Source organism: Staphylococcus sp. HMSC061G12 (assembly GCF_001838465.1).
Lineage (GTDB): Bacteria > Bacillota > Bacilli > Staphylococcales > Staphylococcaceae > Staphylococcus > Staphylococcus simulans.
This window is the reverse complement of sequence record NZ_KV837015.1, coordinates 149,328-204,188: the sequence shown is the minus strand read 5'-3', so window position 1 is coordinate 204,188 and position 54,861 is coordinate 149,328. Positions and strand designations below refer to the sequence as shown.

Genomic DNA, 54,861 nt, shown 5'->3' with positions numbered 1-54,861 from the left:
ATCTTGTAGCTAAAATGGCTTGGCATGGTAACCATCATCTAGAACATATTAAATTGGCACTAAAGGAAATTGAGGAAAGTTAATGAATTTTCAAGGACTCACAACACTATGTTGTGGGTCTTTTTTTGTTCAAATTTGAATTTAAATGTACTAATAATGGCAACTTTCCTACATCTTTTAAAAAGTATTGACGCTTCAAGTAAGCGGTTTTATACTTTAAGTGAACAAAAGGAAACATAAAGAAACACAAACCAACAAAGAAGGTGCATCTAAATGACTAAACTATTTTTTGAGGACACTGTTTTCGTAAGTGATGCAGACTCAAAAGAAGAAATTTTCAAAGAGGTATCAGAAGCTCTTGTTAAACAAGGAGATGTAAAAGATAGTTTCTTTGAACATGTAATCGAAAGAGAACATAACTACCCTACAGGCATGGATTTATCATTGTTAAATGGTAAGTATGCCAATATTGCAATTCCACATACTGAATCAGAATACGTAAATACTACAAAAATCGTACCTGTAAAATTGAACCATCCTGTTCATTTCAAAAACATGATTTCACCACACAATGATCTGGAAGTATCTTTTTTATTCATTATCTTAAATAGCGATAAAGCTAAACAAACACAGTTACTTGCTAGAATTATGGATTTTATCAATTCTCAAAAAGAAGAAGATATGCTTAAATTCTTCAACTTTAATAACTCAACAGACATCTATAACTACTTAGATAAAAACTTTAAATAATTAGGAGTGAAGACATCATGATTAAAATTTTAGCAGCATGTGGCGCAGGTGTTAACTAAAGCCACCAAATTAAAGCAGCATTAGAAGAAGAATTAACAAAAAGAGGTTATCAAGTTAGCTGTGATGCAGTAATGATTAAAGATGTTAACGAAGACTTATTAAGTGGATATGACATCTTTGCTCAAATTGCTAACACTGATTTCAGCTTCCCTATTACAATTCCGGTTGTTGACGCAGGCGCTATTCTTTATCGTGTGCCAGCTATGGCAGAACCTGTTTATCAAGCAATGGAAGATGCGATTAAATCTATTCAAAAATAAGAATTCATAATTTTAACCACTTAGAACAATCACCAAGGAGAGGATAAAATGAACTCGCTTATTGATTTAGCCAACACCATATTCAAACCTTTAATTGATTTAGGAGCTGCTCCATTAATGACTGTGATTCTTGCAATTATCACCTTCATTTTCACTAAAAAACTTTCTAAATCTCTTGAAGGCGGTTTGAAATTAGGTATCGCTTTAACAGGTATCGGTGCAATCATCGGGATCTTAACAACAGCATTTTCACAAGCCATGACAGATTTCGTTGAACGTACTGGATTATCTCTTAGTATTACTGACGTAGGTTGGGCACCATTAGCAACTATTACTTGGGGCTCCCCTTACACATTATATTTCTTAGCAGTAATGGTTATTGTGAATATCGTTTTATTATTCATTAACCGTACTAACACTTTAGATGTTGATATTTTTAACATCTGGCACTTATCTATTGTAGGATTATTTGCGATTTACTGCGGAGCAAATTTATTTGTCGCAACACTATTAGTTATCTTTATCGGCGTTATGAAAATCATTAACTCTGATTTAATGAAACCGACATTTAATGACTTATTAAATGTACCATCATCAAACCCTATGACATCTACTCATATGAACTATATGATGAACCCATTCTTGTTAATCATGGATAAAATCTTTGATAAAGTTTTCCCTTGGTTAGATAAATATGATTTTGATGCTGCAAAATTAAACAACAAAATTGGTTTCTGGGGTTCTAAATTTGCCATTGGTTTATATTTAGGTGTATTTGTTGGTTTACTTGCAGGACAATCACCTACTCAAATCTTTGCCTTAGCATTTACTGCTGCTGTTGCATTAGAGTTATTCTCTTTAATCGGATCTTGGTTCATCGCATCTGTAGAACCTTTATCTCAAGGTATTTCAAACTTTGCTAACAGTAAATTAAAAGGACGCCAATTAAACATCGGTTTAGACTGGCCATTCATTGCTGGTCGTGCAGAAATCTGGGCAGCAGCTAACGTATTAGCTCCTATCATGTTATTAGAAGCTATGATTTTACCAGGTAATAAACTTTTACCACTTGGTGGTATTATCGCAATGGGCGTTACCCCTGCTTTACTTGTTATTACTCGAGGTAAATTATTACGTATGATTATTATTGGTGCAATCGAATTACCATTATTCTTATGGGCAGGTACATTAATAGCTGAATTCGTAACTGAAACTGCTAAAAAAGCAGGAGCTTTCCCTAAAGGGTTAAGCAGTGATACATTGATTTCACATACTACTATGGAAGGTCCACTAGAAAAATTCTTAAGTTATTTAGTAGGTCATGCAGTACAAGGTGGCGGTATGTTTATTGTTTACGCTATCGTTGCACTTGCAATCTACTTACTTGCTTTCATCTGGTATGCATTTGAAATGAAAAAACGAAATAAAATTTACGAAGAACAAGGTAAATAAAATAATAATCAAAATAAACGTCGGTGTCTTACATCGACGTTTATTTATGACAAATATTTTAAAATTGTGAGATGTATTGTGGTATAAAACACATAATACATTGACATCTATCTATTCATTTACCTATACTTTAATTGACCAGATAAATATTAAAATACTTACTAACGAAGAAGGAGCAACTTATGACTCAATTATTTTCAAAAGATAGCGTTTTTGTCTCAAATGCGGATAGTAAAGAAGCGGTACTAACAGAAGTATCAGAAGCATTAGTAAAAGCAGGTTATGTAAAAGACAATTTCTTAGAACATGTTTTAGATCGTGAAAAAAATTACCCAACAGCCCTAAGCTTATCAAATATCAGTGAAACATATCCTAATGTGGCAGTACCTCATACTGAACCTGAATTTGTAAACACAACTAAAATTGTACCTGTTAAATTAACTAACCCTATCGTATTCCAAAATATGAGTTCACCTCATAAAGATTTACCAGTAGAATTCTTATTTGTGATTTTAAACGGTACAAAAGCAACTCAAGTACATTTATTATCAGACCTTATCGTGTTCTTTGAAAAACAAGATAAAGCTGAATTAGAAAAATTCTTTAAATTGACTGATACAGATGCGATTTATGAGTATCTTCAAGCAAACTTTAAAAAATAATTTTTTCTACTAACGACATTCGTATATTGCTTTAATCCTCAAATCAAATTGGTTTGAGGATTTTTTTACGTTTAAAGGACCAAAATTAAATAAAATTGGGTATTATTATTTAAATGCTTTTACAATTTAATATTAAGGAGAACGCCATGCAAAGAAATAAATTACGCTTATTGATTCCTATTGTCACTTTACTATTAATTTTGGTTTCAGCCTTATATGTACAAACTACACAAAACGGTTTGATTCAAACGAGCGCAGATACCAAGGATAAAACTCATTTTATGAATATTTGGTTGATCTATTTAATTCCACTTGTTTTGCTATTTGTTTTACCTTTACACTTTAAGTTTCAACCCCTTATTCAGAAACCTTTGAAGTCAGAACGTATTTTACTCATATTAGGTGTTTTATATATCGTACTTGTGTTTCTTACACCTAAACCCTACTTTGAGTTTTTTTATATTTATAAATTTGTATTATTGTTTTTGTTTCCTTTATGGATTATTAAGCGAGAAAAACTGTCCATACTCTCTAAAGCTAATCCAATGATCGATTGGTCTCTTGCGCCTATTGTCTATGTGATTTGGTTAGTGCTCTATTTTAGTCCTTTGAACAACTTATCTCATATCTCTTATAATGAACCTTACCTTTTCGTACTGATATTTGCGATCATTTCAATATTAATGAATGCTGTGTTAGAAGAAGTGTTTTACCGTGTGTGGCTACAAACACGTTTAGAACACTTGGGTATAGTGTCTTCTGTATGTATCAGCACAGTACTTTGGTCTTTATGGCATGCGGGCATACAAGGACAAGGAAATCTTTTGGATTTGTCAGCAAAAGCATTGGTCACACATGCGCTTGCGGGGATATTCCTTGGCTTTTTCTGGGCCAAATATCGAAATATCTACTTACTGATATTAATTCATATCTGTATGAATTTCCCGTTATACTTGATTACTTATTGGTCAAAATTCTTACCGTTTCTTTAGAACGACCGTGACAAATGAACAACCCACGAATCAATATTGGACTCGTGGGTTGTTCATTTTATTATTAATTAACGTTTATTGTTTAGTCGCATCTCGTTTGAACTTTTGTGGTAACTCAAAGAATGGTTGAATATCTTGTACATATTCTAAAATACCAATATATTCATCTTTTTCATCAAATAAAGCTTTGTATGTGACGTGAATGAATTGGTTACCTTTTTTAAACCACATGGATTCAGACTCTTTTTGTTTTGTTTTCAAATCACGAATAATCTGCATCACTTTGCTTAAACTTTTTGGTGGATGACAATTAGCCACATTTCTCCCAATAGAGATAGGTGTACGGATAAACATCATGTCAGATGCTTCAACTAAATCATTGAAATACTTAAAAGTGCCATTTTTATCTACAAACGTAATTTCTACTGGCAAGTTATTTAAAATAAGGTCCGCTTCTTTTGTCGTTAAGAAACCTCCACCAAAGCGCAAATTCTGTTGCCCTTGTTTTGCATCATATTTTGCGTCAATAGAAGTTAATTCTATTTCAGAATCGTGCCATATCTCAGGAACTTCTATCGCATAGCCAAAAGCACTGCTTTCTTGCGCAATTTGTTGCCACTCAACTGCACTGATGTCTTCCTGCATTAGTGGGATGAATAGTAACTCTTCTTGGCGTAATATGTCCGTTAAACTGCTTTCTAATTCAGTATAAGCATTTTGAATATGTCGCCAATCTACTTCTTCAAGTTTAGCTACACGTTTTTGTAGTTTATTCAACGCAAAACGAATCACATCATCATCTGCCCACATTTTTCTCGGTAAGATATACTCTCCTCTTCGTTCTATGACAGGAAAAATAATCTTTTCTTTACGGTTAAAATGTGGAATTAAACCTGAAAGTGTTTGAACTTTCCCTTTAAATAATTCAACCGCTTCTGTTTCATTCATCTTTACTTGATCTAACAAAGCGCTCGTTTCTTGAAGCAATGACTTAAATATATTAATTTCTTGTTTGAAGATATTCAGTGGATGCGTTTTATCATTTGAAAGTGTGATTTCTGTCAGTGATTGTTTTGTCACCTTTTCATATGTTGAGACAAAACGTTCTATTTCATACATAGACGTAAATTTTTCAATAAAGTAAAGCTGTCTAAGTGCTTCTGTTATTTTACTGCTTGATTCGTTTTGAGAGAGTTCTATTAACATGTCAGTAATATCTTCTTGATGTATATGTTGATCAATGAGTCCTTTAACTTCTTCTTTAACCTCATTTGAAACTGAACTAATATTAAACATCACAAACACCTGCAATTCTTATATTTCATCTCTTCTAGTATAACTGTTTAATATCAGTGACGATATTAGCATATTCACTGAATTTAATGTTTTAAATCACTGAATGTGCGTTAACGCTTGTGTGTTCGTCTCATACGAATAGATAGAAGGCATTTTCATTTGTAGGAAGTCTGCATAATCAAATTCCCCATTTGTTAAGTGGTTAAATAAAAGTGACATTGCGGTACCGTGGCCGCATATTAATAACGTTTGTACCTCATTATTTTCTATAATGCGGTGATAGGCTTGAACGATACGATCTTGAACTTCATTTAATGACTCACCATTCTCTAACTTATAGTCAAAATCTCGCCACTGCTTTTCCGCAAATTCATAAAAGTCTTCTACCCAGCGTCCTATTTTTCTTTCACGCAAACCTTCGTTTTTATTAATCAGCAGCTTCAATCTTTTTGCTGTGGGTAATACAGTTTCTATGACACGACGATAAGGACTGGCGTATATCTGTTCAATGTTTTTATCGTCAAAAAAAGATGCCAATGCTTCTGCTTTATTCAGCCCTTCTTTAGTTAAAGGTGCAATGACATCTTCTTTCACACTATTATCTCTTAATGAATGTCTGACAAAGTATATTTTCATTCTTTTTTATTCTCGTCCTCCTCATCCTCTTCTTCATAAATTGTTAAACTCAAATCAATATAATCTTCCATTTTACTACCTTTACCTTCTTGAGGATTCCACAGTACTCTTTGGTAATCTGTTCCTCCATCCAAAAAGATACAACCACATTTACAATTGACCATTTCATGTCTATGTGTAGATTCAATAATATCTCCGCACATTTTACATTTCGCAATACTTCTGATGATTTTTTTCATGATGTCCCCTTCTTTCAAGTATCGAGTTTTATTTAATCATTTAAGTTTTCAAGTTGTTCTAATCTTTTTTGATACTGAAGATATAACATGGTAAATCTACTGTTACTTTTGTTATCCCAAGGTTTTGGGCGACCACAAAAATGTAAGAACACAGTATGATAGGCAACCCAATGTGTATCGTACTCACCTACACTTTTTGTATAATACACATTTGCTTGTCTTGTGTCATAATTCCAAATTTCTTCCGGTATTTCTTTAATCTTATCACCATACAAACTATTCATAACATCTTGATCAGGTAATAATAAGTATTGATTATTTTTCTCTATAAAATTAAAAATATCATCCATGCTTATTTCTTGTCTTGCTTTTTCTACATCAATCAACATAACTCCTGAATTGAAATATACTTGACCTTGTTTCGTACCTAAACGTAGATTATTCATGCCTTGTGAAAATTTTGTAAATCCTTCATGTGTTGCTGCCGCAAATATATTCCTTTCTAAATTCAGATTCCATAAATCGTCTATTGTATTAATCACTAAAATATCTGGATCTAAATAAAGTACTTTTGTCACTGATTCAGGCAGTAATTCACCACACGCTAATCTAAAGTACATTTCTTGAGGATAACGTTCAACTGTTTTCGCATTGCCAAAATAATTGGGCGGTACTTTAACTTCTTCTAATTCCATATTAAATGATGACAATAATTCTTCTAACTGCATTAGTTTACTTTGTGGTATCTTCTCATGAACCAACCAAACTTTAAATGATAAATGAGGGTTCGTATCATGTAATGATAACAACATAACCTTTAATGGTTTCAAATAGTTTTCATTTAACGTTACTAAAATATCTACTTTTTCATGCAATGTTACCGCCTCCTTCTTTTAAAATAATCATATCACACACAACTAATTAATTAGAATTGAAAACACCAACGAATTAATGATATGAAAGGATACCAGAAATGAAAAAATTTCTAAAAGGTCGATATGTAAATAACTTTTACAGGCATAAAAAACACTCCCCAAGCTTGGGAAGTGTTTGTATAATAGTAATCGTTTGTCCAACAATTAACGTTTTGAGAATTGTGGTGAACGACGTGCTTTTTTAAGACCTGGTTTTTTACGTTCTTTCATACGTGGGTCACGAGTAAGTAATCCAGCGCGTTTTAAAGAACTTCTGTATTCAGGATCTGCTTCTAATAATGCACGAGCGATACCGTGACGGACAGCTTGTGCTTGACCTGTGAAACCGCCACCGTTAACGTTAACTAAAACGTCGTAGTTACCTTGAGTTTCTGTAACTTCGAATGGTTGGTTTAAGTCTAAAATTAATGATTCGAATGGTAAATATTCACGTACGTCAACACCGTTTACAGTGATGTTACCTTCGCCTGGTACTAAACGTACACGTGCTACTGAGTGTTTACGACGGCCTGTGCCTCTATATTCAACTTGTGCCAATGTAATTTCCTCCTTCTAATTAACCACGTAACTCGTAGTTTTCTGGTTGTTGTGCAGCGTGTGGATGTTCAGCGCCACCATATACAAATAATTTTTTACCTTGTTTTTCACCTAAACGGTTGCTTGGTAACATACCTTTAATTGAAATTTCAAGTAAACGTGCTGGGTTTTTCTCTTTTAATTCACCAGCTGTGATTGATTTAATACCACCTGGGTAGTTTGAGTGACGGTAGTAAACTTTGTCAGATTCTTTTTTACCAGTCATTTCGATTTGTCCAGCGTTGATGATGATTACATAGTCACCGTTATCAACGTGTGGTGTGTAAGTTACTTTATGTTTTCCGCGTAAAATAGTTGCTACTTCTGATGATAAACGACCTAGTGTTTGGCCAGCCGCATCAATAACATACCATTTGCGCTCAATGTTTGATTCATTAGCCATAAATGTTTGACGCATAATAATTGTCCTCCTAATAATAACTGCGTGTTGAGTTGCTTTTTAAAAAATCAATGTTACGATTCAAAGCTCAGATAATTTCAGATTGTTGATTTCGTTTCGACTTTGCTTCTATATCTAGTAACACAATAAGTTTCCGGGGCTTATCGTGGGGTGATATAAAACAATACCGCATATAATCGTATAATTTATTAGTGTATTTGTCAATACGAATCAGTCATTTTGCAATGATTTTTTGCGATGAATTTTTATATCTGAACCAAAATCTTGTATCAGTGATTCTGGTGATAAATATATCTTTTCTAAATACAATCCTTCTGCGGGTGCAGTGAACGGTACTTGATTACGATCTTTCGCTTCTAATAAGCCTGGAACTTCGTCTGGTGATCGCTTACCTTTACCGACTTCGATTAAAAACGCGACTAACACACGTACCATATTATATAGAAAACCAGAGCCAGTCACAACATAGTCAAAGCCATTTTTTGTTTTAATAATTTCACTTTGATAAAGTGTACGCTCTTTACTTTCTACTTCGGTCTTTTGTGAACAAAATCCTGTAAAATCATGCGTACCGATAAATTGTTGTGCTGCTTGATTCATTTTATCTAAATCTAAGTCATAATCATTATAAGTTTTTAAACCGCTCATAAAAACATCGCGATGCGCACCTTGATACACCATATAACGATATCGCTTTCCTACGCAGTCATAGCGGCAATGAAAGTCGTCATCGACGATTGATACCTCTTTAACATAAATGTCGTCAGGCAGTGCGCTATTCATCGCATATTGCCATTGCTTAGGTGCGATATCTAGTTCTGTATCAAAATGGAAATATTGTTCCATCGCATGCACCCCTCTATCTGTTCTGCTTGAAGGATGGATACGTACATGACGCTTATGCATACGCTTTAAAATCTTCTCAAATTGTTGTTGCACGGTTCTACCGTGCTGTTGAATCTGAAAGCCTAAGAAGTTGCTTCCTTGATACGCTATATTAACTAAAATACGCACACGTCTACACTCCTAAATATTTTAATACAAATAATATAACCGCAATTGGAATCAATGAACCGATAAGCAAAGTATCTTTCCAATGCCATTCTAATTTACGGAAACTTGTACGTTTTGATTTTACATCATATCCACGTACTTCCATCGCAATTGCTAAATCTTCTGCACGTTGAAAGGCAGAAATAAATAGTGGAATCAGTAGTGGAATAAATGCTTTGATTCTTTGTCCCATTGAACCTGAACTGATTTCAGATCCTCGTGATTTTTGCGCTAAAATAATTTTATCTAACTCTTCCATTAACGTTGGGATGAAACGTAGCGCAATGGACATCATCATGCTTAATTGTTGTACAGGGACTTTTACGACCTTAAGCGGTGATAAAATTTTATCAAAGGCATCTGTTAATGCGATTGGATTCGTTGTTAAAGTCATAATCGTTGAAGCCATCATAATGAACATCAACCGCATAGATATAAAGATCCCTTCTTTGATACCACCTGAATCAATCGAAATAAATTTCCAACTGAACAACGTCGTTCCGCCTTTAGTTAAAAACAAATGCATTAAAAACGTAAAAATTAAAAAGAACAGTATTGGGGTTAAGCCTTTTAATAAATAAAACAGCTTGATTTTACCACAATACATAAATATCAATAACACTAACAACATCCACCCATACATCGGGAAGCTATGACAGAAAAAGACTAAGACAATATAGAAAAAGACAAATGCTAATTTAGCCCTAGGATCCATACGATGTATTATCGAATCCAGAGGTAAATAGCGACCAATGATAAATTTATTTTTCATTTCGCTGCCACTCCCTATAGAGTTCAATAAACTCTTCGTCAGTTAATGCTGTATCAGATAGTTTGGTTTGATGTTTGTGTTCAAAGTCTCTTTGTAGTTGCACAATGTCTGGTAAATCCAATGAATAATCTTTAATACGCTCGGAATCACTGAGTAATGCTCTTGGTGTCCCTTCATATACAAGCGTTCCTTGTTGTAAGACTTTAATACGGTCTGCATATTGTGCAACGTCATTCATGTCATGAGTTACCAATACAATAGTCTTTCCTTCATGCTGCAACTGTTTTAATAAATCCATCACTTGCTTTCGACTATGTGGATCTAAGCCTGCTGTCGGTTCATCTAACACAATAATGTCTGGATCCATCGCAAGAATTGAAACAATCGCAATTTTACGCATTTGTCCTCCAGACATTTGAAAGGGTGACTTATTCATCACATCGCGATCAAAACCTAATTTCATCAGTAAGCGATATGCATAGTCCTTTACCTTGTCTAAGTTCATATTGAAATTTTTGGGACCGAACAGAATCTCACGCTCTACACTATCTTCAAAGAGTTGTGATTCTGGAAATTGAAAGACAAGCCCTACACGCTGTCTCATAGGTCGAATCGCTTTATCCTTAGTCTTTGCCTTCAGAACTAAATCATCAAGCGCTACGGTGCCGTAAGAAGGCTTTAACAAGCCATTAAAATGTTGGATTAATGTAGATTTGCCTGAACCTGTCTGACCAATAATCGCGTAATAATGTCCTGGTTCAAACTCTGTATTGATTTGATGTAATGCTTCATATTCAAAAGGTGTGCCTTTTTGGTACACATATGTGACGTCGTTAAATTTTATACTCATAAACGTGCCACCAGTGCATCATATGTCAGAAACTCAGACGGGTTACCAAGCAATGAATTAATGCGCATTGGAAATGGTAAATCTAAACCTATTTCTGTTAATGATGCTCCTTTCTCAAAAATTGCTTCTGGTGTACCTTTTTCATACACCTCTCCACGATTCATCACAATCATATAATCTGAATCTAATGTTTCAGTTAAATCATGTGTAATCGAAATAATCGTTACATTTTTTTCAGTGTTCAAATGTCTGACCAGCTGCATCAGCGATTGTTTGCCTTCAGGATCTAACATAGATGTGGCTTCATCTAAGATAATCACATCTGGACTTAAAACTAATACACCTGCAATCGCAACACGTTGTTTTTGTCCGCCAGATAAGGCTTGTGGTTCATGATTGCGTTGCGCATACATTTCAACTTCTTTTAATACTTGCGGGACAGCTTGATGCATTTCTTCGTAAGGGACTTCGAAATTTTCTAAACCGAATGCGACATCATATTGAACTGTAGAGCCCACAAATTGGTTCTCAGGATTTTGAAAGACTATGCCTAGGTGTTGACGAATCTCTGCTAAATTATCAGCTGTCATTGGTTGACCGTTTACAAGAATTTCCCCTTTTTGAAACGGCATCATACCCATCATCAGTTTTGCGATGGTAGATTTACCTGAACCATTATGACCGACAATAGAGGTCCATTTACCTTTAGGGATATTAAATGATAGATTTTTTAATGTGAACCATTCGTCGCCTTGGTATTGAAATGACACGTCATTAAATTCAATAATGTTCTCTGTGTTCAATATGACTCTGTCCCTTCTGTTTATTTTCACTCTACTTATTGTACATGAATATACGATATGTGTATATTCAAGACTATGTATCAAAAGCCCCTGTACCTAAAGAGAGTAAAGGGGCTTCGAAATAAAAAAGCGCGCACCCCATTCAATAATTGAGTTCACGCTTTAAAAAATATTAAGTTCTGTGAATGGGGTACTCTGAGCTAGACAATATTTGTATGTGGCAAACATTATCGTTGCACTCATTTGCTTTATATATTCATAAGTTCAGTGTGTTTACTTGTACAATGATAAGCGCACAATGTCATCACCATCGTGTGCTTCTACTTATCATCGTTGCTTTGTTACAAGTTAAAGTTGGAATTAAACGAATTCGATAATTGCTGCTTCAGCACCGTCTCCGCGACGAGGACCTACTTTAAGTACACGAGTGTATCCGCCTTGGCGTTCTGTGTAACGAGGAGCAATTTCACCGAATAATTTTTGTAAAGCTGTTTGTGTAGTTTCATCTTCGTTTAAGATTTCAACATCACGAACGATTCTAGCTGCTTGACGACGTGAAGCTAAATCTCCTTTTTTACCTAAAGTGATTAATTTATCAACCACACCGCGTAATTCTTTAGCGCGAGCTTCAGTTGTTTCAATACGCTCATTAACGATTAATGAAGTAGCTAAGTCACGTAACATTGCTTTACGTTGATCAGATGTACGACCTAATTTTCTGTAACCCATGAGTTAACCTCCTTTACCTTTATCAATCTTCTTTTCTTAGACCTAAACCTAAGTCTTCAAGTTTGTATTTTACTTCTTCTAAAGATTTACGACCTAAATTACGTACTTTCATCATATCTGCTTCAGATTTGTCAGCCAATTCTTGAACGCTGTTGATGCCTGCACGTTTTAGACAGTTATAAGAACGTACTGATAAGTCTAATTCTTCGATAGACATTTCAAGTACTTTTTCTTTTTGATCTTCTTCTTTCTCAATCATGATTTCAGCGTTTTTCGCTTCATCAGTGAGTCCAACAAAGATGTTCAAGTGTTCAGTCATAATTTTTGCTGCTAATGAAACTGATTCTTGTGGAGTGATTGATCCATCAGTCCATACATCTAATGTTAATTTATCAAAGTCACTGCTTTGACCTACACGAGTATTTTCTACTGTATAGTTAACTCTTTCTACTGGTGAGTATAAAGAGTCTACTGGTATAACACCAATTGGTAAATCACTAGTATTATTTTGTTCAGCTAATGCGTAACCTCTACCCTTATTCGCAACAAGACGGATTTTTAAATGTCCACCTTTAGCAACTGTAGCAATTTTAAGCTCTGGGTTTAAAATTTCAACATCACTATCATGAGTAATGTCAGCTGCAGTTACTTCGCCTTCATCTTTAACATCGATTTCTAATGTTTTATCTTCTTCAGAATAAATTTTAAGAGCTAGTTTCTTAATATTCATAATGATTGTAGATACGTCTTCAACCACATTTTCAATTGCTGAGAATTCGTGTAGAACTCCCTCAATTTCGATGTACTTAACGGCTGCACCTGGTAATGAAGATAGTAGGATACGACGTAAGGAGTTTCCTAGCGTAGTGCCATAGCCACGTTCTAGTGGTTCAACAACAAACTTACCGAATTTAGCATCTTCACTAATTTCAATTGTCTCAATTCTAGGTTTTTCAATTTCTATCATTATTTACATATCCTCCTTGGTTACGTCGACTTATAAGATACAGTTTATCTTAGTGATCTGCGGAAAATAACTATTTCTTGACAATAATATTATACGCGACGACGTTTTGGCGGACGGCAACCGTTATGAGGTACTGGAGTAACGTCTCTAATAGCTGTTACTTCTAAACCTGCTGATTGCAATGCACGGATAGCTGATTCACGGCCTGGACCAGGTCCTTTTACTGTTACTTCTACAGATTTTAAGCCATGTTCCATAGCTGCTTTTGAAGCAGTTTCTGAAGCCATTTGTGCTGCGAATGGTGTAGATTTTTTAGAACCTTTGAAACCAAGCGCACCTGCTGATGACCATGATAATGCGTTACCAAATTCATCAGTGATTGTTACGATTGTATTGTTGAAAGTTGAACGAATGTGAGCCACACCGTTTTCAACATTCTTTTTCACTCTGCGTTTACGAGATACTTGTTTACGTGCCATTAATATTTTCCTCCTTTACCTATTATTTTTTCTTGTTAGCTACAGTTTTAACTGGGCCTTTACGTGTACGAGCATTGTTTTTAGTTTTTTGACCGCGAACTGGTAAGCCACGACGGTGACGGATACCACGGTAAGATGAGATTTCCATTAAACGTTTGATGTTTAAGTTTTGCTCACGACGTAAGTCACCTTCTACTTTGTAGCTGTCTACAACTTCACGAAGACGACCTAATTCATCGTCAGTTAATTCGTTAGTACGAGTTTGTGGAGAAACTCCAGCTTCTGCTACGATTTTTTCAGCAGTTGATTTACCAATACCGTAAATATAAGTTAATGAAATTACAACGCGTTTTTCGCGTGGAATATCGACTCCTGCAATACGTGCCATATTATTTTACACCTCTCTTTTATTAACCTTGTCTTTGTTTGTGTTTCGGATTTTCACAAATGATCATTACTTTACCTTTACGTTTAATGACTTTACATTTTTCGCAAATAGGTTTTACTGATGGTCTTACTTTCATTTTAATACCTCCCTGTAATAATGGAGTGACGAATTATTTATAACGATAAGTGATTCTTCCGCGAGTTAAATCATACGGAGACATTTCTACTGTTACTTTGTCGCCAGGTAGAATACGAATATAATTCATTCTAATTTTACCACTCACATGTGCTAAAATTTCATGACCATTTTCTAATTCTACTTTAAACATTGCATTTGGTAAAGTATCTGTTACTGTACCTTCTAATTCAATTACATCTTGTTTTGCCATTAGAACAATTCCCCCTTTTGCATTATTAGTTAATGTCTATTGGAAAATGTTAGACATACTGCCCTTGTATCATTACGTTGAACAAAAAATCGGGAATCATTATCGTTATGCTGTCACTCATAATTCGTTAGGCTGAGAGACAAACAATATCAGACTGCCTTCATTCAACATACAAGCAGCAATGTTGAATTACTTAAGATCTTCCAAGATATCGATAACTGAGCCAGTTACTTCTTGGATGTCTTTAGAACCGTCAACGTTTTTCAAAACGCCTTCTTTATCATAGTATTCTAAGATAGGTTTAGACTGTTTTACGTTAACTTCTAAACGTTTTGCAACTGTTTCTGGATTGTCATCTTCACGTTGGTATAATTTACCGCCATCAAGATCACAAACACCATCCACTTTTGGAGGATTGAACACAAGATGATAAGTTGTTCCGCAAACTTCACAAACGCGACGTCCAGTCAAACGATTCATGAGTTCTTCTTCCGGAACTTCAATATTAATAACTGCATCAATCTTTCTGCCAAGTTCTGTCATGATTTTACTTAATGCTTCTGCTTGTTCAAGTGTACGTGGGAAACCATCTAATAAAAATCCTTTTTTCGCATCGTCTTCAGAAAGTCTTTCTTTAACGATACCCACAGTTACTTCATCAGGTACAAGTTCGCCGCGGTCCATATAAGACTTAGCTTCTTTACCTAATTCAGTTTCATCTTTGATAGCTTTTCTAAACATATCACCTGTAGATATATGCGGAATAGGGAATTTCTTAACAATTTCACTCGCTTGAGTTCCTTTACCTGCGCCAGGTAAACCCATTAAGATGATATTCATATTGCCCTCCTACAAATTATCTACCACCAAAGCCTTTATATTCTTTTTGGTTAACTTGAGCTTCCAAGCTCTTCATAGTTTCGATTGCAACACCGATAACGATCAATAAGCTTGTACCGCCGACTTGAATCGATTGCGGTAAGTTCATAAATTTAGTAGCAAGAATCGGTAAAATAGCGATAACTGCTAAGAAGATAGAACCTACAAAAGTTAAACGATATAAAACTTTGGTAATATACTTTTTAGTTTTTTCACCAGGTCTGATACCCGGTACATAACTGCCTTGTTTCTTAAGGTTGTCAGCCATTTTTTCTGGATTAACTTGAACAAATGCATAGAAATAAGTGAATGCAATGATCAAGATAATATAAATTACCATTCCGATGTCACTTGATGGATTGGCTGTATTGGCAATTTGCTGCGCCCAGTCAGCTTTAGGGAAGAACATTGTTAATGTTCTCGGTAACAAGAAGAATGCCATAGCAAAGATAACCGGGATAACCCCTGCTGAGTTAACTTTCAACGGCAAATACGTTGCATTTCGTCCTAAACGCTGAGCGGATTGTTTTTTCGCATATTGAATAGGTATCTTACGAACAGCTTGTAATACGTACACAGCACCCATTGTTAGTAAAATCAAACCAATAACTAGCCCTGCTACTTGCAACCATGCGATTGTTGTATCACTTTGCCCTACAAAGGCTTGTTGATAGAACTGAATCAGTGATGATGGCAAAGTAGACAAGATACCGGCGAAGATAATAATGGAAATACCATTACCTACACCATATTGTGTTATCTGTTCACCTAACCATAATAAGAAAGCTGTTCCTGCTGTTAATACAATTGCAATCAACAAATAACTCATAGGTGAAGGATCAACAATCAATGCACCTTTAAGATAGTTATTGAATTGGAATGCCATCCCTATTGATTGGATGAATGCCAAAAGTATCGCAAAATAGCGTGTAACGTTGTTTAGTTTCTTACGACCAACGTCACCTTGTTTGGCCCATTCTGTAAACTTAGGAACTATATCCATTTGCAATAACTGCATAACGATTGAAGCAGTGATGTAGGGCATAATACCCATTGCAAAAATGGAAAAGTTCTTCAAGGCTCCCCCACCGAATGTATTCAATAGATCAGTGACACCTTGAGAACCTTGTTGACTTTCAAACGCTGCTGGATTGACTCCAGGCGCTGGTATATAAGTACCTATTTTAAAAATAACTAGCATTGCGAGCGTAAAAAAGATCTTGTTTCGCACTTCTTTTGTTTTAAAGAAGTTTACGAATGTGTCAAACATTAGATCACCTCGTGTGCTCCACCTTTAGCATCAATTGCTTCAGCTGCAGATGCAGAGAATTTATGTGCTTTTACTGTTAATTTTTTCTCTAGAGAACCATTACCTAATACTTTGATACCCGCTTTTGCGTTTTTAACTACGCCTGTTTCGATTAAAAGTTCAAGAGTAACTTCTGTACCTTCTTCAAAACGGTTTAGTTGGTCTAAATTCACAACTGCGTATTCTTTACGGTTGATGTTTGTGAAACCGCGTTTAGGGATACGACGGAATAATGGTAATTGACCACCTTCGAAACCTGGTCTTACTTTACCACCTGAACGTGCTTTTTGACCTTTTTGACCACGTCCACTTGTTTTACCATTACCTGTAGCAGCACCACGACCTACGCGGTTGCGTTCTTTACGTGATCCTTCTGCTGGATGTAAATCATGTAATTTCATTACGGCACCTCCTTATATATTATCTAATTATGCGTCTAATTCTTCAACTTTTAGCAAGTGACTTACTTTGTTCACTTGTCCACGGATAGCTGGGTTGTCTTCTACAACTACTGTAGAGTTAGTTTTTTTCAAACCTAATGCTTCAACAGTTTTACGTTGTGTTTCTGGACGACCAATAACACTACGTGTGAGGGTAATTTGTAATTTAGCCATTATTCATTTTCCCTCCTTAATTGTATAATTCTTCTACTGATTTGCCGCGTAATTTCGCAACTTCTTCAGCACTTTTTAGATTTTCTAAACCATTGATTGTAGCACGAACCATGTTAATTGGTGTGTTAGAACCTAATGACTTACTTAAGATATCAGTGATACCTGCTAACTCTAATACGGCACGAACTGGTCCACCGGCGATAACCCCAGTACCAGGTGCTGCTGGTTTCAATAATACACTTCCTGAACCGAAACGGCCAGTGATTGTGTGTGGTGTTGTACCTTCAACACGGTTTACAGATACTAATTCTTTTTTAGCAGCTTCTACCGCTTTTTTGATCGCTTCTGGTACCTCTTGTGCTTTACCTGTACCGAATCCAACACGACCATTTTTGTCTCCAACTACTACTAATGCAGTGAAACGGAAACGACGTCCACCTTTTACAACTTTCGCAACACGGTTAATCGTAACAACGCGTTCTTCAAATTCTTTGTTTTCTTCATCTCTGCGAGCCATTATTTGTCCCTCCTTTTATGATTAAAATTCTAAGCCATTTTCACGTGCTGCATCTGCTAATGCTTTAACACGTCCATGGTATAAGTAACCTCCACGGTCGAAGACGATTGCAGTGATACCTTTATCAACTGCTTTCTTAGCGATTACTTCGCCCACTTTGGCTGATAATTCAACTTTTGAACCAGTTTCATTTTCGAAATCTTTATCTTGAGTTGATGCTTGAGCTAAAGTTACGCCTTTAGTATCATCAATGATTTGTGCATAGATGTGTTTGTTAGAACGATATACGTTTAAACGTGGTTTTTCAGAAGTACCAGTTAAGTTAGTACGTACACGTGCATGTCTTTTTAAGCGTACTTTATTTTTATCAATTTTGCTGATCATGCTTTATTCTCCTTTCTTTAGAGAGTTATTTATTATTTACCAGTTTTACCTTCTTTACGACGAACATATTCGCCTTGGTAACGGATACCTTTACCTTTATAAGGTTCTGGTGGTCTTACGGCACGGATTTTAGATGCTGTAGCACCAACTAATTCTTTAGAAATACCTTCAACTTTAACTGTTGTGTTTTTCTCAACTGTGAATGTGATACCATCTTCTGGTTTGAATTCAACTGGGTGAGAGTAACCAACGTTAAGTACTAAGTTGCTACCTTGCAATTGTGCACGGTAACCAACACCGATAAGTTCTAAAGTTTTTTCGAAACCTTTAGCTACACCTTGTACCATATTGTTAATTAACGCACGAGTTGTTCCATGAACTGTTCTGTCTTTTTGAGAATCAGATGGACGTACAACTTCTAATGTGTTGTCTTCTAATTTGTAAGTCATGCTAGGATCCATAGTACGTGATAATTCACCTTTAGGACCTTTTACTGTAACTGTATTACCTTTGATGTCTACTGTAACATCGCTAGGAATTTCAATAATTTTCTTACCTACACGGCTCATTTACGGGCACCTCCTTAATTATTTATTACCAAACGTATGCTAATACTTCTCCGCCTACGTTACGTTTTCTTGCTTCTCTGTCAGTTACGATACCTTCAGAAGTTGAAACTAATGCGATACCTAAACCGTTTAATACTTTAGGTACTTCGTCAGCTTTAGCATAGACACGTAAACCTGGTTTAGAAATACGTTTTAAGCCTGTGATAACGCGTTCGTTGTTTTGACCATATTTAAGGAATAAACGTAAAACACCTTGTTTATCATCTTCTACGAACTCAACGTTTTTAATGAAACCTTCGTTTTTAAGGATTTCAGCAATTTGTTTTTTAATATTTGACGCAGGCAACTCGATTTTTTCATGACGCACCATGTTTGCGTTTCTTACACGAGTTAGCATATCTGCGATTGGATCTGACATTGTCATAGATTGTTGCCTCCTTTCAAGACTCTCTTTAATTACCAGCTAGCTTTACGAACGCCAGGGATTTGGCCTTTATAAGCTAATTCACGGAAACAGATACGGCATAATTTAAATTTGCGGTATACAGAATGTGGGCGTCCACAGCGTTCACAACGAGTGTATTCGCGCACTGGGAATTTTTGCTTTTTAGCTTGTTTTACAACCATTGATTTTTTAGCCACTTAATTAGCCTCCTTTATATTAGAGCTTACTTTTGAAATGGCATACCGAATTGAGTTAACAATGCACGGGCTTCTTCGTCAGTGTTAGCAGTTGTAACAATAACGATATCCATTCCTCTTACTTTACTTACTTTATCATAATCGATTTCTGGGAAAATTAATTGTTCTTTGATACCTAATGTGTAGTTACCGCGACCGTCGAATGCTTTTTTAGAAACACCGTGGAAGTCACGTACACGTGGTAATGATACTGAGATTAATTTATCAAGGAATTCATACATTCTTTCTCCGCGAAGAGTAACTTTTGCTCCGATTGGCATACCTTCACGTAAACGGAATGTTGCTACTGATTTTTTAGCTTTTGTGATTAATGGTTTTTGACCTGTAATTAATGTTAACTCTTCAACAGCATTGTCTAATACTTTAGAGTTTTGAACAGCGTCACCTACACCCATGTTCACAACGATTTTATCGATTTTAGGTACTTCCATTACTGAACTATAGTTGAATTCTTTCATTAAGTTCTCAGTAACTTCTGTATTGAATTTTTCTTTTAAACGGCTCAAAGTGGATCCTCCTTTCAACTAGTTATTAATTATTAGATTTGATTTCTTCGCCTGATTTTTTAGCGATACGAACTTTTTTACCATCAACAAATTTGTAACCTACACGAGTTGGTTCATTTGTTTTTGGGTCCAATAATTGTACGTTAGAAACATGAATAGCTGCTTCAGTTTCTAAGATTCCACCTTCTGGATTAAATTGAGTCGGTTTTTGGTGCTTTTTAATGATGTTCACACCTTCCACAACGACACGGTCTTTTTTAGGTTCTGTTGCTTGTACAACACCTGTTTTACCTTTATCTTTACCTGAGATAACGATTACGTTGTCACCTTTTTTGATATGCATGTGGGCACCTCCTTAGATTTTATTTATTAAAATTATAGTACTTCTGGTGCTAATGAAATAATTTTCATGTAGTTGCTGTCACGTAATTCACGAGCTACTGGTCCGAAGATACGAGTACCGCGTGGACTCTTGTCGTCACGAATAACTACACATGCATTTTCATCAAATTTGATGTAAGAACCGTCTTTACGACGTACTCCTGATTTAGTACGTACTACAACAGCTTTAACAACTTCACCTTTTTTAACAACGCCTCCTGGTGTAGCATTTTTAACAGTACACACAATTACGTCGCCGATGTTCGCTGTTTTACGACCAGATCCGCCTAATACTTTGATTGTTAGAACTTCACGAGCACCTGAGTTGTCAGCTACTTTCAAGCGTGTTTCTTGTTGGATCATGAATTAAACCTCCCTTATCTTTAAATGATTAAATAATAACTGATTCTTCAACAATTTCTACTAAACGAAAACGTTTTGTTGCTGATAAAGGACGAGTTTCTTGAATCTTAACGATGTCTCCTAATTTAGCTGAATTGTTTTCATCATGAGTTTTATATTTTTTAGAATATTTTACTCGTTTACCATATAATTTATGAGTTTTGTAAGTCTCTACAAGTACAGTTACAGTTTTATCCATTTTGTCTGATACGACTCTACCTACATAAACTTTACGATCATTTCTTTCGCTCACTTTTGTAACCTCCTCTTTCAATTATTATTGATTAGCCTTACTTTGTTCAATTTCTCTTTCACGAGCAACAGTTTTTAGACGTGCAATCGTTTTTCTTACTGTACGAATACGTGCAGTTTCCTCTAATTGTCCTGTAGCTAACTGAAAGCGTAGGTTAAAAAGTTCTTCTTTTGAAGATTTGATTTGCTCTTCGATTTCTGAAGTGGTTAAGTCTCTAATTTCCTTAGCTTTCATTTGATTCACCACCCAATTCTTCACGTTTTACAAACTTAGATTTAACTGGAAGTTTGTGACTTGCTAAACGTAATGCTTCGCGTGCAACTTCTTCTGACACGCCTGCAACTTCAAATAAGATTCTACCTGGTTTAACTACTGCGATCCAGCCTTCTACTGCACCTTTACCAGCACCCATACGTACTTCTAAAGGTTTTTTAGTATATGGTGTATGAGGGAAGATTTTAATCCAAACTTTCCCGCCACGTTTCATATAACGAGTCATCGCAATACGAGCAGATTCGATTTGACGAGATGTGATCCAAGAAGTTGTAGTAGCTTGTAATCCATACTCACCAAATGTTACAAAGTTACCGCCTTTAGAACGTCCTTTTGTGTTTGGACGATGTTGACGACGATATTTAACGCGTTTTGGTAGCAACATTATTATTTTCCTCCTTCACTATTGTTCTTAGTAGGAAGAACTTCTCCACGATAGATCCATACTTTAACTCCAAGTTTACCGTATGTTGTATCAGCTTCAGCATGTGCGTAGTCAATGTCAGCACGTAATGTGTGAAGTGGAACAGTTCCTTCTGAATATTGTTCAGCACGAGCGATGTCAGCTCCGCCTAAACGACCTGAAACTTGAGTTTTAACACCTAAAGCTCCTAGTTTCATAGCTCTTTGAATAGCTTGTTTTTGTACACGACGGAATGATGCACGGTTTTCTAATTGACGAGCGATGTTCTCAGCAACTAAACGAGCATCTAAATCAACTTTTTTGATTTCGATCACGTTAATGTGTACACGTTTGTTAGTTAAGTTATTTAATTTGTTACGAAGTTTTTCAATTTCTGAACCGCCTTTACCAATTACCATACCTGGTTTACCAGTGTGGATTGCAATATTGATACGGTTAGCAGCACGTTCGATTTCTACGTGAGAAACTGATGCTTCTTTTAATTCGTTATCGATGAACTTACGGATTTTTAAATCTTCATGTAATAAAGTAGCGAAATCTTTTTCAGCATACCATTTAGCGTCCCAATCACGGATAACACCAACACGAAGTCCGATTGGATTAATTTTTTGACCCACAGTATTCCCTCCTTAGATAGTTTATTAAGCTTCTTTAGCTTCTTCTTTGCCGTCACTTACGACAATTGTAATGTGGCTTGTACGTTTGTTAATTGCACTTGCGCGTCCTTGAGCACGTGGACGGAAACGTTTTAAAGTTGGTCCTTCGTTAGCATATGCTTCTTTAACAACTAATTCATCTGTATTCATGTCATAGTTGTGCTCTGCATTAGCTAAAGCGGACATTAATAATTTTTCAACAACTGGTGATGATGCTTTGTTAGTTAATTTTAAAATAGCAACAGCTTCACCAACGTTTTTGCCTCTGATTAAGTCTAAAACTAATCTGACTTTACGAGGTGCGATTCTGATAGTTCTAGCAACCGCTTTTGCTTCCATTTGGTCTTCCTCCTCTACTTAATAGAAAGTATTTATCTTCTTGTTTTTTTGTCGTCTGCAGCATGTCCTTTGAATGTACGAGTTGGAGCAAATTCACCTAATTTGTGACCAACCATATCTTCAGTTACATAAACAGGTACATGTTTACGTCCATCGTATACTGCAAAAGTAATACCGATGAAGTTAGGGAAAATAGTTGAACGACGTGACCAAGTTTTAATCACAGTTTTTTTCTGATTACCTTCTTGCGCTTCCACTTTTTTCATCAAGTGGTCATCGACGAAAGGTCCTTTTTTAATACTACGAGCCATTATGGCGCCTCCCTTCTTATTATGTGCGTGCAGCGATTACGCCGCACACCCAAATAAGTTGTTATTATTTTCTTTTACGTCTACGTACGATAAGTTTATCTGATGATTTTTTACCGCGACGAGTTTTCTTACCAAGAGTTGGTTTACCCCATGGTGACATTGGTGATGGCATACCGATTGGAGCACGACCTTCACCACCACCGTGTGGGTGATCGTTAGGGTTCATTACAGAACCACGAACTGTTGGACGGATACCTTTCCAACGAGAACGTCCGGCTTTACCAACGTTAACAAGTTCATGTTGTAAGTTACCAACTTGACCTACTGTTGCACGGCAAGTTGAAAGGATCATACGAACCTCACCTGAGCGAAGTCTTACTAATACGTATTTACCTTCTTTACCAAGTACTTGAGCACTTGCACCTGCTGAACGAGCGATTTGTCCGCCACGGCCAGGTTTTAATTCGATATTGTGAACTACAGTACCTACTGGAATGTTAGCTAATGGTAAAGCGTTACCTACTTTAATGTCAGCTTCTTCACCATTTTCTACTGTTTGTCCTACAACCAAACCTTTTGGAGCGATGATGTAACGTTTTTCACCATCTGCATATACTAACAATGCAATGTTAGCTGAACGGTTTGGATCGTATTGGATAGAATCAACTTTTGCTGGGATTCCATCTTTGTTACGTTTGAAATCAATAACACGGTATTGACGTTTGTGTCCGCCACCATGATGGCGTACTGTCATTTTACCTTGGTTGTTGCGTCCCGCTTTTTTCGGTAGCGGTTGTAATAATGACTTTTCTGGAGTCGTTTTTGTGATTTCAGCGAAATCCAATGAAGTCATATTACGACGACCATTTGTAATCGGCTTATAATGTTTAAGAGCCATTGTCGCTTACCTCCTTATTGGTAATTTTATTTTTTAGTTGAATAGATCGATTGATCCTTCTTTAAGTGTAACGATCGCTTTGCGTCTTCTGTTTGTATAGCCTTGGTAACGGCCCATACGTTTTTTCTTAGCTTTGTAGTTGACGATATTTACTTTGTCTACTTTAACATCGAAAATTTCTTCAACTGCAATTTTAACTTGTGTTTTATTCGCACGTGTATCTACATCAAAAGTGTATTTGTCTTCAGCCGTTGCTTCTGAAGATTTTTCTGTGATTACGGGGCGCTTAAGAACGTCTCTTGCTTCCATTATCCGAGCACCTCCTCAACTTTTTTAGCAGCTGCTTCTGTAATTAATACACTGTCAGCGCTAGTGATGTCTAATACGTTTAAACCAGTTACAGTAGTGATTTGAACACCAGGAATGTTACGTGCTGATAATTCAACATTTACATCTTCTGATTCAGTAACTACTAAAACTTTTTTAGGTAATTCTAAGTTTGATAATACTTTAGTGAATTCTTTAGTTTTTGGTGCTTCTAAACCGAAAGCATCAATAATTTTGAATTCATTTTCTTGTACTTTGAAAGATAATGCAGAACGTAATGCTAAACGACGCATTTTCTTAGGCATTTTGTATGCATAGCTTCTTGGAGTCGGTCCGAATACGATACCGCCACCACGCCATTGTGGAGCACGGATAGTACCTTGACGCGCACGTCCTGTACCTTTTTGTCTCCATGGTTTACGTCCACCGCCGCGTACTGCTGAACGGTTTTTTACCGAATGCGTACCTTGGCGTAATGAAGCACGTTGTAAGTTAATTGCTTCGAAAAGAACATCTTTGTTTGGTTCAATTGCGAATACAGCATCGCTTAATTCAACTGAACCTGCTTTTGATCCGTCTACTTTTAATACATCATAATTTGCCATTATGCATTTTCCTCCTTTCGTTAATTAATTATTTGTCACCTTTTTTAATTGAAGTTTTGATTTCTACTAATCCTTTTTTAGGACCAGGCACATTACCTTTAACTAAGATAACGTTGTTTTCTGTATCGATTTGTATAACTTCTAAGTTTTGTACTGTCACTGTATTACCACCCATACGACCTGGCATTTTGTGACCTTTAAATACTTTAGATGCGTCAGATGCCATACCTACAGAACCTGGCGCTCTGTGGAAATGAGAACCGTGAGACATTGGTCCACGACCGTGGCCATGACGTTTAATATTACCTTGGAAACCTTTACCTTTAGATACTCCAGTTACGTCAATGATGTCCCCAGCTTCAAATGTATCAACTGAGACTTCTTGACCTACTTCGTATTCATCAACATTGATGTTTCTGAATTCACGAATGAAGCGCTTAGGAGCTGTGTCAGCTTTTTTAGCATGACCTTCAGCTGGTTTATTAGCATATTTATTTGACTTGCTGTCTTTTTTGTATGCTTGTTTGTCTTCAAAACCTACTTGGATAGCGTTGTAACCGTCTACCTCTTCAGTTTTCTTTTGTAATACTACGTTTTGTCCTGCTTCTACTACAGTTACTGGGATTAAGTCTCCGTTTTCACCGAATACTTGTGTCATCCCGATTTTTCTTCCTAAGATTCCTTTGGTCATCGAAAGTCCACCTCCTATGATTTTCTATTATAATTTAATTTCGATGTCTACACCTGATGGTAAGTTTAAGCCCATAAGAGCATCAACAGTTTTTGGTGTAGGGTTAACAATGTCGATTAAACGTTTATGAGTACGTTGTTCGAATTGCTCACGAGAATCTTTGTACTTATGCACCGCACGGATGATAGTGTAAATTGATTTTTCAGTTGGTAATGGAATTGGTCCAGAAACTTCTGCACCAGAACGTTTTGCTGTTTCAACAATTTTCTCAGCTGATTGATCAATTACTCTGTGATCATAAGCTTTTAATCTGATTCTGATTTTTTGTTTTGCCATAATTTTCCCTCCTTATATCGTCTACATTTAGTGATAGACTTCTCCACGAAAACTATCTCACACAACGCCATGGCAAAGCGGCCGGGTGTGTCAGTAACCTTTCGCTTCATCGCGTATTCAAAGTCCAACATTAGATATGTTACACGAATCAGCGCTTAGTTGCAACCATTTCATGTAACTTTTTTTATGTTAGACTTTTTCTCTAACACATACCAGTATATTTTACTGCAAATGATTGCACACTTCAACCCGTATAAAGATTTTTTTCTCTAAGTCTTCATATTTTTTCAATCGACTCACATCCTATATAATAGTAAATGAATGGTGGTGATTAAAAGTGAAACATAGTACAAGAATCGCATTAATCATTATAAGCATTATCTTGCTGCTCTCTGAACTTTTATATGGTATTCCTTTCATAGGAGGTTCTATCATCGTTTCATTTGGTTGGCAGCCATTAATCATTAATGCTTTCTTCTATTTATTACTCGTTATCGCATTATTAGCTGACAGCCAAAATACAATTCGTCCTATGGTCATTATTCCTTTATTAGGAATCGCTGGTTCGTTTATCGCAATTGTTCCTTTTGTCGGAATGATTGTACATTGGATTTTATTCTTCTTAATGTTATTCTTCTTGTTTATTGTCATGAGCACTCCTATTTATATGCCAAATCGAAATGCGAGAGCTGTTTATGATGAGCATGGACGTCGAATTAAATAAGTTATAGATAAATACCGGCAGATCTGTCGGTATCTTTTTATATTTACAAGTAATTTTATGAGTTTCTTCCTATTGTAATGTAAACGCTTCTATTTATATTTATTTTAGAAGTTAAAGGTGTTTGGATTATTAATTTTTAGAAGCGGGTATATTGATAGAGTTCATAATAACGATGAAACATATTGCTTTTTAACTATATTGAATAGAAATAAAGCATGATATAGATAAAAGGAGATAGAGATATGTATCAAGATTTAGAAAATAAAGTAGTTATTGTCACAGGTAGTGGCAGCGGAATTGGTAAAGCTTACGCTGAAGCGTTTGGTAAAGCAAAAGCGAAAGTTGTTTTAAATTACCGTTCTTCTAAACACGAACCTGAGTTAGAAAAACTCAAAAAAGAAATCGAAGATCACGGTGGACAAGCTTTACCAGTCCAAGGTGATGTTACAAACGAAGAAGATATCATCAACCTTGTAGAACAAGCCATCAAACATTTTGGCACTTTAGACATTATGATTAATAACGCTGGATTTGAAAATCCTGTTGCTTCTCATGAAATGTCTGTTGAAGAGTTCCAAAAAGCACTTGATGTTAACTTAACAGGTGCATTCATCGGTTCAAGAGAAGCTGTTAAATACTTCCTTAAAGAAGATAAAAAAGGAGTAATCATTAATACAGCGAGTGTGCATGACATCATTCCATGGCCTTACTATGTCAATTATTCAGCAAGTAAAGCTGGCCTCAAAAGTATGATGGAAACAATGTCTATGGAATATGCACAATACGGTATCCGCATTAATAATATTTCACCAGGTGCAGTCGTTACAGAGCATACGAAAGAGAAATTCTCTGATCCTGAAACACGTGAAGAAACTCTTAAAATGATTCCTGCAAGAGAAATTGGCGAAACAGAGCAAGTTGCTAACGTTGCTTTATTCTTAGCATCTGATGCAGCAAGTTATATTCACGGCACAACAATTTATGTTGATGGCGGTATGACGAATTACCCTGCATTCATGGGTGGTAAAGGTTAATATTATCTCTTACAGTAAGACACTTGCGAATTGTGCAAGTGTCTTTTTTTGATATATAAAAAAACAAGCCCATATCTCATGAGCTTGCTTAATCGTTTTATTTTAACCGTGTACGAATACGAAATATAAAATGAATAATACCATTAATACATACATAATTGGATGTACTTCTTTATGACGTTTCGTCACTAACATTGTAATTGGATAGAAGATGAAACCACATGCGATACCTGTCGCAATTGAATAGGATAGTGGCATCATAATAATCGTAATGAAAGCTGGAACAGCCAATTCAAATTTCTTCCAATCAATTTGTGATAAGTTTCCTGCCATTAATACCCCTACTACGATTAATGCTGGAGCTGTGACTGCACTCGTAACAACAGCCATTAATGGACTGAAGAATAATGCTAATAGGAAACAGACACCTGTTACAATACTCGCAAAACCAGTTCTTGCACCTACAGCAACACCTGATGTTGATTCAATGTATGAAGTCGTTGTTGTTGTACCGAAAATAGAACCTACGATTGTAGCGATAGAATCTGAGAATAAAGCACGACCTGCACGAGGTAATTTATTATCTTTCATCATACCTGCTTGTGAAGCCACTGCCACTAATGTTCCTGCTGTATCAAAGAAATCAATAAACAAGAACGTTAAAATAACTATTAAAAATTGTACTGTAAATAATTGACCTGGGTCTTTAAATGCTTCAAATGCTGCACCGAATGTTGGCGCAATACTTGGAATCTTTCCTACTACTGCATGTGGCATTTGAATTAAACCAGTTAATAATCCGCCGGCTGACGTTAAAATCATACCGATAAAGATAGCACCCGGTACTTTTTTAGCATAAAGTACAACCGTTACGATGATACCAAATACTGCTAATAATACTTTACCATCTGTAATATGTCCTAGAGTTACAAGTGTAGAATCATTATTCACAATAATACCTGCACCTTGTAAACCAACAAAGGTAATAAATAAACCGATACCCGCTGTTACAGCCATTTTCATCTCATACGGTATGGCGTTAATAATGGTTTCCCGGAGCCCTGTTACGGTTAATATCGCAAAGAAGATACCTGAACATAACACACCTGTTAAACCGATTTGCCATGGAATCCCCATTGTTAACACAACAGTAAATGCGAAGAATGCATTCAGTCCCATACCTGGTGCTAATGCAATTGGATATCTTGCAATGAGTCCCATAAATAATGAACCCACGAATGCAGCTAAGGCTGTCGCAACAAATACTGCGCCCTGATCCATCTTCATATCATCTGGGATACCTTTTACACCTGCTAAACTTAAAATCTGCGGGTTAACAGCTAATATGTAAGCCATAGATAAGAAAGTTGTTAAACCGCCTAAAATCTCACGACGATAATTCGTTTGATACTTATCAAATTGGAAATATTTTTTCACTTTAAAGTCTCCTTAAATGAAATACCTTAATATTCTAATCCCTATTCAAAGAAAATACAATGAAGATTTAAGAAAAAACCAAACAATTTTAATAGAAATTTGAAAAACACACTCATTTTCGAACGATTTCAACACTATATTTTTAAATATTGTTCGTTAAAATTCGTTAATGAGTGTGTCTCCTAATTAAAGTTTCAAATTCTTCAAAGCATCTTGGAATGGATTGTTGTTCATTTCTTCTTTACCCATATATTTCTTCATCTCACGTTTAGATACTTTGCCTTTACCTTTATTCTTGTGTCTTTGATCCATTTGTTCTTGTGTTTCAGAGTGACCGCAAACACAACGATATGTCGCTTTTTTACCTTTACCGAATAATGTCATTTTCTTATGACAGTTTGGACAACGTGCATTCGTTTTACGTTGTACATTTTTCTTTGTCTTACATGCCGGGTCTTGGCATACAAGCATTTGCCCATTTTTTGTTTTGACTTTAATCATGAATTTACCGCATGTCGGACATTCTGTAGTGGTCAAGTTATCATGTTTATATTTCTGTTCACTGTTTTTGATTTCATTCACAATAGTTTCAGTAAAATGTTTCATCTCTTTTATGAACTGACGTGCATCATATTTACCTTGTTCAATTTGCGTTAATTTTTCTTCCCATTCTGCTGTAAGCAATGGTGAAGTAAGTGATTGTGGTGCGAGTTCTAAAATTTGGCGTCCTTTAGACGTAACTTTAATATGACCATCTCTTGCTTCAATCGCATTCATATTAAACAGCTTTTCGATTATATCTGCACGTGTTGCTACCGTACCAATACCGCCTGTTTGTTTCAGAGTTTGTGAATGTTTTTTATTTTTGAGTTCAAAGAACTTTTGAGGACTTTCCATTGCTTTTAACAATGTTCCCTCGTTAAAGTATGGCGGCGGTGTTGTTTCATGTTCTTGAATATGGAAACGTTGGACTTTATAAGTTGCACCTTGTTTAAATTGTATCGGTTCTGATTGTGTGGTTGATTCATTGCGTAATTGTTTGAAACCAAGTTGTAAGGTTACTTTATCTTGCAATTCAAAGGTCTGATTACCGACCTTCAAGATAACTTTGACCGCTTCATACTCATACGGCGGCAACAAGTTCTCTATAAATCGTTCTGCAATCATTAAATAGACCTTTTGTTCACGTTGGCTCAAATCATTCATGTTAGGACGAATTTCTGTTGGAATAATCGCATGATGATCTGATACCTTCTGATTATTTACGATACCCATTTTAGCACTGAACTGTTTATTGACTAATGGACGCACCGCTTCTTTATACTCAGTCGCAAGCAATGCTTGTAAACGTTCTTTAAATGTTTCTACCATATCATCCGTTAAATAGTTCGAATCTGTTCTTGGATACGTAACCAACTTATGACGTTCATATAAGTTTTGAAGTGTATTCAGTGTTTCTTTCGCACCCATACGATAACGTTGATAAGCTTCTTGTTGTAAATCAGTTAAACTGAACAACTTCGCAGGATATTGTTTCTTTCGTTTTGATGTTACTGATTCAACAATGCCCGTTTGTTGTTCTAATTGTTGAACCATATCTGTTAATACTTGTTTGTCATAGATACGTTGTTTTGAAATCAACTTAAAGTTTTGTCCATCCACTTGTGCTTCTAACGTATAATATTTAGATGGTCTAAAATGTCTGATTTCATCTTGGCGCATTTGAACAAGTTGAATCGTCGGTGTTTGAACACGACCTAATGATAACTGTGCATCATACTTCGTTGTTAATGCGCGCGTCGCATTAATCCCAACAATCCAGTCTGCCTCACTACGTGCTAATGCTGCACGATATAATGGCAAGTATGCTTTACCATCTTTTAAATGTTTGAACCCGTTACGAATCGCTTTGGCTGTAATCGAACTGATCCATAAACGTTTAATCGGTTTCTTATTATGCACCTTATCTAAAATCAAACGTGCAACGAGCTCCCCTTCTCTACCAGCATCAGTCGCAATGATAATTTCTTTAACTACATCTTTTAACATCAATGATTTGACTGTATTGAATTGTTTCTTTGTTTTTGGAATAACGACTGTTTTCATATATTTTGGGATAATTGGCAGTTCTTGCAAGTCCCATGTTTTAAACTTCGAATCATATTGTTCTGGAGTTGCATTCGTTACCAGATGACCTAAAGCCCATGTCACAATATATTGATTGTTTTCAAAATAGCCATTGCGCTTTTGATGTACATTCAATGCGTTCGCAATATCACGGGCCACAGAAGGTTTCTCTGCTAGAATTAATGATTTCATCTTCATTTTCCTTTCTCAAAATCGTATTTCTATTGTAACATGATTTATTGTGCTTGTTTCTCGTACCTTTGCTTTTATCTCAACACAAAACAAAGTATAATAAATAAAAAGGTGTTCTTTATATAACAACCAAGGAGGTTCTTATGAAAGCCGTTAAAATTGAAGCTGTTCAAGACATCCAAAGTTTTATTCACCAAGCCGATACATCCTATTGTTCCTATATTTATAAGCTTCACGAAAAAAACGTTTCATTGACACAAAGTATTGAGGCTTTAAAACAGGATACAGGCGTCTACGCGCTCATTGACGAAAGTGACAAAGTCCGTATGCTGATGGGTGGATTCTCCTATGATACTAACCATTTTAAAATGGTTGGGCCGTTCATCAATTCAAATGATCCATTAGATGCACAAGCTTTTAAAAGCCTTTTTGAAACTTTAATTGCAGATCAACCTGATCAATCTCATTTCAATTTTTCATTTGATATTACAGACGACTATAAAAGTTCATTGATGAAATCCATTGATGCACACTATACGTTCACTGACTATTATCTTTCAACTGATCACACAATTGAAACAAGTCCTGCGGCTGAACGTCAAATCATTCCATATCACAAAGCTTTTTTCGCACATTTCGATCGCTTACATCAGAAAAACTTCCGTCGTGAAGCAATGTCTGCTTCTGAAATTGTCAATACACTAGATGAGAACAATCATTTATTCTTTTTTGTCAGCGAAGGTATTTTAAAAGGCTACTTATATCTGCAAGTCAAACCTGATAAAAATAAAGCAGAAATTAAATATTTCTCATCTCATACGGATTATCGTTATGAAGGAATTGCTTTTAATTTATTAAGTCATGCGATTAACTTCGCTTTTAAATACGATGATATTAATAAAGTCTATTTCAAAATACGTAGTAAAAATGATCAATTAGTAGACCGCTTCAGTGAACTCGGTTTCGACATTCGTTCAGAACGTAAAAAATTCAAATATATCAAATAATATAAGCGTTTGTTATGAGGTTAACCTTCATAGCAAACGTTTTATTTTCCATTTATTTGTCTTTGTTTTATTCTTATTTTATTAAGGGGTAAGTTTAAATATAGAAAGGAAAAGATAGAAGATGGATTTACTTATCGCATTACTGCCTGCCCTCTTTTGGGGTAGTGTTGTTTTAATTAACGTTCTTGTTGGAGGCGGACCTTACAATCAAATCCGAGGCACGACACTCGGCGCATTGATTGTAGGTATTGTTCTCTTATTAACAGGACATTCTAGTTTTGAACCTAAAGTCATTATTGTCGGTTTGATCTCTGGTGCATTCTGGGCATTAGGTCAAGGTTACCAACTACGCTCTGTTGATTTAATCGGTGTTTCTAAAACTATGCCGATTTCTACAGGAATGCAGCTGGTTGGTACTACATTATTCAGCGCAATATTCCTAGGGGAATGGAGTACAGGAACACAAGTCGTTTTAGGTCTATTAGCGATGATTTTATTAGTGGGCGGTATCGCATTGACTTCACTTAAAGGTAAAAATGAATCGAGCGAAGGCCAATCTAAATTAGGTAAAGCAATTGTGATTTTATTAATTTCAACAGTCGGCTATGTCGTATATGTGGTTGTGGCACAAATCTTTAGCGTAAATGGCTTAGATGCCTTATTCTTCCAATCAATTGGTATGGCAATCGGTGGTTTCTTATTATCAGCGAAGCACCAAACGTCTACACGCTATACGTTACGTAACCTGTTGCCAGGTGTGATTTGGGCCATTGGTAACTTATTCTTGTTCTACTCACAACCTAAAGTCGGCGTCGCTACAAGTTTCTCATTCTCACAATTACTAGTAATCGTTTCAACACTCGGCGGTATCTTTATACTGAAAGAACGTAAAGATAAACGTCAAATGCTTGGAATTACTGCAGGGATTGTATTAATTGTCGTCGCAGCTTTCATTCTCGGCGGATTAAAAGCATAATGACTTTCTAATAAAATATTGAAGAAAATAATAGAAATTTTAAAGGGATTGTCAGCCACTTAAGTAATGGTTGACAATCCCTTTTTTATTATACGAAAAACATTTGGAAGTAATAGAGTATGACGATACTGATCACAATCGTCATGTTGGTGGTCATGCCAATCAAAGGCAATGTACGGTATTGGAATTGAATGGAGTAAGGTATGACCGCAACGCCGATTGGCAACAACCAAATGACCATTAAAGTCGTTTTTATCATTTGGTCAGAGACTGGTAAAAAGAAATAAACGAGTAAGCCCGCTATGAGTCCAAAGCCATAATGAATAGCCAAATATTTCAAGGCAATCGGTAGATAACGACGTTCTACTCTAAAGTTCAACATTAAACCTAAGAGAATCATAGATAACGGTATATTCGCTTGTGCCAATACATCTAAGAAATTGATAACAGGATCTGGTAAATGCAGGTTACTCATATTTAAACCAAACATCATCAAATAAGTCATCAATGGAATAGAACGTAATAAATTCAATATAAGAAATCTAAGATTAAAAGTATTATTTCCGCTGCTGCTGAAATAATTGCCTATAAAATAAGTGATACCGAACATGACAATCGCACCGCCGATATCTGCCATACCGAAATAAATCATGCCGACTTTCGGCCAAATCGCTTGTACTAGCGGGTAAGCAAATAAGCCGATATTCAGTGATGCCATCATCATGCCGATGGTACCTCGCATCTCATTGTCATATTTTAAGAAAAAGCTGATAGCGATAACTTTCGCAATAATACCGTAAATGACCATCATAACTGGCAATACAGATAGTGAAATATCCAGTTCAGCTTTGTTTAAATTGACGATGACTAATGCAGGTAACGTCACATTCAGCACTAATTTAGCCAGTACTTGATTATCTTCTTCTTTTAAAATATTGATACGTTTGAGTAAATACCCAAGCGCAATCAATATAACAATGACTGCGAATTTGCCTGTCATAAGTCACCCTTCTTTCTCTATTATCATTGAGACATTCATTCGTCATGAAATGTCATTTCTCGGTAATTACATCTCTAATCTTTCCATGATATACTATTATTATTGATAATAAAAATCAATAAGGTGGTGTATCTTTTGGATTTAGAAAGTCAATTAGCAGAATTAAAACAAGATTACGTACGTCTGCAAGACGATTTGGAAAAGCGTGAATCAACAGGTCAAGAAGTCGATCCATTGATTAAACAGCTTGAACAAATCGAACATGAAATCGCACACGTCCGTTCACAAATAAAACAGCAATAAAATCGACATCTTGAATAGAAACACGCCATGATTCAACGTGTTTTGTGATTATCAGAAAGGAAGTACACGCGATGCAACTCTATCTATTATTACTACCCGTTTTGTATTTATTTGTAAGCTATATCAGTATTTATAAAATGAATACAATCTACAGTAGTGTTTTACGTATGGTCATGGGTGGATTACTCATCCTTATTGTCGCAATGATTAACTTAACAGTTCCTCCAGTAGCATGGTGGGAGTTTGCGGTCATTGTGATGCTTGTAGGTAATGTGGAGATTACAGCCTTCAAGTATTCAAAAGGCGATCAAAAAGGTGTCTTCTTATTAAATGTGATGACCCTTTTAATTTTCGTGATCAGTACTATTTTAACATTTGTATTATATTAAGAAAGAAAAGCCCCTCAGCTGCGTATTATACGAGCTGAGGGGCTTGTTTGGTTTATTTGGTAACTTTGATACCTTTTTTGTAAACTATTTTTTGTTCCTGTAATGCTTTAATGTCTTCTAATGGGTTATGGTCTAGAATAATAAAATCAGCAAGTTTGCCTTCCTCAATTGAACCTACTTGGTTATCAATTTTAAGTAGTTTTGCTGCATTAATTGTTGCAGCTTGAAGTGTCTGTAAATTAGTCGCACCTGTACGTGTCATTAATTCCATTTCAAAAGTAGAATGTGTATCAAAATTATTCATAGCTGTACCCGAATCTGTACCCATTGCTAATTTAATTCCTGCTTTAGCTGCTTTACCGATACTTTCAAAATGCGCTTTTTCAATATCTAACGATTTTTGAACCATAAAATCTGGTAATAATTCTTGATTTTGATTAATCGCATATGGCGCAATCAGTGTTGGCACGATAAACGTTTCGTGATCTAAACATAATTGAATTGTTTCATCATCCAAGAATACAGCATGTTCAATCGAATCTACACCCGCTAAAATCGCATTTTTAATACCTTCTGTCCCTTGTGCATGTGCACAGGCTGTTCGCCCTTTATGATGGGCTTCTTCGACTGCAGCTGTTAATTCATCTAATGACAATTGAACATCATGTGGTGTTTCACCACTAAATGAAACACCTCCTGTTGCCATTAATTTAATATTTCCAGCGCCTTTTTTTAATAATTTTCTAGCAAATTTACGCACCTCATCAACACCATCAACTTCGTAGCTGCCTTCACAGAAGTGACCGCCAGTCATGGTCAATGGGCTGCCTGAAGCAACAATACCTGGTGCCAACAATTCACCTTGCTGTTCTAATTTAGCTAGTTCTAAATCTACATCATAAATTGAACCGACATCTCTAATATATGTTACCCCATCGCTCAATAAATCACTTAAATTCTTTAACGCCATATAAGTTGCGGTAACCGGATTACTATCTGGTGATCCTAGCTTCGTTACTTTACCATACGGATCAGCAACGATATGTGTATGCGTGTTAATTAAACCAGGTACTACAAATTGTCCTTTTAAATCAACCGTCTCATCAGCTTTATCGCTTGAACTAACAAATTTTCCCGTTTCAGAATCAACTACAAAACTTTGATTATCTACAAATGTTTCTCCATTAAAAAGTTGTGCATTTTTAAATAATACTTTTACCATTCAACTCTACCCTTTCCTTACAATAATTTAAGAAATAGTGAAGCGATTATAATAGAAGCGACAGATACCGTCGCAAATCCGCCCACTAACATTTTCGGCATCATATAATCGATTAAGACATTGCGTGCTTTCTCATCTTTCGTTAAATTGTTGACGACTTCATTCGTTAAAATATAATCAGCTGGGAAGCCGAACAATGCAGTTAACGCTGTCGCAAATGCCATATCTTTGCTCATCTTTAATGGTTTAGATAATAAAGATGAAGCAAGATACATACCTAAAATACCTAATGCGATCAAAACCAGAATTAATATCATGATTCCACTTAATACTTTCGGTGTTGTCATACTAAGTTGCGAGAATACAAATGCTAATAAACCATACATTAACCAATTAAACACTTTGGCTTTATTTAAAATTTGCTTTTCTAAAAAGCCGATTTGATGGAAAATAACCCCTAATACTAAGGCAATAACATTCCCATTAATTGCTTTGTTTGTTGCCTTTTCGAGTAGTACTGCAAGTACCGCAACCAATGCTACTTTTGCAAGTAAAAATGCAGGTGTTTGAAATTTCTCACTTTTTAAAAAAGTCGGCTTTTTCGTTAATGTTTCATCGGCTTCTTGACTCAACTCTGCATTCTTAAAATCAAGCTTTTGATTATCATATTGCTTTAATAATCGTTTCCCTTCTCTTTTCAATACAACAGATGTTAATGGATAACCAATAATACTATGTGTGATATACATTGCGACAGGAATTGCAACTAAAGTCGTTAACCCCTCTGCTTTTAACCCATCTGACATCAGTGCTACAGAAATAACACCTCCTGTTAATGGTGGCACAGCAGCAACAACTGTATGCCAATCAAATAACAATGTTCCGATTGTCAGCGTTAAAACCATAGTACCGACTACTCCTGCTAAAGCAACTACAACTGCTCTCCATTGTGCAGCAAGTTGTTTCAAATCCATCATTGTACCTAAATGAACAAGTAATAACGGTACTGCTATAGCAACAAATTCTTTACCAAATGATGCTTGGTTAACAATATCTTTAGGTAAGAATGTCCAAAATCCAATCGTGAAAAGCGCAGCTGTAATAAATACAGAAGGTATGTATGCTTTCGAAAAATTAGATCCCCACTCCCCAATGAATATAAAAACCATTACCACCAAAAATGCGATTAATAACTCCATATGTTACCTCCAATTCCATTCCTCTTATATTTATCCAATTATAAAACCTTTGAATGAATATGTGAAGATAACATTCAAATTTTTCTGAATTATTTGAGTATATTCATTATTATAATGTACAACTACTCTCATAATAAAAAACGCACTCCCTGCTTATATGCAGAAAGTGCGTAGAAATCAGATGCTATTTAAATTTTAAACTTAATTCTCTTTTTTACGTTTTGAGCTAAACATATGTGTTACTTTATCTTTCAGCGTAAATAGAATTTCATAAATAACTGGTACTACTATCAGTGTAAGAATAGTAGAAGAAACCAATCCGCCTATTACAGTTGCGGCTAAACCTTTGGAAATCAAGATAGAGCTGTCTTGTCCGAATAACATCGGTACAAGTGCGCCAATTGTCGCAAGTGCTGTCATTAAGATTGGACGTATTCTCGTTCCGCCCGCTTCTAACAACGCTTCTTTCATTTCCATACCTTTATGCTCATTATTGATAACTCGGTCTATGAGTACAATCGCATTGGTTACGACAATACCTATTAACATTAAGACACCAATCATACTTGGTACAGAAAGTGTTTCTCCTGTGAATACTAAAGCTAATACTACCCCAATTACAATGTAAGGAAGTGAAAATAGGATGGTAAATGGTGCTAAGCCGCCTTTGAATGTTAATACGAGTACAAGATAGACAATTACAACTGCCGCAATCATTGCTAGACTTAATTGCGTCATCGCTCTATTAATGTCATCTGTCGCACCGCCTGAATTGATTTTAACATTCGCTGGTTTATCGACTTTATTTACTTTATCCATCACTTTCGTTGAAATACCGCCGACATCTTTACCGCTGATTTTACCTGTTACAGTTGTAGTATAATCGCCATCTTCTTTAATCAACTTACTTGGTGTTTGTGTTGATTTTAATGTTGCGATATCTTTCAGTTGAACCATTTTTCCTGTCGGTGTCGGAATTTCAAGATTGTTTAATTTCTCTTTGGTCCAGTTCGTTTGTTTTTCTTTTTCAACTTTTACATCGACTTTATGCCCTTCTTCATTAATCGTTGTCAGTGTTGTTTCTGGAATATTTTGATTTAAGCCCATTGCTAATTGACCCGCTGACAAGCCTTTTTCGGTTGCTTTGTTTTTATCAACATCAATTGTGTATTGGTCATAGACTTCAGTTAAATCGGATTTAACGTTCACTACACCTGATGTTTGTTTCATTTTATCTTCGATTGCTTTCACTGTGTCTTTGATTTCATGACCTGATGGACCAGATACTTTGACTTCAATTTCATTATTGCCGCCGCCAGTACCCATGTCTAAGTATTTCCATTCGCCTTCTTGTTTAAAGCCTGCGATATGTTTTAATACTCTGTCTGGTTCTGTATCAAAGTTTTTCGTATCACTCGCATATTCAATCATCACAGCCATATTGTTTGTACTGCCTGTCGGATCAATTGGTGATGCGCCACCTAGTGAATACTGAACTTTCTTCACTTTATCTTTACTGTTAAGATATTTTTGAACTTGTTCAGCATTTTTTAGTACTTGTTCTTTTGTTTCACCAGGTTTTGGTGTATAAGTCAACGCCATGAATTTATCTTCACCTGTGGAAATAAAGCTCGTTCCTATTTTCGCAGCACCTAATCCGATACTGCCGATTAAAATAACAGTCGTTATAATTAAGACAATCCATTTATGGTTTAACGACCAATTCAATACTTTTTTGTATCCTCTGCCTACTGCACCTAACGAACGTTGACGTTTTTGTTTGATACCATTTTTAAAGAATGTTGAAGCTAATGCCGGCACAATAGTGATAGACACTAGTAATGACGCTAATAAACTAAATGTAATTGCGAGTGCGAATGGTCTAAACATCTCCCCGACTGAACCAGCCACAAAGACTAATGGTAAGAAGACGACAATCGTTACAAGCGTAGAAGACATAATTGGTTTGAATACTTCAGCTGTCGCGCTGATAACCAAGTTGTCTCCGCTCTCTCGCTCTTTCGGGTCGGACATCCGTCTATATATATTCTCAATAACAACAATAGAGTCATCAATTACACGTCCGATTGCGACGGTTAATGCACCTAAAGTCAAGATGTTCAATGAGACATCTGATAACTTCAAGGCAATCATCGCAATTAATAACGACATTGGAATTGAAACGACTGAAATTGCTGTTGTTCTGATGTTACGTAAGAATAATAAGATGACAATAATCGCAACTATCGTACCAAGAATCGCTTTTTCAAGCATTGTATAAATAGAATCTTGGATTGGTTTTGCGGTATCCATAATCTTAGTTTGTGTTAAATCTTTATTATCTTTCACAAACGCTTTAATTTTCGCATCTGTATCTTTTTTCACTTGAACAGTATTGGCATCTTGTGCTTTTACGATTTGAACATCAATCGCATCTTTACCGTTCGTTCTGGATATTGACTCACGTTCTTGTCCGATTTTTACATCGGCGATATCTGAAAGTTTCACCATGTCATTACTTTGTGGTCCTTGTGAACCTTGTGACATCATTGAACTTTCATCTGACCCAGATTGGCCTTGTTCTCCTTGTGCTGCGCTGACAGGAATTACAAAGTTTTTCAATGCATCTGCTGAAGTGAATTCTCCATTCACTACAATGGATTTTTCTTTTTTACCGAATTGGAATAAACCTAAAGGTGTTTTGCCAGAAGCATTTTTAATATAGTCCTCCACACCTTTAGCACTCATACCACGTTTTTGTAATTCGCTTTGTTTGAATTTAATCGTTGCTTGACGTGCAGTTTGACCGTTCATTTGTACATTTTGAACACCGTCAACAGTTTCTAATTTCGGAATGAGTTGTTTCTCAATCGCTTTCGTCGCTTTCTCTAAATTTCCATTTTTATCTGAAAATGAATAAACAACTACAGGGAATGCATTCATACTATTCCTCATTAATTCAGGTTCCCTTGCATCCTCCGTGAGTTTAAGTTTATCAATTTCTTTCTTTAATGCTTCTTCAGCCTTATCCATATCTGTACCATCTTCATAGCTGACTTGGACCATAGAAACATTTTCTAACGATTGGCTTTTGACATTTTCGACATGCGCCATGCCTCTGATCTGATTATCTATTTTATCACTGATATCCTCTTGCACTGTCTGAGGTGTGGCACCCGGTAAGACAGTATTGACAGATATCATCGGTTCTTCTACATCAGGCAATAATTCTAAACGCATTTTTACACTGGAATAGACACCGCCCAAGATGACTAATACAACCATTAAAAATACAGCGAATTTATTGCCTAAAGAGAACTTCAGCAAACGATTAATCATGCGCTCTTTCCTCCTCATTTCTCGTTACTTTAAATTTAACACACTCCGCCTTAAAAGGTCGTTGATTTCACTCAACATTTTAGGTTTTTCCAAGAAAAAAGATTGAGACCAATATTAGTCTCAACCCCTTTATCTATACTTATGAAAATATGTTGTCTAACCGTATTATTTTCTGCCTTTTATTTTGCGAGAAACTTTGATTTTAGCTTTTGTTAATGCTGGTTTTGCTTTTTCAATCATATAATACAATGGTTTATTTAAGACATAATCAAACTCACCGATTTTTTCACTTAAATACGTACCCCATGTTTTCTTAAATGCCCATAAACCATAATGTTCTGAGTCTTTATCCGGGTCATTATCTGTACCGCCGAAATCATATGTTGTAGCGCCTTTTTCACGCGCATAACGCATCATTTCAAACTGCATATGATGGTTCGGCAAGAAATCACGATAATCATTTGAAGATGCACCATATAAGTAATATGATTTGTGGCCACAGAACATAAGCAGTGCGCCTGATAAATAAACACCTTCTGGCTCACGTTGGTATAGTTCTTCCATTTGATCGATTAATTTTTGGTTACGCGCAATTTTAGCTTCAGCATCTTTGATTTTATTCAACGTCTTTTTATCTTGTTTCTTTTGTTTCAGACGTTCAATATCTTGTTCAACTTTTGCATTTTCACCTTTTAACTCTGCCAATACAGGTTTTGGTTCTAATTTAACCAAGAATAACTCTGCGTCGCCGTCAGGATGTAATGCATCGTAAATATTTTCAAAGTAGCTGATATCACGTGTTAAGAAACCATCACGTTCCCCAGTAATACGCATCAAGTCTGCGAAGATTTTAAGTTGATCGCGACCTGCACGTTCTACTTTCGTTCCACGTTTTAATGATAAACGTACTTTTGAACGGTTACGACGTTCAAAGCTTTGAATCAATTCATCATCTGTTTTATCAATCGGTGTAATCATTGTCATACGTGGTTGAATGTAATCTTTTGATAAGCCTTCTTTGAATCCTTTATGTTTGAATCCTAATTGTCTTAAATTACCTAAAGCATCCCCTGCTTTATCCACTTCTACATCTGGATCGATTTTAATCGCATAGGCTTTTTCATCTTCAGCAATTTCTTTTGTGTATTGAAGGAGGGCTTCGATGACTGCTTTATCATCATAATCTGCGACGAACCCTCTAGAGACATAACAAAGTGTATAAGGTAGTTTCGGTATTTTCTTGAATAATAATTGACCGACACCTTTAACTTTTCCATCTTCACCTACTGCGACACGTCTAGAGTACCAACCAGTCAGCTTTTTCGTTTCTGCCCATTGTGTGAGTTGAAGCAAATCACCATTGGGATGAGATTTAACAAATGCATCATGTTCTTGGTTCGTGATATTCATCTTTTCCATAAAATAAAAATCTCCTTTATTTTCCTTCCACTATCTACTTATTATACAATGAAACTAAGTGACTTTCATGTCGTATCCTCACGTAACCCTATAAACTATAAAGATTCAGAGGTGAAAAGTGTGAGAAATATCTTTTTAATTATCATGATTGTTTTAAATATCATTGTGATTAGTATAACATTAGTCAACCATGTTCAAATAGACAATCTCAGCTTGCGTGTATTCTTTACCGCATTTTCTATAGTAACTGCTGTTTATCTTGTCTTATTGCGTAAATCACATGTTGATATGTGGCTAGCAATTATCTTATTCTTAATCGCTTTAACTTATGCGATTATGATTGCGAACGCAGTTTATCATTATGTGTACTAAATTTTAAGGTTCGAAGTGATAAGCTCCACCGCGTGTCACGATATGATAAGGCGTTTCGGCGGTTGTATCTTGAATCACAATCGCATACTTGTCTTTACGTCCTGATTGAATACGATATTCAATCGCTTCATCAGGCAATTTTAAAGTTGTGATTTCTTCATCTTCAGATACCACTTCCATACCAAACCAATCCCGCCATTGATTGACCACTAACGCTTGTTGTGTGGTTTGAATTTCAATGGCTTTTATTTTGAATTGCGGTTGAAATCTATTTTCTAACGCCTCAACACGTTCTTCTTCTGACTTATTCCACTCTATAAAGAACGGCGGTTTCAATTTCGCATCCGGCTGATTCAAATATAATAAACGCCAAGACGTTTGTTCACCTTTTTTATTTTCTCGGCCCATTTCAATTGGTCCTACGACATCTAACCCTTTCGCTTCAAACTCTTCTTTGAGTTTATCTAAATCATTTGTACGTAAGGCGATTGCTTTAAAGCCTTGTTCGAAATTATCTTGTACGATTTTCGCAACGAAAGATACACGTCCTTCATTCGATTTAATAACCTTCTTCAACTTTTCTTCATCGTTTACACCGATAATTTCAATATAAGCCAAATCTGTATAAACCAATTTATTATATGTACCATAGCGATTGTGTAAGCCACCCGGTGATAACTTCATTACTTCTCCTGGATACTCAAACTCATCAATATGCTTGATATAATGGATGATATGATCAAATTTCAACTGAACCATTTAGACCATCCTCTCTTCATTTTTCTTCATCTTATCAAATTATGAATCGAATTGCCTTTTGAAAGACTAATTTCAAAAAATCTCTTGATTTTTATTTGAGAATTTTCTACAATAGTAAAGTAAATTAGTTAGCTTAGCTAACCTTTTTAACGAAATCAATCAATTACCCTGCAAAAAAATCAAACTGATTTCGTTTATATATGAGGTTGTGACGTTTTACTGAGGTCTCAACCTCTATCTTAATTTAAGGAGCTACAACATGGAAATCAATCAATTATTTAATAGCTTTACTGAATTATATAGACCTTATGTAAAAAGCGTTCAACCTTTACTTGATCAGTATCAGCTACATACTGCTCAATTTTTAGTTCTAAAGGATATTTACTTACATGAACCGACAACACTTGTCGAAATTTCTAAACGTCGTTGTATTGAAAAACCATCAACACGTAAATTATTAAAAGTGTTACATGAACACGACTTGCTGACTGTTACACCAGGGGAAGATAAAAGACAAAAACTATTAAGTCTGACGGATAAAGGTAATCAGATTTACCACGAAGTCATCGAAAAAGTAACAGCACTTCAACAACAAATCGTTGAAGAAGCGGGTCTTAGTCAAGATGATATCGAGCAAACCATTCGAACGCTCAAAGCTATCAAACATCAGTTTTAAGGAGGGATTTCGCGTGGATCATTCTCAACACGCACCAATATGGACTAAAAGTTTCAATATGAACTTTATCGTCAACTTCTTCGTTTATCTTTGTATGTACCTGTTAATCGTTGTCATTGCAGGCTACAGTAAAAACGAATTTGGCGCTTCAGATAGTTTATCCGGATTAGTAACCGGATTATTTATTGTCGGCTCATTAATCGGCCGTTTTATTACAGGAAAATATGTCAATGCGATGGGACCTAAACGTACATTAATTATAGGATTGATTTTTCTTATCGTAACGCAAGCCCTTTACTTTATAGAAGGTTCATTAGGTTTCTTAATGTTTACCAGATTAATTAATGGTGTTGCGACAGCAGTTGCGACTACTGCGACAGGAACAATAGCTGCGTACATCACACCACCTGAACGTAAAAGTGAAGGTATCAGCATGTTCTCTCTCAGTTTAGTTCTCGGAACAGCTGTCGGACCTTTCTTTGGTTTATTATTATCAAATCAATACTCCATTGATGTCTTATTCGCTTTATGTTTAGTATTAGGCATCATTGGTTTAGCTTTATCATTCTTCATTCATATCAATTTTGAAACAACTAAAGTTTCTGAAACTCAACCATCAAAAGGTTTCAGCTTAAGTCAATTTATCGCTAAAGATGCAGTACCGATTGCGATTGTAATTTTAGTAACTGGTGTGACTTACTCATCTATTCTGACATTCTTAAAATTCTTTGCAGAAGAGCGCAATCTAGTCGCAGTTTCAAGTTACTTCTTTATTTTCTATGCCTTAACATCATTAGTCACACGTCCAATTACAGGTCGTTTAATGGATAACAAAAACGAAAACGTTGTAGTTTATCCATCTTATTTCTTCTTACTTATCAGCTTTGTGCTTTTATTCTTTGCACATTCAGGCTGGATGTTATTACTTGCAGGTGCAGCGTTAGGTGTAGGTTACGGTAACTTATCATCACTTATGCAAGCTATTGCGATCAAAGTTACGACACCAGAAAAATATGGCCTAGCCACTTCTACTTTCTTTATCGGTATTGATTTCGGTATCGGCTTCGGCCCTTCTGTATTAGGTGTCTTCACTTCATCTATTACTTATGCACAACTTTATGGCTTCATGGCTATATTAACTATTATTACCGCAGGACTTTACTATGTCCTACATGGCCGCAAAGTAAAATATTTAGAACGTGCTTAATTATAAAAGTGCAGATCAAAACGGTCTGCACTTTTTTATATAATCCATCCTTTTTCAATAGCTTTTTTCCACGCATCAAAACGATTTTCTGTCTCCATTTTATCAATAATGACAGAAGTATAATTACGAACTGTCCCGTTTGAAAGAAAAAGCTTTTGTGCAATTTCTTTACTTGAATAACCATTGCCGATTTCTTTCAGTATTAATTGTTCTGAAGGCGTTAATGGATTTTTCTCATTAAAATATGTAGTCATCAGTGTTTCACTATATTCTTTTTGTCCTGCCATAACATTATGCATGGTCTGAATCAGTTCTTCTACGGAACGTTCTTTTAATACATAAGCATCTACATCATTTGCGACTGCTCTTTCAAAATAACCTGGTCTTTTGAACGTCGTTACAATAATGACTTTTGTATTTAACTTTGTTTCTCTTATTTTGTTCAATACTTCTAAACCTGTTAATTCCGGCATTTCAATATCTAGAATTGCAATGTCAGGCTGATTGGATTCAATCATTTGCCATGCCTCTGCTCCACTTGAAGTATCAGCAATAATGTTTATATTTCCATCCATCTCTATAAGTTGAACCATCGCTTTTCTCAGCATTTCTTGGTCTTCAGCTAGAACAACATTTATCATAAATTATCACCTCGTGGAATTCGAATCATTAATGTAACACCTTGTTCAGATTTTATTGTAACTTCACCATCTAATAATGCTGCACGCTCTCTTATACTATGCAGTGTAGCTTCAGGTTTACTGATACCTTTGCCATTATCACTAATTATCAACGTAATGATGTGTTGCGCTTCTTTTAATGTACCAGTTACTTTTGTCGCATGTGCATGTTTAATAATATTATTGACCGCTTCTCTCAATAGCATAGCTAATATAGACTGTTGTCCTTTATTTAATGTTCTAGCAATGGATTGTCCCTCAAAATCAAAAGTAATATCTGCTTGTTTTAATAGTTGATCTACAGACTTCACTTCTTCTTCAAAATCTTGAAATTTCAGGTGTTCTACAATAGTTCTGACTTTATTTAATGCCTCTTTAGAAAGTTGATTAACTGCTAACATTTCCTCTTTGGCTTTTTCTGGATTTTGATCTATCAACTTAGAAGCAAGCTCAGATTTTATGCTCAAACTGGCAAATACATGACCTAACGTATCATGTAAATCTTGGCCGATTCTTTGACGTTCTTGTTCAGCAATCAATAAATTGATGTGACGATTTTTCTCTTTCATTTGCGCCCTTACTTTTTTATTTTCGATAACTCTAAAGTTAATGAACAACGAAATGATTACAACAAGAATCAGTACGACAACTATTGGTAAAGCTTTTGGAAGTAAGTATAGTGAAAGACCAGATGCGATGAGTAAAGCAATATAAAATAATATACTTTCCACTGACTTTACAGTCGCTTCATAAACATATGGCAACACATAAGAACCAAAAAAGAAAAACATGATAAATGTGCTGCCCATTGCCCAACAAAAATAAAGTGTGCCGATCAAATAAATCATCCATACAATCAACCGCTTCACTTTAAACTGATAAACATCAGATAAAATTAAAATACCATAATTAATTATGAATACAGCAATCACTATAACAGCAATTACTTTAGGTCCTTTGATGTCTTGATAAAATAAAGCGATAATTGGAAACAACAAGTAGATAAAACTCGCAACGCCCATTGGGTTTCCTTTTATTTTTCTAAGCAAAAAAGACATTACATCACGTCCGATTTCTTTTGAATAACTAAAGCAATGATTATAAATAGTATACAATACCCCAAAAGAAAACCAAGTGCCGCTATATTAATCGTTTGATGCTGAATAAAATCTAATCCTAGCTGTTTTAATCGGTAGGTCGGCATATATCGAGAGATAGAAGCTAGCCATTGAGGAAACAAGCTAATAGGAAACCATAATCCACCCACAATCGCTAAAACAAGATACAATAAATTACCTATACTACTTGCTTGCTTCACATCTTTATGTTGTGCCAGTAATAACCCTATGGACAAAAATAAACTGGATCCAATCCATAATAATAATCCTGATACTAACCATTCATAAAGAGACATATGAATGTGTCTAATCATTCCTCCAACACTAAACATCAGAATAATTGAAAATAAAAAAAGACTCATGATTTTGAATACTTTAGCTACATAATATTTAATGGGTGTCATCGGTGTCGCAAAAAGTTTTTTCTGCCATCCGTTTTGTTTATCCTGTACTAATTCAACAGGGAAGGTCAACAAACAATAACTAGTTAAACTAAAGACCGTCATACTCATCAAACTTTCTTTATAAATTTGATTGGCTTCTGATTGTGGTACTTTAGTTAATGAAGTGAAAATCAAGAAAAATACTAACGGCATCCCTACTGAAAGAATAAGATATATTTTTTGTCGCAAAGTGATTGTCCAATCTAATTTCAAATATTTAAAAATCATGATAGAATCTCCCCTTCACTTTCAAATACATAATCTTCTAATGAACTTTTCTTAATTTCTAACTCATTTAAATCTATATCTATTTCAATCAATTGTTGTAAAACTTTTTGAACCTCATCTGTTTTGATTTGAAGTTCACTTTGATCCTTTTGATAACTTAATTGAGTTTTATTTTGAATGATTGACTCAAATTGTTCAGGTAGATATATCGTTGATGTTTTATCAAGGTGTTTTAATTGTGAAGGTGAACTATCATTCATTATCTTTCCTTGTTTCAATACGATAACGCGATCCGCAACCTTCTCTACTTCTTCAATATAATGCGTCGTATATAATATGGTAATACCTCGAGCCTTCAAATCATTTATGATGTTCCAGAAATAACGTCTTGTTTTAGCATCCATTGCAGACGTCGGTTCGTCTAAAAATATTAATAAAGGTTGTCCTGTTAACATCAATATAAAATCTAATAAACGTTGTTGACCTCCAGATAATTTAGTCGCGTATTGATTTAATTGTTTATCAGTAAACTGGGTCAATGTTTTAAACTTGTTGTAATCTAACGCTTTTTTATAAACCGATGAATAAAACGCATAGAGTTCTTTTACTTTGACCCATTCATTAAAGATTGATTTTTGAAATAATACGCCGATATTATTTTGTATAGCAGAATCCCTTTCAATACGCCCTTCATCTGGAACTAAATTACCTAAAATCAAATCAATCAATGTGGACTTACCTGCTCCATTTACGCCTATTAAAGCGATACATTCTCCTTCTTTTATTTCAAATGAAACATGATCTATTGCTTTAGTATTGTGGAATGATTTAGTTACACCGTTTACTTTTATCATTTAATCACCTCTTTATTTCCTTGATTTAATGATATATTTTTAAAAATTGTAAACATAGTAACGTTTGTCATAAATTCTCTATGACATTTGTCATTTTCTTGTTTTATACTTTTAGCACTTGAATCAACTTTTCTTTCAACATATTCAATTTCGGTTCATAATTTCCGTGATAACGCACTTTTTTTACTATTATAGTAAATTAAAGAGAATAGATTTATATTGAAATTCGTTATATAATATAATAAGTAAAACAATTATTATTCCTGGGGGAATACAACTATGAAAGGGCAAGAGGAGGAATATCAATGTCAAAGACAATTGATCATTTAATTGAGACAGAATGTAAACTTAGCCAGATTAAATATTGGCTAAAAGCAGAACATCATCTTACCATGGAGGAGTTCATTATTTTATACCGCTTCAATGGTACTGACAAAATTACAGGTAAAGTATTGAGGGATACCCTCCATTACGACATGAAATGGAATACGAGTAAAATTGATGTATTAATAAGAAAACTTTATAAAAGAGAACTGATCGCAAAAGAGCGTTCAGAAACTGATGAACGCCAAGTCTTTTATTTATTAGATAAGACACAACGTGAATTCGTCGCATCTGTCATCAAAGAATTTGAAACCTTCGCAAAGTAATCATTATGAAAAAGCACGCCTTTCCGAAAAAAATCAGAAAGACGTGCTTTTTATTATATATTTCATTCGACTTAACCGCCGATATAGTTCATATTAATTTTCTTACGTCTGCGATTTGCGACCGTTTGTTCAGTTCGTTCATCTGAATATCTGTCATCACGAATATGCCATAACTCTTCGAATTTCGCTTGTAATTCATCGTCCGTTTTACCAGAACGCATAAATTCTTTGACGTTAAATCCATCGACTGTGCTGAATAAGCAGCCATAGAATTTACCATCAGAAGATAAGCGTGCTCTCGTACATGTTGAACAGAATGACTGAGAAACACTCGTAATTAAACCGAACTGTGCTCCGTTATCTTTGTGACGATAATATTTTGCGACTTCACCATAATATTTCGGTTCAACCGCTTCAATATCAAATTCATCTTCGACCATCGCAAGCATCTCATCTTTTGTGACAACTTTACTGAAGTCCCAGCCATTGTCATTACCGACATCCATAAACTCAATAAATCTTACAACAATATTTTTGTCTTTGAAGTACTGAATCATTGGGATGATTTGGTCATCATTGATACCTTTTTGCACAACAACGTTCACTTTCACTTTAAAACCGATTGAGACTGCATAATCAATTTGTTCTAGAATGGTATCTGCTTTGATATTACGGTTATTGATAGATTGGAATAATTCGTTATCAATAGCATCTAAGCTGACATTGATACGTCTTAATCCGGCATCATAAAGTTTTTGTCCATGTTTTTTCAACAATAGACCATTGGTAGTCAGACCAATATCTTCTACACCGTCAATTTCATTAAGAGCGGTAATTAATTTATATAAATCTCTACGCATTAAAGGTTCCCCGCCAGTGATACGAATCTTCTTCACACCTAGGCGAGTATATACGCGAGCAATTCTTTCCATTTCACTAAAAGTCAATAATTCATCTTTGGGTAAAAAGACAAAGTCATCGCCGAAAATTTCTTTAGGCATACAATAATCACAGCGGAAATTACAGCGATCTGTCACGGATAATCTTAAGTCACGAATCGGGCGACCTAATTTATCTGTTATTTGTTTTACCATCTTTTGACCCCCTTTTCTTTCTCTCTTATCGCTTGATACATCTCATCAAAGCGATTGATCTCTGACTCTGGCTAAATCATCTTGGTAGTTAATATTTTGGTACCAATCAGGTCTTGTATCAACCTCATGAACATCCAGCCAATCAGAAGCGACTTGGTTATAAACATGTTTCATACTATAATCATCAGATTCTAGTGCACGTGCAATGACTGGTAAACACGTCGGACTATAAAATGCGATAGTAGGAATCGGATACCCCTCTTCTTCATACCCCGCAATATCTAACTGGTCTTCAATGACATGCTCAACCATAAATTGATATAACGTGCTGACAGCTTTTTCTGTGATTAACGGTGTATCTACTGAAATCACAAAGAATAGTTCTGCTTCAAAATCTTGCTTCATTACTGAGTAGATGCCTGAAAGCGGTCCTTTCGCTTGATGTTCTTCATCATCTACGACCACTTTGACATCTTCAAATTGATCAGCCAATTCCGCACTAGAACTAATGATAATCTCATTAAACATATTGGCTTCATTCAAGGCTTCGATAATATGTTGATAAAACATTTTACCATTGAGCCTCGCAAATGCCTTAGGCGAACCAAAACGTTCTGAACGTCCGCCTGCTAAAATAATTGCTTTCACTTTCTTAACCTCCGCTTACCGGTGGAATCAACGCAACGACATCAGAAGGTTGAATCATTTCATCATTTGGCACAAATTCTTCATTCAAAGCGATTTGGAATTGTTTGCCGCTGATTTCTGGATACGTTTCAAATAAATATTTTTTAAACGCCTCTACTGTCATTTCATTCTCTAGTTCAAATTCTTCTGTACCTTTTTGTAAGATTTCTTTAATCTCCGCAAAATAAAGGACTTTCATTCTGTTTGCCCCCTTTCAATGGCATCTTCATGATAACCACGTTGATGACCGATCCATTGTGCGCCATCTTCCCATATTTCTTTCTTCCAAATCGGCACTACTTCTTTAATACGATCAATCGCATATTCATTTGCCGCATAGGCATCTTTTCTATGTGGTGAAGAAACTGCGATTAATACCGCAATATCGGAAATATGCAATGGTCCGATACGGTGAACAATGCTGACAATCGTGCCAGGCCATTGTTCGTTGATTTCATCGCCGATTTGAGCTAATTTTTTCTCCGCCATTGGCACATAAGCTTCGTACTCAAGATGTTCTGTACGAATGCCTTTTGTCCATTCTCTAACATGACCTGTAAAGACCACTACTGCACCCTGATGCGGTGTCAGTGTAAAGTCTCGATAAGGTTCTGTTTGAATCGGCTCAGTCACAACTTCAAATTGTTTCATTTTGACTCATCCTTTTTTCTATCGATAAAAGTTAATAACCACTTTTTAAAATGACTTAACTCTGTATTTTTTTGAAACGGTAACTTATATTGTACATGACTCAGCTCAGATAAAGAAACTAATTCCGCTTCATCTCTATAAATAATCACTTTATCATAATCCGCTTGTTTAAAGCCTTCAACCAGTAACACATCATAATCAATCGTGACCGCTGATTCAATAATGTGGGATAAAGTTTGTTCTGTTGTACGTGTGACTGTTTCTCTTAACGCATGACCTTGCACAATGCTTTGGTCTGCCCCTGCTTCAAAATGTTTCATATGATCGACTTCTGCTGCTTGTAAGGTAATATCTTCACTACCATGTCCATGATGTTTAATCGTCACTACACGATAACCTTGTGCTTTCAGAAACTTAACTGTTTCTGCCATCAAGGTTGTTTTGCCAGAATTTTTATATCCCACAATTTGTAAAATCATAGTGCTAATTCCTCTTCAAAGGTATCTGTTTCAGTCAGAATGACATCCACTGTGTAGCCTTTTTCAAAGCCGCGTGTACCGCTCGGCAACATAATCATCGCATTACTGTGTGCAATCGCGACAACCGCACCTGATTTGTTAAAACCAGAAGGTACTACTGTTGTTTGTAAACCATTTAATGTAGCTTTTGCACGAATGAAACGTGTGAATGGATTGGCTTTTTTGAAGTCTTCCATCAATGTGGCTTTTACAACTTGAGGGAAACGTTCAATCGCGCCCATCATATTTAAGACTGCTGGTTTTACGAATAATTCAAATCCTGTATAGCACGCAGATGGATTCCCTGATAAACCAAATAAATATTGATTATTTGCGACAGCAACTGTTGTGACACTGCCTGGACGCATTTGTACTTTATTGAATAATACTTCTGCACCGATTTCTTTATAGATAGCTGGTAAATAGTCGAAGTCACCAACAGATACACCGCCTGTTGTGATGACCATATCATGAGAAGCAAGTGCTTCTTTAACGACTGCTAAACTGCTGTCGAAATCATCTTCTTGAATTTTATAAACTTCACAGTCTAAGCCGAATTGATTTAGTAAGCCTTGAATCATCGGTCCATTAGAATTACGGATTTTACCTGGTTCTAATTCATCACCGACATCTAATAACTCACTGCCTGTCGCAATAATAGCTGCAGAGGGTAAGCGACGTACGGGCACTTCTGTATAACCGAAGGTCGCAAGTACTGCGATAGCCCCAGCATTAATACGTTGGCCTTCTTTTAATACGACATCTCCGACTTCTGTTTCCTCACCTTTTAATGAAACATTTTCATTATGTTCGAAGGTTTTACGAATCGTAAATGAATGTTCACCTTCACGTGTTTGTTCTAACATCACAACTGCATCTGCACCTGCTGGAATTTCTGCACCTGTCATAATACGGACAGCTTGGTTCGGTCCGACTGTTTTATCTGACACACTGCCTGCACCGATGTGATCAATGACTTCAAATTCAATACGGTTGTCACCGCTTGCATCTTTTGTATCTTCACTTCTTAACGCAAAGCCGTCATAAGGTGATTTATTAAAACGTGGAATTTCATACGTTGCCACGATATCTTCAGACAGTATATATCCTAAACTGTCATTTAAAGGCACTTGTTGTGTTTCTGTACGAAATTCTTGTGCTACCACACGTTTGATTGCTTCTTTTACCGCAATTGGATTTCTTTTTTCAACTGGCATAAACTATCTGCTCCTAACATCTATTTTATTTCATGCTATAATGTCTAAGCGAGGAGGAATAACATGTCTGAATTTACTCATATCAACGCTCAAGGTAATGCGAAAATGGTCGACGTTTCTGATAAAGACATCACAAAACGTGTTGCGACTGCACATTCAAGCATTACTGTTAACGAAGCGATTTACAAGCAAATTGTAGAACATACAAATAAGAAAGGTAATGTGCTGAATACTGCCCAAATCGCGGGAATCATGGCAGCTAAGAATACCTCTACGATTATTCCTATGTGTCATCCGCTCTCACTGACTGGTATCGATATTGCCTTTGAATGGGATACAACATCGTCATATACACTTAATATTGAAGCTACAGTCTCTACATCAGGTAAAACCGGTGTAGAAATGGAAGCTCTCACAGCCGCTTCAGCAACGGCTTTAACCGTTTACGATATGACCAAAGCACTTGATAAAGGGATGGTCATCGGCGAAACTTACCTTATCTCAAAATCTGGCGGAAAATCCGGGGATTACCGCAGATCATAAACTATTGTTGTTCATGTTTTACCCTTTTTATAGGTAAACATGAACTTCACAACAGCACTACGGAACCATTGACGTTGTGATTTTACTGTCACAACGTACAATCGTTCCGTTTTTTTCATGTTACTCCTATTATATAATGCGAATTCTTTAAGTTAAATAGGCTGAATGGATGAAAAAACTGATGAAATCTTATGAAATCAGTGATTGGCTTCAGTGTTTTCCCTTATTCAATCAAACAGTACAGTGAAGAAGCGGTTAGTCTTCTACCTGAGTAAAATCTAACCGCTTCTTCTTGCATTTTATTTTGTTAATTCATGAATGAGATGATTCAATTCAGGTTTAATTAATTTTTCAATCGCTAATCTCACCGCACCAGATGAACCTGGCAATGAGAAAATCAATTGTTCACCTACTGTACCGCCGACAGCACGTGATAATAAAGCACGTGTTCCCACATCTTCAGCATAACTTAAATATCTGAATAACTCTCCGAAACCTTCAATTTCTTTTGTTAATAAAGGAGTTACTGCTTCAATCGTCACATCACGTTGTGCGATACCTGTACCGCCCGTTGTAATAATGACATCCACATCTTCATTCAACCATTGTTGTACTTGTTCAGTAATCGCTTGTTTATCATCTTTGACGATTGTGTAATGATCATCTGTAATTTCCACATTAATCTCTGATAATAATTCTTTAGCTAAATTAC

The 54,861-nt window shown here is 35.7% G+C and carries 75 protein-coding genes (1 of these 75 cut by a window edge); 17 read left to right on the top strand and 58 right to left on the bottom strand.

The features are described from left to right. From HMPREF2937_RS01970 to HMPREF2937_RS01945, 6 genes are all read left to right on the top strand, one after another. A protein-coding gene (locus HMPREF2937_RS01970; RefSeq protein ID WP_002479533.1) for a YfiT family bacillithiol transferase crosses the window boundary here: on the top strand, positions 1-83 show its 3' end. 442 nt of this gene lie to the left of the window's left edge; only the last 83 of its 525 coding nucleotides appear in the window; its start codon lies off the left edge, out of view; the stop codon is at positions 81-83. Positions 84-273: 190 nt separating this feature from the next. Beyond that, positions 274-750: a PTS sugar transporter subunit IIA gene (locus tag HMPREF2937_RS01965; RefSeq protein ID WP_070625722.1), complete on the top strand. Its 477-nt coding sequence runs from the start codon at positions 274-276 to the stop codon at positions 748-750. Between the two features lie 131 nt (positions 751-881). Continuing rightward, a complete protein-coding gene (locus HMPREF2937_RS13945) occupies positions 882-1,070 on the top strand; it encodes a hypothetical protein (RefSeq protein ID WP_257245335.1) in 189 nt (62 codons plus the stop codon). A gap of 48 nt (positions 1,071-1,118) precedes the next feature. Continuing rightward, the gene (locus tag HMPREF2937_RS01955) at positions 1,119-2,522 is read left to right on the top strand and encodes a PTS galactitol transporter subunit IIC (protein ID WP_070863922.1); all 1,404 of its coding nucleotides are present in this window, start codon (positions 1,119-1,121) and stop codon (positions 2,520-2,522) included. Positions 2,523-2,704: 182 nt separating this feature from the next. Further along, on the top strand, positions 2,705-3,184 hold the full coding sequence (locus HMPREF2937_RS01950) for a PTS sugar transporter subunit IIA (protein WP_002479534.1): 480 nt from the start codon (positions 2,705-2,707) through the stop codon (positions 3,182-3,184). A gap of 146 nt (positions 3,185-3,330) precedes the next feature. Next, positions 3,331-4,176, top strand: a complete 846-nt coding sequence (locus HMPREF2937_RS01945; protein ID WP_070863920.1) for a CPBP family intramembrane glutamic endopeptidase — start codon at positions 3,331-3,333, stop codon at positions 4,174-4,176. Positions 4,177-4,251: 75 nt separating this feature from the next. On the opposite strand, the gene HMPREF2937_RS01940 is transcribed toward HMPREF2937_RS01945, so the two are convergent. The 39 genes from HMPREF2937_RS01940 to rpsJ all read right to left on the bottom strand — a co-directional run bounded on the left by HMPREF2937_RS01940 (position 4,252) and on the right by rpsJ (position 26,084). Continuing rightward, complete coding sequence (locus HMPREF2937_RS01940) at positions 4,252-5,472, bottom strand: PAS domain-containing protein (protein ID WP_070863918.1); 1,221 nt, start codon at positions 5,470-5,472, stop codon at positions 4,252-4,254. Positions 5,473-5,568: 96 nt separating this feature from the next. Beyond that, a complete protein-coding gene (locus HMPREF2937_RS01935) occupies positions 5,569-6,108 on the bottom strand; it encodes a histidine phosphatase family protein (protein WP_070863916.1) in 540 nt (179 codons plus the stop codon). Continuing rightward, positions 6,105-6,347 carry a DUF7695 domain-containing protein gene (locus HMPREF2937_RS01930; protein ID WP_023014969.1) on the bottom strand — a complete coding sequence of 81 codons (243 nt, stop codon included), beginning with the start codon at positions 6,345-6,347 and terminating at the stop codon, positions 6,105-6,107. Before HMPREF2937_RS01930 ends, HMPREF2937_RS01935 begins: the two co-directional genes overlap by 4 nt. A 32-nt stretch (positions 6,348-6,379) precedes the next feature. After that, entirely contained in the window at positions 6,380-7,222 is an 843-nt protein-coding gene (locus tag HMPREF2937_RS01925) for a glycosyltransferase family 8 protein (RefSeq protein ID WP_070863914.1), read from the bottom strand. A 204-nt stretch (positions 7,223-7,426) separates the two neighbouring features. Beyond that, a complete protein-coding gene (gene rpsI, locus HMPREF2937_RS01920; protein WP_070863912.1) occupies positions 7,427-7,819 on the bottom strand; it encodes a 30S ribosomal protein S9 in 393 nt (130 codons plus the stop codon). Between the two features lie 19 nt (positions 7,820-7,838). Beyond that, a complete protein-coding gene (rplM, locus tag HMPREF2937_RS01915; protein ID WP_002479541.1) occupies positions 7,839-8,276 on the bottom strand; it encodes a 50S ribosomal protein L13 in 438 nt (145 codons plus the stop codon). Between the two features lie 213 nt (positions 8,277-8,489). Then, complete coding sequence (truA, locus tag HMPREF2937_RS01910) at positions 8,490-9,293, bottom strand: tRNA pseudouridine(38-40) synthase TruA (RefSeq protein WP_002479542.1); 804 nt, start codon at positions 9,291-9,293, stop codon at positions 8,490-8,492. Positions 9,294-9,297: 4 nt separating this feature from the next. Then, positions 9,298-10,104 (bottom strand): energy-coupling factor transporter transmembrane component T family protein, encoded by an 807-nt coding sequence (locus HMPREF2937_RS01905; RefSeq protein WP_070724800.1) that lies wholly within the window; start codon positions 10,102-10,104, stop codon positions 9,298-9,300. Then, positions 10,094-10,954, bottom strand: coding sequence for an energy-coupling factor transporter ATPase (locus HMPREF2937_RS01900; protein WP_070863910.1), 861 nt, complete (start codon positions 10,952-10,954; stop codon positions 10,094-10,096). The genes HMPREF2937_RS01905 and HMPREF2937_RS01900 overlap by 11 nt, the downstream gene beginning before the upstream one ends. Then, a complete protein-coding gene (locus tag HMPREF2937_RS01895) occupies positions 10,951-11,760 on the bottom strand; it encodes an energy-coupling factor transporter ATPase (protein ID WP_031262423.1) in 810 nt (269 codons plus the stop codon). The genes HMPREF2937_RS01900 and HMPREF2937_RS01895 overlap by 4 nt, the downstream gene beginning before the upstream one ends. A gap of 357 nt (positions 11,761-12,117) precedes the next feature. Then, a complete protein-coding gene (gene rplQ, locus HMPREF2937_RS01890) occupies positions 12,118-12,486 on the bottom strand; it encodes a 50S ribosomal protein L17 (RefSeq protein ID WP_002479546.1) in 369 nt (122 codons plus the stop codon). Between the two features lie 22 nt (positions 12,487-12,508). Further along, positions 12,509-13,453 carry a DNA-directed RNA polymerase subunit alpha gene (locus HMPREF2937_RS01885; protein ID WP_002479547.1) on the bottom strand — a complete coding sequence of 315 codons (945 nt, stop codon included), beginning with the start codon at positions 13,451-13,453 and terminating at the stop codon, positions 12,509-12,511. An 89-nt stretch (positions 13,454-13,542) separates the two neighbouring features. Further along, positions 13,543-13,932: a 30S ribosomal protein S11 gene (rpsK, locus tag HMPREF2937_RS01880; RefSeq protein ID WP_002479548.1), complete on the bottom strand. Its 390-nt coding sequence runs from the start codon at positions 13,930-13,932 to the stop codon at positions 13,543-13,545. Between the two features lie 22 nt (positions 13,933-13,954). Continuing rightward, entirely contained in the window at positions 13,955-14,320 is a 366-nt protein-coding gene (rpsM, locus tag HMPREF2937_RS01875; protein WP_002479549.1) for a 30S ribosomal protein S13, read from the bottom strand. Between the two features lie 22 nt (positions 14,321-14,342). Continuing rightward, positions 14,343-14,456 (bottom strand): 50S ribosomal protein L36, encoded by a 114-nt coding sequence (rpmJ, locus tag HMPREF2937_RS01870; protein WP_002479550.1) that lies wholly within the window; start codon positions 14,454-14,456, stop codon positions 14,343-14,345. A 33-nt stretch (positions 14,457-14,489) separates the two neighbouring features. Beyond that, a complete protein-coding gene (gene infA / locus HMPREF2937_RS01865) occupies positions 14,490-14,708 on the bottom strand; it encodes a translation initiation factor IF-1 (RefSeq protein ID WP_002479551.1) in 219 nt (72 codons plus the stop codon). Positions 14,709-14,897: 189 nt separating this feature from the next. Further along, on the bottom strand, positions 14,898-15,548 hold the full coding sequence (locus HMPREF2937_RS01860; RefSeq protein WP_002479552.1) for an adenylate kinase: 651 nt from the start codon (positions 15,546-15,548) through the stop codon (positions 14,898-14,900). A gap of 16 nt (positions 15,549-15,564) precedes the next feature. Further along, positions 15,565-16,857: a preprotein translocase subunit SecY gene (gene secY, locus HMPREF2937_RS01855; RefSeq protein ID WP_070863909.1), complete on the bottom strand. Its 1,293-nt coding sequence runs from the start codon at positions 16,855-16,857 to the stop codon at positions 15,565-15,567. Further along, the gene (rplO, locus tag HMPREF2937_RS01850; RefSeq protein ID WP_070863907.1) at positions 16,857-17,297 is read right to left on the bottom strand and encodes a 50S ribosomal protein L15; all 441 of its coding nucleotides are present in this window, start codon (positions 17,295-17,297) and stop codon (positions 16,857-16,859) included. Before rplO ends, secY begins: the two co-directional genes overlap by 1 nt. Positions 17,298-17,324: 27 nt before the next feature. Beyond that, a complete protein-coding gene (rpmD, locus tag HMPREF2937_RS01845) occupies positions 17,325-17,510 on the bottom strand; it encodes a 50S ribosomal protein L30 (protein WP_002479555.1) in 186 nt (61 codons plus the stop codon). Positions 17,511-17,526: 16 nt separating this feature from the next. Then, positions 17,527-18,027, bottom strand: a complete 501-nt coding sequence (gene rpsE / locus HMPREF2937_RS01840) for a 30S ribosomal protein S5 (RefSeq protein ID WP_002479556.1) — start codon at positions 18,025-18,027, stop codon at positions 17,527-17,529. Between the two features lie 21 nt (positions 18,028-18,048). After that, complete coding sequence (gene rplR / locus HMPREF2937_RS01835) at positions 18,049-18,411, bottom strand: 50S ribosomal protein L18 (protein WP_002479557.1); 363 nt, start codon at positions 18,409-18,411, stop codon at positions 18,049-18,051. Between the two features lie 32 nt (positions 18,412-18,443). Beyond that, positions 18,444-18,980 carry a 50S ribosomal protein L6 gene (gene rplF / locus HMPREF2937_RS01830; protein ID WP_002479558.1) on the bottom strand — a complete coding sequence of 179 codons (537 nt, stop codon included), beginning with the start codon at positions 18,978-18,980 and terminating at the stop codon, positions 18,444-18,446. 25 nt (positions 18,981-19,005) lie between these two features. Continuing rightward, positions 19,006-19,404, bottom strand: coding sequence for a 30S ribosomal protein S8 (rpsH, locus tag HMPREF2937_RS01825; protein WP_002479559.1), 399 nt, complete (start codon positions 19,402-19,404; stop codon positions 19,006-19,008). A gap of 32 nt (positions 19,405-19,436) precedes the next feature. Then, positions 19,437-19,622, bottom strand: a complete 186-nt coding sequence (locus tag HMPREF2937_RS01820; protein ID WP_002479560.1) for a type Z 30S ribosomal protein S14 — start codon at positions 19,620-19,622, stop codon at positions 19,437-19,439. 26 nt (positions 19,623-19,648) lie between these two features. Beyond that, a complete protein-coding gene (rplE, locus tag HMPREF2937_RS01815) occupies positions 19,649-20,188 on the bottom strand; it encodes a 50S ribosomal protein L5 (protein ID WP_002479561.1) in 540 nt (179 codons plus the stop codon). A gap of 25 nt (positions 20,189-20,213) precedes the next feature. Further along, positions 20,214-20,531 carry a 50S ribosomal protein L24 gene (rplX, locus tag HMPREF2937_RS01810; protein WP_002479562.1) on the bottom strand — a complete coding sequence of 106 codons (318 nt, stop codon included), beginning with the start codon at positions 20,529-20,531 and terminating at the stop codon, positions 20,214-20,216. 32 nt (positions 20,532-20,563) lie between these two features. Next, a complete protein-coding gene (gene rplN, locus HMPREF2937_RS01805) occupies positions 20,564-20,932 on the bottom strand; it encodes a 50S ribosomal protein L14 (protein ID WP_002479563.1) in 369 nt (122 codons plus the stop codon). A 28-nt stretch (positions 20,933-20,960) separates the two neighbouring features. Beyond that, positions 20,961-21,224, bottom strand: coding sequence for a 30S ribosomal protein S17 (gene rpsQ / locus HMPREF2937_RS01800; RefSeq protein WP_001829723.1), 264 nt, complete (start codon positions 21,222-21,224; stop codon positions 20,961-20,963). 24 nt (positions 21,225-21,248) lie between these two features. After that, positions 21,249-21,458 (bottom strand): 50S ribosomal protein L29, encoded by a 210-nt coding sequence (gene rpmC / locus HMPREF2937_RS01795; RefSeq protein ID WP_000644737.1) that lies wholly within the window; start codon positions 21,456-21,458, stop codon positions 21,249-21,251. Then, positions 21,448-21,882 carry a 50S ribosomal protein L16 gene (rplP, locus tag HMPREF2937_RS01790; protein WP_002479564.1) on the bottom strand — a complete coding sequence of 145 codons (435 nt, stop codon included), beginning with the start codon at positions 21,880-21,882 and terminating at the stop codon, positions 21,448-21,450. Before rplP ends, rpmC begins: the two co-directional genes overlap by 11 nt. Positions 21,883-21,884: 2 nt before the next feature. Continuing rightward, positions 21,885-22,538: a 30S ribosomal protein S3 gene (gene rpsC / locus HMPREF2937_RS01785; RefSeq protein WP_002479565.1), complete on the bottom strand. Its 654-nt coding sequence runs from the start codon at positions 22,536-22,538 to the stop codon at positions 21,885-21,887. Between the two features lie 24 nt (positions 22,539-22,562). Beyond that, positions 22,563-22,916: a 50S ribosomal protein L22 gene (gene rplV / locus HMPREF2937_RS01780; protein ID WP_002479566.1), complete on the bottom strand. Its 354-nt coding sequence runs from the start codon at positions 22,914-22,916 to the stop codon at positions 22,563-22,565. A 32-nt stretch (positions 22,917-22,948) separates the two neighbouring features. Further along, positions 22,949-23,227, bottom strand: coding sequence for a 30S ribosomal protein S19 (rpsS, locus tag HMPREF2937_RS01775; protein WP_002479567.1), 279 nt, complete (start codon positions 23,225-23,227; stop codon positions 22,949-22,951). Positions 23,228-23,291: 64 nt separating this feature from the next. Then, on the bottom strand, positions 23,292-24,125 hold the full coding sequence (gene rplB, locus HMPREF2937_RS01770; protein WP_002479568.1) for a 50S ribosomal protein L2: 834 nt from the start codon (positions 24,123-24,125) through the stop codon (positions 23,292-23,294). A gap of 33 nt (positions 24,126-24,158) precedes the next feature. Beyond that, on the bottom strand, positions 24,159-24,434 hold the full coding sequence (gene rplW / locus HMPREF2937_RS01765; RefSeq protein WP_070863905.1) for a 50S ribosomal protein L23: 276 nt from the start codon (positions 24,432-24,434) through the stop codon (positions 24,159-24,161). Then, positions 24,434-25,057 (bottom strand): 50S ribosomal protein L4, encoded by a 624-nt coding sequence (gene rplD, locus HMPREF2937_RS01760; RefSeq protein WP_002479570.1) that lies wholly within the window; start codon positions 25,055-25,057, stop codon positions 24,434-24,436. The genes rplW and rplD overlap by 1 nt, the downstream gene beginning before the upstream one ends. Before the next feature lie 28 nt (positions 25,058-25,085). Then, positions 25,086-25,748: a 50S ribosomal protein L3 gene (rplC, locus tag HMPREF2937_RS01755; RefSeq protein WP_070863903.1), complete on the bottom strand. Its 663-nt coding sequence runs from the start codon at positions 25,746-25,748 to the stop codon at positions 25,086-25,088. A 27-nt stretch (positions 25,749-25,775) separates the two neighbouring features. Then, positions 25,776-26,084 (bottom strand): 30S ribosomal protein S10, encoded by a 309-nt coding sequence (gene rpsJ, locus HMPREF2937_RS01750; protein WP_002479572.1) that lies wholly within the window; start codon positions 26,082-26,084, stop codon positions 25,776-25,778. A gap of 337 nt (positions 26,085-26,421) precedes the next feature. On the opposite strand from rpsJ, the gene HMPREF2937_RS01745 reads away from it, so the two are divergent. Together HMPREF2937_RS01745 and HMPREF2937_RS01740 are read left to right on the top strand one after the other, a co-directional pair. Continuing rightward, on the top strand, positions 26,422-26,808 hold the full coding sequence (locus HMPREF2937_RS01745; protein WP_070863901.1) for a hypothetical protein: 387 nt from the start codon (positions 26,422-26,424) through the stop codon (positions 26,806-26,808). A 242-nt stretch (positions 26,809-27,050) separates the two neighbouring features. After that, complete coding sequence (locus tag HMPREF2937_RS01740) at positions 27,051-27,842, top strand: glucose 1-dehydrogenase (RefSeq protein WP_002479574.1); 792 nt, start codon at positions 27,051-27,053, stop codon at positions 27,840-27,842. 102 nt (positions 27,843-27,944) lie between these two features. On the opposite strand, the gene HMPREF2937_RS01735 is transcribed toward HMPREF2937_RS01740, so the two are convergent. Together HMPREF2937_RS01735 and HMPREF2937_RS01730 are read right to left on the bottom strand one after the other, a co-directional pair. Beyond that, positions 27,945-29,279, bottom strand: a complete 1,335-nt coding sequence (locus HMPREF2937_RS01735) for an NCS2 family permease (RefSeq protein ID WP_002479575.1) — start codon at positions 29,277-29,279, stop codon at positions 27,945-27,947. Between the two features lie 186 nt (positions 29,280-29,465). Further along, positions 29,466-31,598 carry a DNA topoisomerase III gene (locus tag HMPREF2937_RS01730; RefSeq protein ID WP_070863899.1) on the bottom strand — a complete coding sequence of 711 codons (2,133 nt, stop codon included), beginning with the start codon at positions 31,596-31,598 and terminating at the stop codon, positions 29,466-29,468. Positions 31,599-31,741: 143 nt separating this feature from the next. Between HMPREF2937_RS01730 and HMPREF2937_RS01725 the strand changes: the two genes are divergently transcribed. Continuing rightward, on the top strand, positions 31,742-32,605 hold the full coding sequence (locus tag HMPREF2937_RS01725) for a GNAT family N-acetyltransferase (RefSeq protein WP_070863897.1): 864 nt from the start codon (positions 31,742-31,744) through the stop codon (positions 32,603-32,605). 121 nt (positions 32,606-32,726) lie between these two features. After that, the gene (locus HMPREF2937_RS01720) at positions 32,727-33,581 is read left to right on the top strand and encodes a GRP family sugar transporter (RefSeq protein WP_002479578.1); all 855 of its coding nucleotides are present in this window, start codon (positions 32,727-32,729) and stop codon (positions 33,579-33,581) included. A gap of 88 nt (positions 33,582-33,669) precedes the next feature. Here the strand turns inward: HMPREF2937_RS01720 and HMPREF2937_RS01715 are convergent, their stop codons facing one another. Next, on the bottom strand, positions 33,670-34,581 hold the full coding sequence (locus HMPREF2937_RS01715) for an AEC family transporter (protein ID WP_070863895.1): 912 nt from the start codon (positions 34,579-34,581) through the stop codon (positions 33,670-33,672). Between the two features lie 135 nt (positions 34,582-34,716). Here HMPREF2937_RS01715 and HMPREF2937_RS13620 point away from each other — a divergent pair, with 135 nt between their 5' ends. Beyond that, a complete protein-coding gene (locus HMPREF2937_RS13620; RefSeq protein ID WP_002479580.1) occupies positions 34,717-34,884 on the top strand; it encodes an SE1832 family protein in 168 nt (55 codons plus the stop codon). 71 nt (positions 34,885-34,955) lie between these two features. Beyond that, entirely contained in the window at positions 34,956-35,273 is a 318-nt protein-coding gene (gene mspA, locus HMPREF2937_RS01710; protein WP_002479581.1) for a membrane stabilizing protein MspA, read from the top strand. 52 nt (positions 35,274-35,325) lie between these two features. Here the strand turns inward: mspA and HMPREF2937_RS01705 are convergent, their stop codons facing one another. The 4 genes from HMPREF2937_RS01705 to HMPREF2937_RS01690 form a co-directional block, all read right to left on the bottom strand. Next, on the bottom strand, positions 35,326-36,495 hold the full coding sequence (locus HMPREF2937_RS01705) for a metal-dependent hydrolase family protein (protein ID WP_070863893.1): 1,170 nt from the start codon (positions 36,493-36,495) through the stop codon (positions 35,326-35,328). Positions 36,496-36,512: 17 nt separating this feature from the next. Next, positions 36,513-37,694: a hypothetical protein gene (locus HMPREF2937_RS01700; RefSeq protein WP_070863891.1), complete on the bottom strand. Its 1,182-nt coding sequence runs from the start codon at positions 37,692-37,694 to the stop codon at positions 36,513-36,515. A 201-nt stretch (positions 37,695-37,895) separates the two neighbouring features. After that, positions 37,896-41,033 (bottom strand): efflux RND transporter permease subunit, encoded by a 3,138-nt coding sequence (locus HMPREF2937_RS01695; RefSeq protein ID WP_070863889.1) that lies wholly within the window; start codon positions 41,031-41,033, stop codon positions 37,896-37,898. A gap of 165 nt (positions 41,034-41,198) precedes the next feature. Continuing rightward, the gene (locus HMPREF2937_RS01690) at positions 41,199-42,452 is read right to left on the bottom strand and encodes a lipid II:glycine glycyltransferase FemX (RefSeq protein WP_070863887.1); all 1,254 of its coding nucleotides are present in this window, start codon (positions 42,450-42,452) and stop codon (positions 41,199-41,201) included. 120 nt (positions 42,453-42,572) lie between these two features. Here HMPREF2937_RS01690 and HMPREF2937_RS01685 point away from each other — a divergent pair, with 120 nt between their 5' ends. Next, complete coding sequence (locus tag HMPREF2937_RS01685) at positions 42,573-42,824, top strand: hypothetical protein (RefSeq protein WP_070863886.1); 252 nt, start codon at positions 42,573-42,575, stop codon at positions 42,822-42,824. Positions 42,825-42,827: 3 nt separating this feature from the next. Here HMPREF2937_RS01685 and HMPREF2937_RS01680 read toward each other — a convergent pair whose 3' ends face one another. Further along, positions 42,828-43,583, bottom strand: a complete 756-nt coding sequence (locus tag HMPREF2937_RS01680; RefSeq protein WP_070847990.1) for a VOC family protein — start codon at positions 43,581-43,583, stop codon at positions 42,828-42,830. A 259-nt stretch (positions 43,584-43,842) separates the two neighbouring features. Between HMPREF2937_RS01680 and HMPREF2937_RS01675 the strand changes: the two genes are divergently transcribed. Together HMPREF2937_RS01675 and HMPREF2937_RS01670 are read left to right on the top strand one after the other, a co-directional pair. Next, positions 43,843-44,259, top strand: coding sequence for a MarR family winged helix-turn-helix transcriptional regulator (locus HMPREF2937_RS01675; RefSeq protein ID WP_070625749.1), 417 nt, complete (start codon positions 43,843-43,845; stop codon positions 44,257-44,259). Positions 44,260-44,317: 58 nt separating this feature from the next. After that, positions 44,318-45,466 carry an MFS transporter gene (locus tag HMPREF2937_RS01670; RefSeq protein ID WP_052032787.1) on the top strand — a complete coding sequence of 383 codons (1,149 nt, stop codon included), beginning with the start codon at positions 44,318-44,320 and terminating at the stop codon, positions 45,464-45,466. A 35-nt stretch (positions 45,467-45,501) separates the two neighbouring features. On the opposite strand, the gene HMPREF2937_RS01665 is transcribed toward HMPREF2937_RS01670, so the two are convergent. From HMPREF2937_RS01665 to HMPREF2937_RS01650, 4 genes are read right to left on the bottom strand one after another with little or no spacing between them, the layout of a single operon-like run. Next, a complete protein-coding gene (locus HMPREF2937_RS01665; RefSeq protein ID WP_070863885.1) occupies positions 45,502-46,107 on the bottom strand; it encodes a response regulator transcription factor in 606 nt (201 codons plus the stop codon). Then, positions 46,104-47,168, bottom strand: a complete 1,065-nt coding sequence (locus HMPREF2937_RS01660; protein WP_180364610.1) for a sensor histidine kinase — start codon at positions 47,166-47,168, stop codon at positions 46,104-46,106. Before HMPREF2937_RS01660 ends, HMPREF2937_RS01665 begins: the two co-directional genes overlap by 4 nt. 35 nt (positions 47,169-47,203) lie before the next feature. Continuing rightward, the gene (locus tag HMPREF2937_RS01655) at positions 47,204-47,935 is read right to left on the bottom strand and encodes an ABC transporter permease (protein WP_002479592.1); all 732 of its coding nucleotides are present in this window, start codon (positions 47,933-47,935) and stop codon (positions 47,204-47,206) included. Next, positions 47,932-48,789, bottom strand: coding sequence for an ABC transporter ATP-binding protein (locus HMPREF2937_RS01650; RefSeq protein WP_070863883.1), 858 nt, complete (start codon positions 48,787-48,789; stop codon positions 47,932-47,934). Before HMPREF2937_RS01650 ends, HMPREF2937_RS01655 begins: the two co-directional genes overlap by 4 nt. 305 nt (positions 48,790-49,094) lie before the next feature. Here HMPREF2937_RS01650 and HMPREF2937_RS01645 point away from each other — a divergent pair, with 305 nt between their 5' ends. Then, positions 49,095-49,439 (top strand): transcriptional regulator, SarA/Rot family, encoded by a 345-nt coding sequence (locus tag HMPREF2937_RS01645; RefSeq protein WP_002479594.1) that lies wholly within the window; start codon positions 49,095-49,097, stop codon positions 49,437-49,439. A gap of 71 nt (positions 49,440-49,510) precedes the next feature. On the opposite strand, the gene moaA is transcribed toward HMPREF2937_RS01645, so the two are convergent. The 6 genes from moaA to glp are packed head-to-tail and all read right to left on the bottom strand — an operon-like array spanning position 49,511 to position 53,606. After that, a complete protein-coding gene (moaA, locus tag HMPREF2937_RS01640; protein ID WP_070863882.1) occupies positions 49,511-50,533 on the bottom strand; it encodes a GTP 3',8-cyclase MoaA in 1,023 nt (340 codons plus the stop codon). A gap of 45 nt (positions 50,534-50,578) precedes the next feature. Continuing rightward, positions 50,579-51,181: a molybdenum cofactor guanylyltransferase MobA gene (gene mobA / locus HMPREF2937_RS01635; RefSeq protein ID WP_070847981.1), complete on the bottom strand. Its 603-nt coding sequence runs from the start codon at positions 51,179-51,181 to the stop codon at positions 50,579-50,581. 4 nt (positions 51,182-51,185) lie between these two features. Beyond that, positions 51,186-51,419, bottom strand: a complete 234-nt coding sequence (gene moaD, locus HMPREF2937_RS01630; protein ID WP_002479597.1) for a molybdopterin converting factor subunit 1 — start codon at positions 51,417-51,419, stop codon at positions 51,186-51,188. Then, positions 51,416-51,871: a molybdenum cofactor biosynthesis protein MoaE gene (locus HMPREF2937_RS01625; protein WP_002479598.1), complete on the bottom strand. Its 456-nt coding sequence runs from the start codon at positions 51,869-51,871 to the stop codon at positions 51,416-51,418. Before HMPREF2937_RS01625 ends, moaD begins: the two co-directional genes overlap by 4 nt. Further along, entirely contained in the window at positions 51,868-52,350 is a 483-nt protein-coding gene (mobB, locus tag HMPREF2937_RS01620) for a molybdopterin-guanine dinucleotide biosynthesis protein B (RefSeq protein WP_002479599.1), read from the bottom strand. Before mobB ends, HMPREF2937_RS01625 begins: the two co-directional genes overlap by 4 nt. Next, on the bottom strand, positions 52,347-53,606 hold the full coding sequence (gene glp / locus HMPREF2937_RS01615; protein WP_070863881.1) for a molybdopterin molybdotransferase MoeA: 1,260 nt from the start codon (positions 53,604-53,606) through the stop codon (positions 52,347-52,349). Before glp ends, mobB begins: the two co-directional genes overlap by 4 nt. 63 nt (positions 53,607-53,669) lie before the next feature. Here glp and moaC point away from each other — a divergent pair, with 63 nt between their 5' ends. Beyond that, positions 53,670-54,149 carry a cyclic pyranopterin monophosphate synthase MoaC gene (gene moaC, locus HMPREF2937_RS01610; RefSeq protein ID WP_002479601.1) on the top strand — a complete coding sequence of 160 codons (480 nt, stop codon included), beginning with the start codon at positions 53,670-53,672 and terminating at the stop codon, positions 54,147-54,149. A gap of 299 nt (positions 54,150-54,448) precedes the next feature. On the opposite strand, the gene HMPREF2937_RS01605 is transcribed toward moaC, so the two are convergent. After that, a partial coding sequence (locus HMPREF2937_RS01605; RefSeq protein WP_070863880.1) for a MogA/MoaB family molybdenum cofactor biosynthesis protein occupies positions 54,449-54,861 on the bottom strand: 413 nt, incomplete at its 5' end.

Bases quoted from the DNA above. Each gene is read 5' to 3' on its own strand.
- HMPREF2937_RS01965 (WP_070625722.1), top strand. From the start codon at position 274: ATGACTAAACTATTTTTTGAGGACACTGTTTTCGTAAGTGATGCAGAC.
- HMPREF2937_RS13945 (WP_257245335.1), top strand. From the start codon at position 882: ATGATTAAAGATGTTAACGAAGACTTATTAAGTGGATATGACATCTTT.
- HMPREF2937_RS01955 (WP_070863922.1), top strand. From the start codon at position 1,119: ATGAACTCGCTTATTGATTTAGCCAACACCATATTCAAACCTTTAATT.
- HMPREF2937_RS01950 (WP_002479534.1), top strand. From the start codon at position 2,705: ATGACTCAATTATTTTCAAAAGATAGCGTTTTTGTCTCAAATGCGGAT.
- HMPREF2937_RS01945 (WP_070863920.1), top strand. From the start codon at position 3,331: ATGCAAAGAAATAAATTACGCTTATTGATTCCTATTGTCACTTTACTA.
- HMPREF2937_RS01940 (WP_070863918.1), bottom strand. From the start codon at position 5,472: ATGTTTAATATTAGTTCAGTTTCAAATGAGGTTAAAGAAGAAGTTAAA.
- HMPREF2937_RS01935 (WP_070863916.1), bottom strand. From the start codon at position 6,108: ATGAAAATATACTTTGTCAGACATTCATTAAGAGATAATAGTGTGAAA.
- HMPREF2937_RS01930 (WP_023014969.1), bottom strand. From the start codon at position 6,347: ATGAAAAAAATCATCAGAAGTATTGCGAAATGTAAAATGTGCGGAGAT.
- rplM (WP_002479541.1), bottom strand. From the start codon at position 8,276: ATGCGTCAAACATTTATGGCTAATGAATCAAACATTGAGCGCAAATGG.
- HMPREF2937_RS01905 (WP_070724800.1), bottom strand. From the start codon at position 10,104: ATGAAAAATAAATTTATCATTGGTCGCTATTTACCTCTGGATTCGATA.
- HMPREF2937_RS01900 (WP_070863910.1), bottom strand. From the start codon at position 10,954: ATGAGTATAAAATTTAACGACGTCACATATGTGTACCAAAAAGGCACA.
- rplQ (WP_002479546.1), bottom strand. From the start codon at position 12,486: ATGGGTTACAGAAAATTAGGTCGTACATCTGATCAACGTAAAGCAATG.
- HMPREF2937_RS01885 (WP_002479547.1), bottom strand. From the start codon at position 13,453: ATGATAGAAATTGAAAAACCTAGAATTGAGACAATTGAAATTAGTGAA.
- rpsK (WP_002479548.1), bottom strand. From the start codon at position 13,932: ATGGCACGTAAACAAGTATCTCGTAAACGCAGAGTGAAAAAGAATGTT.
- rpsM (WP_002479549.1), bottom strand. From the start codon at position 14,320: ATGGCACGTATTGCAGGAGTCGATATTCCACGCGAAAAACGCGTTGTA.
- rpmJ (WP_002479550.1), bottom strand. From the start codon at position 14,456: ATGAAAGTAAGACCATCAGTAAAACCTATTTGCGAAAAATGTAAAGTC.
- infA (WP_002479551.1), bottom strand. From the start codon at position 14,708: ATGGCAAAACAAGATGTAATTGAATTAGAAGGTACAGTAACAGATACT.
- HMPREF2937_RS01860 (WP_002479552.1), bottom strand. From the start codon at position 15,548: ATGAATATCATCTTAATGGGTTTACCTGGCGCAGGTAAAGGAACTCAA.
- secY (WP_070863909.1), bottom strand. From the start codon at position 16,857: ATGTTTGACACATTCGTAAACTTCTTTAAAACAAAAGAAGTGCGAAAC.
- rplO (WP_070863907.1), bottom strand. From the start codon at position 17,297: ATGAAATTACATGATTTACATCCAGCAGAAGGATCACGTAAAGAACGC.
- rpmD (WP_002479555.1), bottom strand. From the start codon at position 17,510: ATGGCTAAATTACAAATTACCCTCACACGTAGTGTTATTGGTCGTCCA.
- rpsE (WP_002479556.1), bottom strand. From the start codon at position 18,027: ATGGCTCGCAGAGATGAAGAAAACAAAGAATTTGAAGAACGCGTTGTT.
- rplR (WP_002479557.1), bottom strand. From the start codon at position 18,411: ATGATCAGCAAAATTGATAAAAATAAAGTACGCTTAAAAAGACATGCA.
- rplF (WP_002479558.1), bottom strand. From the start codon at position 18,980: ATGAGCCGTGTAGGTAAGAAAATTATTGAAATTCCTAGCGATGTTACA.
- rpsH (WP_002479559.1), bottom strand. From the start codon at position 19,404: ATGACAATGTCAGATCCAATCGCAGATATGCTAACTCGTGTAAGAAAC.
- rplX (WP_002479562.1), bottom strand. From the start codon at position 20,531: ATGCATATCAAAAAAGGTGACAACGTAATCGTTATCTCAGGTAAAGAT.
- rplN (WP_002479563.1), bottom strand. From the start codon at position 20,932: ATGATCCAACAAGAAACACGCTTGAAAGTAGCTGACAACTCAGGTGCT.
- rpmC (WP_000644737.1), bottom strand. From the start codon at position 21,458: ATGAAAGCTAAGGAAATTAGAGACTTAACCACTTCAGAAATCGAAGAG.
- rplP (WP_002479564.1), bottom strand. From the start codon at position 21,882: ATGTTGCTACCAAAACGCGTTAAATATCGTCGTCAACATCGTCCAAAC.
- rplV (WP_002479566.1), bottom strand. From the start codon at position 22,916: ATGGAAGCAAAAGCGGTTGCTAGAACTATCAGAATCGCACCTCGTAAA.
- rpsS (WP_002479567.1), bottom strand. From the start codon at position 23,227: ATGGCTCGTAGTATTAAAAAAGGACCTTTCGTCGATGACCACTTGATG.
- rplB (WP_002479568.1), bottom strand. From the start codon at position 24,125: ATGGCTCTTAAACATTATAAGCCGATTACAAATGGTCGTCGTAATATG.
- rplW (WP_070863905.1), bottom strand. From the start codon at position 24,434: ATGGAAGCAAGAGACGTTCTTAAGCGCCCCGTAATCACAGAAAAATCT.
- rplD (WP_002479570.1), bottom strand. From the start codon at position 25,057: ATGGCAAATTATGATGTATTAAAAGTAGACGGATCAAAAGCAGGTTCA.
- rplC (WP_070863903.1), bottom strand. From the start codon at position 25,748: ATGACCAAAGGAATCTTAGGAAGAAAAATCGGGATGACACAAGTATTC.
- rpsJ (WP_002479572.1), bottom strand. From the start codon at position 26,084: ATGGCAAAACAAAAAATCAGAATCAGATTAAAAGCTTATGATCACAGA.
- HMPREF2937_RS01740 (WP_002479574.1), top strand. From the start codon at position 27,051: ATGTATCAAGATTTAGAAAATAAAGTAGTTATTGTCACAGGTAGTGGC.
- HMPREF2937_RS01730 (WP_070863899.1), bottom strand. From the start codon at position 31,598: ATGAAATCATTAATTCTAGCAGAGAAACCTTCTGTGGCCCGTGATATT.
- HMPREF2937_RS01725 (WP_070863897.1), top strand. From the start codon at position 31,742: ATGAAAGCCGTTAAAATTGAAGCTGTTCAAGACATCCAAAGTTTTATT.
- HMPREF2937_RS01720 (WP_002479578.1), top strand. From the start codon at position 32,727: ATGGATTTACTTATCGCATTACTGCCTGCCCTCTTTTGGGGTAGTGTT.
- HMPREF2937_RS01715 (WP_070863895.1), bottom strand. From the start codon at position 34,581: ATGACAGGCAAATTCGCAGTCATTGTTATATTGATTGCGCTTGGGTAT.
- mspA (WP_002479581.1), top strand. From the start codon at position 34,956: ATGCAACTCTATCTATTATTACTACCCGTTTTGTATTTATTTGTAAGC.
- HMPREF2937_RS01705 (WP_070863893.1), bottom strand. From the start codon at position 36,495: ATGGTAAAAGTATTATTTAAAAATGCACAACTTTTTAATGGAGAAACA.
- HMPREF2937_RS01700 (WP_070863891.1), bottom strand. From the start codon at position 37,694: ATGGAGTTATTAATCGCATTTTTGGTGGTAATGGTTTTTATATTCATT.
- HMPREF2937_RS01695 (WP_070863889.1), bottom strand. From the start codon at position 41,033: ATGATTAATCGTTTGCTGAAGTTCTCTTTAGGCAATAAATTCGCTGTA.
- HMPREF2937_RS01690 (WP_070863887.1), bottom strand. From the start codon at position 42,452: ATGGAAAAGATGAATATCACGAACCAAGAACATGATGCATTTGTTAAA.
- HMPREF2937_RS01680 (WP_070847990.1), bottom strand. From the start codon at position 43,583: ATGGTTCAGTTGAAATTTGATCATATCATCCATTATATCAAGCATATT.
- HMPREF2937_RS01675 (WP_070625749.1), top strand. From the start codon at position 43,843: ATGGAAATCAATCAATTATTTAATAGCTTTACTGAATTATATAGACCT.
- HMPREF2937_RS01670 (WP_052032787.1), top strand. From the start codon at position 44,318: ATGAACTTTATCGTCAACTTCTTCGTTTATCTTTGTATGTACCTGTTA.
- HMPREF2937_RS01665 (WP_070863885.1), bottom strand. From the start codon at position 46,107: ATGATAAATGTTGTTCTAGCTGAAGACCAAGAAATGCTGAGAAAAGCG.
- HMPREF2937_RS01660 (WP_180364610.1), bottom strand. From the start codon at position 47,168: ATGGGCGTTGCGAGTTTTATCTACTTGTTGTTTCCAATTATCGCTTTA.
- HMPREF2937_RS01655 (WP_002479592.1), bottom strand. From the start codon at position 47,935: ATGATTTTTAAATATTTGAAATTAGATTGGACAATCACTTTGCGACAA.
- HMPREF2937_RS01650 (WP_070863883.1), bottom strand. From the start codon at position 48,789: ATGATAAAAGTAAACGGTGTAACTAAATCATTCCACAATACTAAAGCA.
- HMPREF2937_RS01645 (WP_002479594.1), top strand. From the start codon at position 49,095: ATGTCAAAGACAATTGATCATTTAATTGAGACAGAATGTAAACTTAGC.
- moaA (WP_070863882.1), bottom strand. From the start codon at position 50,533: ATGGTAAAACAAATAACAGATAAATTAGGTCGCCCGATTCGTGACTTA.
- moaD (WP_002479597.1), bottom strand. From the start codon at position 51,419: ATGAAAGTCCTTTATTTTGCGGAGATTAAAGAAATCTTACAAAAAGGT.
- HMPREF2937_RS01625 (WP_002479598.1), bottom strand. From the start codon at position 51,871: ATGAAACAATTTGAAGTTGTGACTGAGCCGATTCAAACAGAACCTTAT.
- mobB (WP_002479599.1), bottom strand. From the start codon at position 52,350: ATGATTTTACAAATTGTGGGATATAAAAATTCTGGCAAAACAACCTTG.
- glp (WP_070863881.1), bottom strand. From the start codon at position 53,606: ATGCCAGTTGAAAAAAGAAATCCAATTGCGGTAAAAGAAGCAATCAAA.
- moaC (WP_002479601.1), top strand. From the start codon at position 53,670: ATGTCTGAATTTACTCATATCAACGCTCAAGGTAATGCGAAAATGGTC.